The following is a 57,671-nucleotide window of genomic DNA, read 5'->3' on the forward strand; positions in this document are numbered from 1 at the left end:
TAAAAATCTTAGTGATGCAGTTGATTTTGGATGGGGAATAAGAATACTTCAGCAGGATGGTTGGGAAATGCTAATTTCTTTTATAATATCGTCAAATAACAGAATACCTATGATACAAAGAGCCATAAACAATATCTCGGAAAGATATGGACAAGAAATTGGAGAGTATAAAGGAAAAACTTATTATTCATTTCCAACTCCAGAACAGCTTTCAAAGGCATCTATAGAAGACTTGAGAGAGTGTAAGACTGGATTTAGAGATAAGTATATATTTAATACAACAAAAGATATACTGGAGAATGAACTAGATATACAAGATTTTTTAGATATGGATTCGGCTACTTGCCATAAGGAATTGATGAAATTTCAGGGAGTTGGAGCAAAGGTATCTGATTGTATAGCTCTATTTGGAATGAGAAAGTATGATTCTTTTCCAGTAGATGTGTGGGTAAAAAGAGTGATGCAAGAATTTTATGATGCAGAAGACATGAGTCTTCCTAAGATGAGAAAGTATGGAATGGATTTATTTGGAGAAAAGGCAGGATTTGCCCAACAGTATTTATTTTACTATGTTAGGGAAATGGAAATAGGCAAATAACCGTTTTAAAAAATAGTCAGACGATATCAATTGTTTTAGAGACTCTTCAATATTATGAATTTATTCGATTTATTAATGTGGAAAAGTGGGGAAATAAAATGTCTCAGGAAATTGTGTTACGTCTAGGTGTAGTGGTCACAGTATTATCATATCTAGTAGGAATAATAATAAGTATGAGTATACTTTTAGAAAACAGGGACCCATCCAAGACTCTATCTTGGATGATGATGTTTATTCTACTTCCAGGTGTAGGAATAATTATATATATTCTTTCAGGTAGAAATATTAGAAAACATAAAATATTTAAGGCAAAAGAAAAAACTAAAAAACTTAATGAAAAAATGTTATTCGACAACTTAGAAGCTTTGAAAAGGATAGTAAGGAATCAGCAAGAAATGTTGGAAAGCGGAGAATTACTAGCGGATAAGGCAACTCCGATGAGAGAAAGAGTCGTTAGCCTTCTTTTAAAGATTGGTAAATTTCCATACTCTACAAATAATGAGGTAGAAGTATATAAAGATGGTATAGAAAAATTTTCTAGAATGATAGAGGATATGGAAGAAGCGAAAGATCATATACATCTGGAATATTTTATTATAAAAGATAGTAAAATAGCAAGAAGAATTCAAGAAGTATTGATAAGGAAGGCACAAGAAGGTGTAGAAATAAGAATACTTTATGATGATTTGGCTTGTTGGAAATTTAAGATACACAGATCATTTCTAAAGGAACTAAAAAATGCAGGAGTAAAATGTGCTGCATTCTTCCCTACAAAATTACCTTTATTAGGTGGTCAATTAAACTATAGAAATCATAGAAAAATAGCTGTAATAGATGGAAAAATAGGATATACTGGTGGCCTTAATATAGGAGATGAGTATATGGGAGAGGACAAAAAATTTGGATATTGGAGAGATTCACACATAAGAATTAAAGGTGCTGGAACTCATATGCTTCAGATTATATTTCTTATAGACTGGTATCTTACGACAGATGAAATAATGACAGAGAAAAGATTTATGCCAAAAATGGATCATTTAGGAGATGTAGCACTTCAAGTAGTGGGTACTGGTCCAGATAGTAAGTGGGAAGATATTCATTATGCATTTTTCTCTGCAATTAGCCAAGCACAAAAAAGAGTTTATATAGAGACTCCTTACTTTATACCAGATGAAAGTATTCTCAAAGCAATTAAAACAGCATCTTTGAGCGGGGTAGATGTAAGGATAGTATTTCCCAAAAAAATTGATCACTTTATAGTGAATATAGCTTCATATTCATACTTTGATGAAATACTAGATGCAGGTGGAAGAGTATTTTTGTATCAAAATGGGTTTATACATTCGAAAGTAATAATAGTAGATGATGAAATAGCCTCCATCGGATCTGCCAATATGGATTTAAGAAGTTTTATGTTGAATTTCGAAGTGAATGCATTTATATATGACAGGGATGTAGTTGAAGAAATTACAGAGCAATTTTATATAGATCAGGAACATTCAAATGAGCTTTTGAGAGAGAACTTTAGAACTAGAAATATTGTCGTGAGGCTGGCAGAGTCTATATCAAGGCTGTTTTCACCTCTTTTATAAAATTCGAAAAAAGTAGTCAGAAAATAGAAAAATTAAGCTTTAGTTAAGCTTTTGGAATTATACTGTTAGCAGTTAAAGAGATAGAGTGCTAAAACAACAGCAGTGTATCTCTTTAACTCTATATAGCTTTTACGTAAAAGTTAAATTAATTTAGTAAAATCAAAAAAATTTACAATTGTAAATTTGAACAGATAAATAAAAAATGGAGGGATAGATTATGAAGATAAGACCTTTAGGAGACAGAATAGTATTAAAAAAAGCAGAGGCAGAAGAAAAAACTGCCAGTGGAATTATATTAACAGGAGCAGCTAAAGAGCAACCTCAATTTGCAGAGGTAGTGGCTGTGGGTTCTGGTGTAATTGATGGAAAAGAAATAACAATGGAAATAAAAGTTGGAGATAAAGTAATATATAGTAAATATGCTGGAACAGAGGTAAAAATTGAAGATCAGGAATTTATAGTAATCAAACAAGATGAAGTAGTAGGTGTGTTAGAAGACTAATAATGTCTATATTTAGATAAACCTAACTATAATTAGTGTTTGATACTTCTGCAATGCAAAGATATATAAAATTTCAATAGATATAGTGTACAAGCTTATATCTATCTATTTACAAAATCTAGAGTGTTAGCTTGTAAATATCTATACTAACTGTAATTAATAAAGAAATTAAATAAGTAGATTATCGTAAATAAATTATAAGAATTAAAGGAGTGACAACTATGGCAAAGGAACTAAAATTTTCAAAAGATGCAAGAGCTTCTTTAGAAGCAGGTGTAAATAAACTAGCAGATACAGTAAAGGTAACATTGGGACCAAAGGGTAGAAATGTTATTTTGGATAAAAAATTTGGTGCACCTTTAATAACAAATGATGGTGTAACTATAGCAAAAGAAATAGAATTAGAAGATAAGTTTGAAAACATGGGGGCTCAACTTGTAAAAGAGGTAGCAACTAATACAAATGATGTAGCAGGTGACGGTACTACTACAGCTACTGTTTTGGCTCAAGCTATAATAAGAGAAGGCTTGAAAAATGTTACAGCAGGATCTAATCCAATGCCTTTGAGAAAGGGAATTAATCAAGCAGTAGAAGCAGCAGTAGAAGAATTAAAAAAAATATCTAAAAATATAAATACAAAAGAAGAAATTGCTCAAGTAGGAGCTATATCAGCTGGAGATGAAGAAGTAGGTAAGCTAATAGCTGAAGCGATGGAAATCGTTGGAAAAGATGGAGTAATAACAATAGAAGAATCAAAGTCTATGGTAACTGAATTAGACGCGGTAGAAGGAATGCAGTTTGATAGAGGATTCCTATCAGCGTACATGGTAACAGATGTAGAAAAAATGGAGTCAGCTTTAGAAAATCCATATATACTTATAACAGATAAGAAAATAAGTAATATTCAGGAATTGCTTCCATTGCTAGAACAGTTAGTTCAAAGCGGAGAAAAGCTATTAATAATAGCAGATGACCTAGAAGGTGAAGCATTATCTACTTTAGTAGTCAATAAGCTAAGAGGTACATTTGATGTGGTAGCAGTAAAGGCTCCAGGATTTGGTGATAGAAGAAAAGCAATGCTTGAAGATATAGCAACTCTTACAGGTGGAAGATTCGTATCAAGTGAGCTAGGTTTTGATCTAAAAGATGTTGATCTATCTATGCTAGGTAGAGCCCAAACTGTAAAGGTAAGCAAAGAATCTACTACAATAGTAGGTGGAGCAGGTGAAAAAGTAGAAATAGAAAATAGAATAAATCAAATTAAGCGCCAGATAGAAGAAACAACATCTGATTTCGATAAGGAAAAATTATCAGAAAGACTTGCAAAATTGTCAGGTGGAGTTGCAGTTGTAAAGGTAGGCGCTGCAACAGAAATAGAAATGAAGGAAAGAAAGCTAAGAATAGAAGATGCTCTTAACGCTACAAAGGCAGCTGTTCAAGAAGGTATAGTAGCTGGTGGAGGAACTGCATTTGTAAATGTTATTCCAGCAGTAGATTCAGTAATAGATTCGTTGGAAGGTGAAGAACAGCTAGGAGCTAAGATAATAAGAAAAGCACTAGAAGAACCTTTAAGACAAATTGCTAAAAATGCTGGGCTTGAAGGATCTGTCATAATACAAAATGTTATGAATTCAGATACTCAGATTGGATTTGATGCAGCAAATGAAAAATATGTAAATATGATAGATGTTGGAATAGTAGACCCAACAAAGGTAAGTAGGAGCGCTCTTCAAAATGCAGCTTCAATAGCAAGTGTATTCTTAACAACTGAAGCAGCTGTGGCAGAAATATCATCAGATGACGATATTCCAGGGATGCCAGCAGGAATGCCAGGGATGATGTAATAAAAGTGTCAGCAAACTAAATTTACTGAAAATAGATGTATTTTTAAAAAAAATAACAAAACAACCCGAAAAGCTGCCGTATATACGGTGGCTTTTTTGCATATTTTCGCCAATAGATATCAAAAATATGGTATAATAATTGGTATGTAAAAAACGCAATCATTAAATATATATATATTGAAAGGAGCAAAATATGAAGCATGAGGTAGTTCTAGTCATCGATTTCGGTGGTCAGTACAATCAGTTAATAGCAAGAAGAGTAAGAGAAAACAATGTTTACTGTGAAATTCTTCCGTATACAACGGAAATAGAAAAAATAAAAGCTAAAAATCCAAAGGGGATAATCTTTACTGGAGGTCCTAATAGCGCATATTTAGAAGAATCTCCAAAAATGTCTAAGGAAATATTCGAAATAGGAGTACCAATACTAGGTATATGCTATGGTGATCAGTTAATGGCTCACCTATTGGGCGGGAAAGTTCAAAAGGGAGATAATCAAACTAGAGAATACGGAAAGACAAAGATAGAATATAAAGAATCTCCAATATTTGAAGGAGTAACTACAAATCAGGTATGGATGAGTCATACAGATTATATATCAGAAGCTCCAGCAGGTTTTGAAGTAACAGCTACAACATCTAATTGTCCAGTTGCAGCAATGCAGAATGTGGAAAAGAAGCTATACGGAGTTCAGTTCCATCCAGAAGTTGAACATAGCTTAGATGGAGATAAGATTCTAAGAAACTTCCTATATAAAATATGTGAAGTAAGTGGAGATTGGACTACAAGCTCTTTCATAGATGATAAAATAGCAGAAATAAAGGCAAAAGTAGGAGATAAGAAGGCTCTATGCGCACTTAGTGGTGGTGTAGATTCATCTGTTGCTGCAGTATTAATGCACAGAGCAATAGGTGACAATCTTACTTGTATATTTGTTGATCACGGTCTTCTAAGAAAGAATGAAGGAAGAGATGTAGAAAAGATATTTAGAGAAAAGTTCAGCATGAATCTTATTAAGGTAGATGCAGAAGATAGATTCTTAGGAAAGTTAAAGGGAGTAAGAGATCCTGAAGCTAAGAGAAAAATTATTGGGGAAGAATTCATCAGAGTATTTGAAGAAGAATCTCATAAATTAGGCAGAATGGAATTCTTGGTACAGGGAACAATATACCCTGACGTAGTAGAAAGTGGTCTAGGAGATTCAGCTACTATCAAATCTCATCATAATGTTGGTGGGCTACCAGAGGATGTTGACTTCCAGGAAATAATAGAACCATTAAGAGAACTATTCAAGGACGAGGTTAGAAATATAGGTCTAGAATTAGGAATAGAAGAAAATCTAATATTTAGACATCCATTCCCAGGACCAGGTCTTGGAATAAGAGTAATCGGCGAAGTAACTAAGGAAAAGTGTGATATCCTTAGAGAAGCAGATGCAGTATATATGGATGAACTAAGAAATGCTGGTCTATACAAAGAAATTTGGCAGGCATTTGCTACACTACCAGACGTTAAGACTGTTGGTGTAATGGGAGATGAAAGAACTTATGCACATCTAGTAGGTCTAAGAGCTGTTGCTTCAAGTGATGGTATGACTTCTGATTGGTATAAGATCCCTTATGAAGTATTGGAAAGAATATCAAATAGAATAATAAATGAGTGTGAGGGAGTAAACAGAGTAGTTTATGACATCACAAGCAAACCACCGGGAACAATTGAGTGGGAATAATATAAAAATAAGTGGGCTGTGTATACACAGCCCACTTATTAATTGTTTTTTAATTCCATAAAGGCCCATTTTTTCAGACCAATCACTGAGTTCATTATAATACTAGATTGTTTTTTCATCGTTACAAAACCCAGTCTATCATACAGTTCATAAGCTTTTTGATTATGTTCTGCTACATATAAAGTGAGAGTTTTTTCGGGGAAAAGATCTTTACAATGTAGTATTAATGCTTTTCCAATTCCCATGTTTCTAAATTCGGATGAAACAGTTACAAAATCAATATAACTTTCTTCGTTTTTGGGATTATGAGAAAGCAATCCTAGTAGAAATAATAGTCTAAAACATTGTGAAAGAGATAAAGATTTTTTCAGTGAAGAATATAAGTCGGTATATTTTTCTCCATTAGTTGTTAAAAATAAACAAGCACAAATAGTTCCACTAGATTCTGCAATATATAACTTTTCTGGTTTTTTTAAAATTATATATTCGCAAAGGGAAGTAATAACACCAAAGACTTCCTTATCTGAAAATAATTTTGATGTAAATTTATATTTGAATCCTTCATAAACTAAATTTGAAACTTGTTCAACTTTATTGCTTACAGTACAATCATTTATATTTTTTACATTAATATTCATAGTTTTACCTCAATTGTATATACCATTTTATCATTGTATGCCAGTGAACAATAAATATTCTCATATAGAAGAAGTGGATTAATAGAATAATATTTTTTCTCATTTTTTAAATAATTCAAGAAGTTTTCAACTTCATTTTTTATATCCAATTCATTCCTTATCACAAAACTCTTACATATATATTTGCCTGCAGGAAGTATATAATCACAATCTTCTTTAGTACTTTTTAAACATATGATGGCAGATTGTTTTTCTGATAGAATAAAATAGTTTTCATCTATCTGCAAAAAATCCTCTTTTATTGCCTTAGAATAGTCAATTGAGTTGCCTTCTAAAAGTTCTTTTTTTACTTTTTTATAGTATCGTTCTCTTCTTTCAAGAAAAATTATTTCATTAAGTTTATATTTTTTTTGTGAGTCAACAATTTTACTGACCATTTTTTGAGTAGCCAATAATTTGTCTATTTCTATTTTGATCTTAATTTCTGCATCTGTAAACAGAGATTCTGTATTATCTAAGAGCAAACTATCCTGTATTTCTTTGATAGAAAATCCGATTTTTCTTAAAGCTTGTATTTGATATAATCGGTAAATATCAGATTCATTAAAAAAATAATATTTATTTTCTTGGTTTCTTTTCGGAGTTAATATACCCTTATCAATATAGTGTCTTATTTTAGACTTTGATATATTAAATAATTTAGCAAGTTCACCAGATGTAAGTTCTTTCATAGATTTCACCTCCTATTGCCTATATGTCTATTATAAACCGTGTTGTAAGTACTCAGTCAAGAAAATAGTTAGCAAATTATTAAAAAATAAAGAAATTATTAAAAAGAAAGCTATTGCTTGCTACTACATAGATCAATATTAGCGGTATTAATATTTCTTGTAGTTTATAGAGTAAATTTAGCAAAAAAATCAAAACTACTTTTGTATTTTTTAAAAGTATAATTATAATATTAACTCATTAAAAATTCATCAAATTAAAGTGAAAACAAAATTATTTGATTTCATAAAGCTTATGAAAAATAGGGGAAAATGATAAAAGAGTTAAAAAACATATGAAATATAGAGAAAAATGATTTAAAAAACTACATATGTGTGCTATAATAGGTTTCAAGTGAAAAAATATTATAGTCTATTTCAGACACTTTTTGCTAGCTCAAAACATAATGCTGGCCTACTTATAAATAAGTGGACCGTATGTTAAGGGCTAGCTATATTTTATTGTATTTGACTATTCATAATTATTAAAAAGGGGTTGAATTCGAATGGACGAAATCAAAAAGAGTTGGATTATTTTATTCGTAGCTTCACTTTTTGAAGTTGCATGGGCAATAATGCTTGGAAAAATCAGCGGACTGTTTAGTTTATTAATAACACTTATATGTATTATTATCAGTTTCTGGGGTCTAATTGTTGCCAGTAAGAAAATACCTACTGGAACGGCGTATGCTTTGTTTGTAGGTATAGGTTGTATAGGAACTACTTTGGTGAGTGTTTTATTTTTTGGAGAGTCATTTTCACTTCAGAAGATATTTTTCATAGCCCTATTACTAGTTTCTGTAATCGGTCTGAAAGTTACGTCAAAGGAAATGGAGGAATAATATGATTTGGTTTGTATTAATATTGGCTGGGATATTTGAAATGATTGGTGTATTGACAATATCAAACTTCAATCAGCATAGGAGTATAAAAAACTTTATGCTATTAGTGATTTCATTTACTTTTAGTTTTTCATTTCTTTATATAGCAATGAAATACTTGCCTACAAGTGTAGCGTATTCTGTATGGACTGGAATAGGTGCATCTGGTGGTGCAATACTTGGTATTGTATTGTTTGATGAACCAAAGAATAAAGCCAGAATATTATTTATCTGTTTGATTATAGTATCAGTTATTGGATTGAAAATAGTAGGTTAGTTTTAAAGTAAAGATACAAATATCATATTGCATAGAATTATGATATATCACTATAATTAAAATAATATATCTAAAAGAAGGATGTGAGTACTCACATCCTTCTTTATTATTTATAAAAAATATTATCAGGAATTAATTAATATTTTATCGATAAAATACTGCTAGAGAATACTGTACTTTAATAAGATAATAAGAAAAAATAATATTATAATGACAAAAAATTAAATAAAGTGATATTCTAATTTGCTTATTAGTTTTGTGCTATAAAGAAAAAATAATCAAATTAGAATATTTTTCGAAAAAACTATTTAAAAAATAAAAACATTCATTTTAACAAAGTTATTATAAGCAAAAGAGCATATACGGAAATTAAATATAAATATATTTTGAGTATCAAATAATAAAACCTTGAATTTCTTTTATAAATACTATAGAATAACACTATAAAACTATTAAGCTATTTTAAATTAATAAATGTATTTTGAAAAGGAGGTTTTTATGAAAAAGAAAATACTAAGGGATTCAAGAAAAAATAATAGAAAAAAAGGTATTGTTTTTCTTTCATTTGTATTTGCGGGTTTTTTAATGAATAACACATTAGCTGAAGAGGTAATTGAAGTTCACAATGGAGTTGAACTTAAGCAAAAAATACAGTCTGCAAGTGAAGGAGATACATTACTTTTGTCAAATGATTTTGATTTTTCTGACCTAGTGATAGATATGCCAAATGTAAATATTACAATTGATGGAAATGGAATTACAAATACAAAAGGTTTTTTAAGAGTTCAAGGTAATAATAATAGTCAGCTTGAAATAAAAAATTTAAAATTTAAGGGGGAAGAAATTAAGGAAACACCCTTACAAGCTAGGCAAAATGCTGGAACACTAAATCTAGAAAATATAGAGTTATCAGAGTCCAATAAAGGGGCAATGAGTATATCTTCAGGAGAGAGTTCAAAAGTGATATTGTCAAAGGTGAATATACATGACAATGAGGCAAATAATACAGCTCCAGCTATTTTTCTGGGATCAGATGCCAATTTAGAAATAAATAACTCGACAATTAAGAATAATAGGGGTTATGGTGGAGGATATGAAACTGGAGCAATTTCTTCGAAGTTTTATAAATCTAATTTATCTATAAATAACACTGTTTTTGAAAAAAATATAAATGATACAGTAAATACAGGTGTTACTGGCGGTGGCGGTGGAGCAATGTCTATGAATTACTTAAAAGGTAACATAGAAATAAATGAATCATATTTTAAAGAAAATGAAACTAGTGGTAAAAATGGAGATGTAAAGAATACTTATGATGGAGGAGCTATTTATATTTTTGATGGACGAGATGGAGCAAACTTCAAAGTTTCAAATTCAACGTTTGATAGCAATGTAGCTTATGACGATGGAGGAGCTATGATGATTCAAGGTACAGGAAATCCAGGTCTTGAAACTAAAATAGTAAATACAACGTTTTACGGGAATAAAGCGTATGGCTTAGACGGTGCAAATGTTAGTGGTGGAGCGATACAGTACTTTAAAAATGGTGGATCAAGTAAAATGACCAATCAATTATTATCTTGTACCTTTGTTGGAAATCAGGCAGGAAATGAACAGTCCAAGTTCGATCAAAAAGGTGGAGCGGTTTCCTTAAGTGGGGCAGGTATATTTGCAAATGCAACAGTTTCAAGAAATGATAGTATTTTTATAGGCAACAAAGTCTTTAACTCAAAGGGGGAAGAAGATAAATCAAGTACTTATAAAGATATATCTAATAGTGCAAATTCACAATATGGAAAAGAAAATATTATTAATTTAGATAAAGGTATAAATCCAGAATATACGGTAGAAGATATACTTGGAAAGAAAAACATTATGTTGACATCAAATCATTCCAATGTTATAGCTGGTATGAATGATGAAATAGTAAAAACAATTGCGATAAAGCCAGAGGGGTTGGCAGATAATCAGTATGGAGATACAGTTGTACCTGAAGGAAGAGATCAGAGAAATTTTGCAAGGTACAAAGATGATGGGTCAATAGAAATGTCTTGGATAAAGTATAATGCTAATAGTGGTGAATTTAAATTGGATGATATGCAGGAGTATAATGGATTTAAATACTATGATAAAAATGAAAATGGAATAATAGAAAATTATTATAGTATAGGAAGTAATAATACAAAAACAAAAATAGTTAAAAATGCTGATGATTTAAAGGCAGTAAAATCTGGATTTGAGCTAAAAGGCTGGTCTAAAGATAAAGATGCAACTAGCCCCGATTCATTATATGATTTTGATAAAGATATTGATTTTGACAATGATAATATTACCTTATATGCAGTTTGGGGTAAAAAAGATGATAATGGTGGTGGCAATGGAGGTGGTGGAGGCTCCAACATTAATAAAATAACATTAGTTGGAGGTCCTCTTACTTTAACAAAAAATATAGAAAATCAACTATATGATTTTAAGCTAGACAGATTATCTGGAAAAGATAGATATGAAACGTCTATTGAAGTAAGTAAGAAATATAATAACAGGGATACAGTGATACTTTCTAGTGGTGAAAAGTATACAGATGAGCTAACAGCTACAGTATTGGCTAATAAGTTGGATGTTCCAATTCTTCTTATTAGAAAAGATGAAGTGCCTAGAAAAACATTAGAGGAAATAAAAAGACTAGGAGGTAAAAATATAATCATAGTTGGTGAAAAAGAAACAATATCTAAGAATGTAGAAAAAATATTATCAGATTATAATTTAGAAAGAGTTGGTGGATCAAATAGATATGAAACAGCAGTTTTACTTGGAGAAAAATTAGGGAATTTGACAAATAAAAGAAATAGAGTAATATTAGTTGATGGTACTAATTTTCCTGATGCAATAGCGATGACTAGCAAAGGTGTCGAAGAAAGTACTCCAATTCTTTTAACAGAGCCAAATAATCTAAATAATAGCACAAAAAAAGCATTTGAAAAATGGAGTGTTTCAGATGTGATAATAGGTGGAGGTCCAAATTCAGTTTCAAGTTCAATAGAAAATGAATTAAAGAAAAATAAAAATGTCGAGAGGATTTCAGGTAAGGATAGATATGAAACATCTGTAAAGGTGGCTTCAAATGTCTATAAAAATCCAACTCATGCAGTATTAGCTAGTGGTGAAGTATTTCCAGATGCTATAGTTGGTGCTCCTTATGCAGCGAAATACAAGTATCCGATCGTTCTTTCTCAAGGAAATGACATACCAAAAGTTGTAAAAGAATATGTAGGAGCTGAGTAATTTATAGAATAAGAAAAACAAAAAGAGCTGGTAAAAACCAGCTCTTTTATAATTTGAAATTATAGAAATTCATTTATAAACAATGCAGATAAATCCTCAAAATATAATGAACGATTTATCATAAATATAAATTAATATATAATATTAAAAATTATAATTCAATTCCATCCAATTTCTGACCTGTCAGCGCTGTATATGACAGTTTAGCATTTTCAATAGTATAAATTTCAAATACACCATCGCCAACAGAGTATCCCATCTTAGAAAGCATTGGGAAAGATTCTATTGCTGCTTTTTGAGAGTCTTCTGTTGTAATAAATTTGGCAGAACATTCTATTCTTAGTGTGTTCATTTTTTCATCAATTGCACAAATTTCCATCTTTGGATTTACTTGAAGTTGCTTGTAAATATTTTTTCTCTTATCAGAATAAAATGCCAGTTCTCCATTATATTCCATAACAAAACCTAGGGGTCTAACATGTGGCTGATCCCCGTCTACTGTAGCTGAATAAAACACTCTTGCATTTTTTAAAAATTCGATTACTTTCATTTCACTACCTCCAAAAATATATTGAGTTGTCGACCACCCTTTATTATGATATTATCAAAGATGTAAGTTTTATACAAGTACGCATTTTTTATTGATTAAGTACTATAAAAGATACTATATATTAAGGAAGTGACCTAGTTATGATTGAAGAATTAAATATTAATGAAAAAGAAGAGTTGATATGTCCAGTGAGATATTTTCTTGATGTGGCAGGTGGTAAATGGAAAAGTTCAATACTTTGTATTTTGTCAGACTGTGAATGTCATAGATATAGTAGGATAAAAAGAAAGCTAAATAGCATCACAAATACTATGCTAGCCAAGTCATTGAAAGAGCTAGAGGCGGATAAAATGATTGAGAGAATTCAGTATAATGAAGTTCCACCAAGAGTTGAGTATAAGCTCACAGAAAAAGGTAAAGGAATAATGCCGATATTGGAAGATATGGCTAGATGGGGATTTAAAAATATAGGAGAAAGTGCATTTTGTGGAAATTGTAATACGATAGAATAAAATTTAATCAAATACCGATTGAATTTAATTGAATTTACAATAAGAAAATGATTAAAGATTTTCTTTTATAAAATATTTATGAAAGTATGGAATTTCATAAAAACAAAAAATAACTGCTATTATTATAAAAATATTAAATTTAAAATTGATTGTTAGGAGTAAATATGGTTTCCATGGAACATGTATTTACTCTTTTTTATTGAATTAAAATAAATTAACAAAATATTCAAATAAAGCTTGACAAACTTTGGCCACAAGTGTAAACTGTAAATAAGACTACAGATGTAGACAAAAACATTGAAAAAAAGAATATCTATATATTTGGTCTTTTTATTTGCACTAATCAAACAATTTTCATTTGGAAATGATGAATTGTTTATCATTCTAAATGAGAAACCCTTTTTTAAGACGTCTTTATAAAACAAATACAAGTAACAACGACCGGTTTTTACGCTAGGTGAGTATTAAGAAACTGCAGAAAAAAATTAATATTTTTCTTAGTGATTTTGAAACACATGTGTTTTAATATATTTATTAGAACTTATAGTAATGATTTTTAGAAAAAATCTAAATGAGCAGTAATTTAGAATTAAAAATTAAAACAAAAAATGAAAACTTTGAATAAGACTTTGAATAAGGCAAGACAAGGCAATTAGATTTATTTTTTAGTCTATTTGGTATTACAATATATTTTATATTTATAGAAAGGAGTAAGGCATGAATCATCACACAAAGACAAAACATAGCAAGGATGAAATGGTTAATATGAACCATGAAGCTCATCAAAGTCATGAAAATCACGGACATCAGAAACAGCACAAACATGAGGGAAGTCATGCGTGTGGTGGTCATGATGAACATGGTGGGCATGATCATAGCGGACATGCACAAATGTTTCGTAAAAAGTTTTTTGTATCATTGGTGTTTGGAATACCTATTCTAATTTTTTCACCAATGATGGGCAAGCATCTTCCATTTACTTATACTTTTCCAGGATCTGAATGGTTAGTAATAGTATTAGCTACAGTATTATTTTTCTATGGAGGAAGTCCATTTTTACAAGGGGCAAAAGACGAGTTAAAATCTAAAAAACCAGCAATGATGACTCTTGTATCACTAGGTATATCTGTTGCATATATTTATAGTATATATGCATTTATATCTAATAATATTTTGTACAAACCAGGATATATACATGATTTCTTCTGGGAATTATCATCTCTTATATTAATTATGCTACTTGGGCATTGGATAGAGATGAACGCTGTTACAAATGCAGGGAGCGCGCTCAAGAGTTTGGCTGAACTATTGCCTAATTCAGCACTTTTAGTACAAAAAGATGGAACAACAGTTGAGATGGATCTATCAGACATCCAAAAAGGTGATGTTTTACAAGTTTTACCAGGAGAAAGAGTTCCAACAGATGGAATTGTAAAGACGGGGCTAAGCTTTGTAAATGAGTCAATGCTAACTGGAGAATCAGTGGATATCAAAAAAAATATCAGTGACACAGTAATAGGCGGATCAATTAATGGGTCAGGAACGTTAACAATTGAAGTGACAGGAACTGGTGAGTCAGGTTATTTGGCTCAAGTAATGGATTTAGTAAATACAGCTCAACAAGATAAGTCAAAGGCAGAATCTATGTCTGATGTTGTTGCTGGATTATTATTTTATTTTGCTATAGTTGTCGGAACGATAGCATTTATTACATGGATAATGTTACAAAGTGGTACTGAATTTGCACTAGAACGTTTGGTAACTGTACTTGTAATAGCTTGTCCACATGCTTTGGGGCTAGCTATACCTCTAGTAACAGCTCGTTCTACTTCAATTGCAGCTCAAAATGGACTTCTTATTCAAAATAGACAATCTCTTGAGACAGCACGTAAAGTTGATGTTATAGTTATGGATAAGACAGGAACTCTAACTGAAGGAAACTTTGCAGTATCAGAGTTTAGTTCTTTGAGCCCAGAGTATAGCAATGAAGAAGTTTTAAGATTGATTGGAGCATTGGAAGAAGGATCGAGTCATCCTTTGGCAGTTGGAGTACTGAATAAAATTGAAGAATTAAAATTAAAATCATTCAAGGCAGATAATATCACAAATATTGCGGGTGCGGGCCTTGAAGCTAATATAAACGAATCAAATTTTAAATTAGTAAGTGCATCTTACCTTGACAGAAAAGGTATAGTTTATGACAAAGCAAGGTTTAAATCACTTGCAAGTCAGGGAAATTCAGTAAGCTACTTACTAAAAGATGGCGATAGTATAGGAATTATTGGTCAAGGTGACCAAATAAAGCCAGAATCTAAGAAAACTATAGAAGGATTATTAAAGCAGGGAATTAGACCGATTATGCTGACAGGAGATAATAGAGAAACAGCAGAAAAAGTTGCTAAAAAGTTGGGAATAAAAGAAATGTTTGCTGAGGCAAGGCCTGAAGATAAAGAAAAGATTGTACGCAAATTACAATCTCAGGGTCTGGTCGTAATGATGGTTGGAGATGGAGTCAATGATGCACCTAGCTTGGCTAGAGCTGATATAGGTCTAGCGATAGGAGCAGGTACTGACGTAGCAATTGATTCAGCAGATGTTATATTAGTAAAAAGCAATCCATCCGATATTTTACATTTCTTAGAATTGGCTAAGAAAACTACAAGAAAAACTGTACAGAATCTATGGTGGGGTGCAGGATATAATATACTGGCAGTTCCTTTGGCAGCGGGTGTATTGGCACCATTTAATATTATTCTTAGCCCAGCAGTAGGAGCTGTATTGATGTCATTGAGTACAGTGATAGTTGCTATAAATGCAATGACACTCAAAATTAATTCGTAAAAGGATACTATTAAGCTAGTATTTTACTTTAAACTCTAGAAAAGACCCTTGTTTTTACAAGGGTCTTTTCCTATTTTATTTATAAATTTTATAGATGTTTTTTATCTTTTTTGCCATTTCTATTTTCAATATTATTGTCGGTTGTATTTTTCTTCAATAAAAAAATTAATTGGACAATAAATAGTATTATTAAAAGAGAGTAAAATATTAAATATATAGTTTGTACTTTTTCAACAGATTTTCCTACACGTATTTCTCTGATGATTAAGTTAAATACCATAAGTAAAGGTATTGGTAGGGAAAAAACTTTTTTAAAAAGAATTCTCTGCTCATCTATAGGGGTGTTATTTTTAGTAAGTAAGCTACTAGCATATACAGTTATATTGAACATGATTAAAAGAGTCAAAGAAAAAATAATAAAATAAAGATTAAATGTAAATATTGCTAGTGGCAGTAATAATATAGATATAATATGTACATGAAAATTTCGATAAAGAATTTCATCTTTATTTTCCAAGGTATACAACCTTACAGCAGAAGATGTAAAAATGATAGCAGTAATCATAGAAATGATAACAATATTTTCTATTTTGCCATTAGGGTCAAATTTATTTGATAAAAAAATACTGGGATATATTAATAATGAAGTTAGATAAAGAATAAGTATGTATTTTTTTTGCTTTTTCATATAAAGCCTCCTGTAAAATAAAAAACTTAAAAAATAAGATATTATAGATACTTTATAATTAAATTAGCTTAAAAAGATAATTTTAAATATAAAATTCTTTATAAGGTATAAGAATAGAAAATATTGCTTATAACTTTAATTTTAAAATATTTATTAATATATGAGTAAAAAAATATAAATTAAAGTAATTTGTAAAATAAGATTCATATACAGTATGAAAACATAGTATTATATAATTATATATTAGTTAATAATAATATACAACACTTTAAATCCGTAGTTTATACGAATAAAGGTATTATTAGCTGTGTGTATGGGTATATATATAAGTAGATGCACTTTTAAAAATAAGAAAATATATTCTTTTTCGTATGTTATTAAAATGTATAAATAATAGAAATGAAATAAGATTTTTATACATTTTGAAGGAATTATAAAAAACGAAAGTATTTTAAAATACTCTCGTTAAATTTGTTTAGTTAGACAGGTAATAGATTCATTTTAAGCAAATTATTAACTTTAGGAGGTGTAATTATGAAGAAAATTTTAGTGGTGGAAACAAATGTTTGTAAATATGCAAAAAGTAATAGAGCAACTGGATTGTGGCTTGGCGAGTCAGTTCATTTTTTTGAAGTGATGACAAAGGCAGGTTATGAAGTCGATTTTATGAGCCCTACTGGAGGATATGTTCCAATTGATCCGTATAGTTTTAAATATGCTAGTGATAAGGATTGGAAATGGTATGCAGACAAAAAATTTCAAGATAGGGCATTAGCAAATACAAAAAAACCGGATGAAGTAAATCCAGATGATTATATAGCAATATATTACGCTGGAGGTCACGGGGCAGTATGGGATTTTCCTAATGATAAAAACTTACAAAAAATAGCAGAGAGAATATATTTTAATGGAGGGTTTATAACATCAGTATGTCATGGTGTTGTAGGGCTTTTAAATTTAAAAGATAAGTGTGGAAATTTACTAATAAAAGAAAAGGAAGTTACAGGATTCAGTGATACAGAAGAGCTATTCGGTAACACAAAAGGAAAAGTTCCATTTTCAACTGAAGGAGAACTATTAAATAGAGGCGCACGCTATACAAAAAGAAGAGCTTTTACGGAGTATGCTATAAGTGACGGAAGGATTATCACAGGACAAAATGTTCAGTCTTCTAAGAAGGTAGCAAATATGTTAGTGGAAGAATTGAGAAAAATTGAGGCATAAGTATGGAACATATTATAAGGATAGATGGAGATAAGTGTATAGGATGCAAGATGTGCATACATGATTGTCCTGAAGCAAATATATCGCTAATAAATAATAAAGCTAAAATATTATCACTCGACTGTATGAAATGTGGTCACTGTGTGGCTATATGTCCTAAAAAAGCTGTAAGTATCAGTGGTTACGAAAAAGATATAGAGGAAATTCCAGATAATATAAAAATAGACCCAGAGATACTTTTAAATGCATTGAAGTTTAGAAGAACAATTAGAAATTTCAAGCAAGATAAGGTAGATGATAACATTACAGAAAAAATAATCGAAGCAGGAAAATGGACACCATCTGCTAGAAATTCACAGGATGTATCATATGTTATTCTTAGAAATGAAATGGAAAATGTTGAAGAAATAGCAGTGGGCATGTTTAATAAAATACTACCTTTTATAAGGATATTTAGTAAGTCTGCAAGAAAAATAGAAATAGATGATAATTTCTTTTTTAAAAAAGCACCTTTGGCAATTTTGATCGTGTCTAAAAATAAGATAGATGGATCTCTTGCAGCATCTAATATGGCTTTAATGGCAGAGAGCAATGGATTAGGTGTACTATATAGTGGTTTATTTTCAATAGCTGCAAATAATTCAAGAAAAATAAGAAAAAAATTGAACATAAAGGGTAAAAATATAGTGACAACATTAGTTTTGGGTTATCCAAATATAAAGTATAGTAGAGGTGTACAAAAAAAGGAGCCATTAGTTATAAAAAAATAATTATAATCAATAAATAATATGATTATTAATTTAATGAATAGCAAAAATATGTAATAAAACTGGGTGATTTCAATAGAATATATAATTAATAACTATACACATATTTTTGATAAATATGTGTATAGTTTTAGTATTAAAAACAATGGTCGTTAAACTAATAATTATAGTATTTAATATTATAAAACTTTAAAAATTAATTTATTAATATAATAAAATATAATTTGAATTTAAAAAATAAGAATATAGATTATATGTTGTTATATTGTTTGAAATGGTCTATACTAAATATACACTATTTTTAGAAAATTTAAAATAATTAAAGAAAAGGAGGAACTAGTATGAAAAAAAGATTCGTAATACCATTATTATTAGTTACGTGTATGCTTTTTGTGTCAGTAGATAGTAAAACATACGCACTTGTAGAAAGGAATGTGTCTTCATATGGAGAATTGGTCACGGCAGTAAATGATAAAACAATTTCCAAAGTGATCGTTGATAAAAATATTGATCTAGAGGATACAATTACGATTAACGGTGATAAAGAAATAGTAGGAAAAGATAGTAAAGTTACTCTGAAGGCAACTAAAGAAAAGCCTATGATTAGCCTTTCTTCAAATACGAATAAAGTTAATCTTAGTAACCTGAAATTTGATGGTAACAACATGGCAAGTCAAGGTGTATATCTTGCAGAAAAAAAGAAGTCTGTTGAGATGAAAATTGATGGCTGTGATTTTGAAAAATTGGCAGGGAGCGCTATTAACCTTAGCAAATACGAAGGTTCACGAGATGCTGTAGGCTATGCAAAGTTAGATTTAACAAATTCTAACTTTCTATCAAACACTGATAAAAATGACAGCAAGTTAAATCCAGGTCTTGTAGCAGTTAGAGCTGACGAACCTATAATTAATGTTGATAACTGTAAATTTGAAGATAATATCTTTGAATATGGAGTATCAGGAGTAAATATTGCTAGTAATCCTACAGCGGAATTTAAGGATAAAAATGAAGGAAATCTAGTAGTTAAAAATTCAGAGTTCAAAAATAACTCAAATAAAAATGCAAATGGTGGTGGAGCTATTAATGCAAGCAGAGCAAATGTAACTTTATCAGACACGAATTTTATAGGGAATACTTCTCAAGGTTATGCAGGTGCAGTGAGAGCATCAGCATCTAATGGAGACAAGTCTCTGAAGATTACAATTAATGGAGAAAACAATGACTTTATAGATAATAAAGTGAAAAATAATGAATATGAGAACTCAGATGGTGGAGCTTTGCAAATAGAAGGTATGGATTCTGATATTTCAAATGCAAACTTTACAAAAAATAGTTCTGAAACTGAGGGTGGAGCATTATACTATACTAGTGAGAACTCAGCAAAGAAAACATTTCATATATTAAATAATGTTAAATTTGTTGAAAATAAATCTGAAGAAACAGGTGGAGCTATACATACACGTGGCATAAATGATATTAAGATTTCAAACACTACTTTTGATAAAAATAAAACGAAGGGATCAGGAGGAGCACTTTATTACTTCTCAGCAATTGATCCAGACAAGGAATCTAAAAATTCAGATACAAATATAAATTTTGAGAAGGTCACTTTTAAGGATAATACAGCAGCATATGGTGCAGGAGTATTTTATTCAAATGAAGATAGACTTTCTTCAAAGATATACAACTCAGAATTAAATAATAATATAGCTGAGGTTGGTGGGGCATTGTATATGAATACCTATACTTTCCCTGGTGTAGAGCCTACAAATTCAAATTTTGATATCCAAACTACGAACTTTGTTGGCAATCAATCAGAATTCGGTGGAGCAATATATGCAGGTCTTAGTAATAAAGCAGAGCAAGCAGATCCTAAGCAGAATATAGATATAACAAAATCAATGTTTGAGAAAAATAAGAGTGATTTTGGTGGAGCGATTGCCTATGATAAGGGAACAACTTCAAATGTAAGTGCTACTAAATTTAATGACAATATAGCTACTGGAGATGGTGGAGCCTTTTATCTAAGAATGGATAAAGATCTAATTATAAAGGATTCAGAGTTCAATAGAAATACAGCAGAAGACGGACGTGGTGGAGCTATAAACGTATTGACAACTAAAAAAGATAAGATAACAGAAGACACAGAGATAGACTTTTATAAGCATGTAAAGGCTGATAATGTCAAGTTCAATGATAATAAGGCAAGTACAGGTATATTTGAAGCTAGTAAGGAAAAATATCCTGAAATAAACAAGCTTTATAAAGAAAATTTCTTGAATATAAAATCATTGTCAAAACCAGCAAAGATAAGTAAAAATATCGCTTACAATAACTATGATGTGAGCTTTATCTCTGATAAGGTAATAGTACCAACTCCAGACCCAGGTGGAGGTGGATCAGGCGGAGGATCAGGAAGTTCGAAAACAACTGCAATTCTTGCCAATGGTAAAAAATACACTGATGTTTTGACAGCAACAGTACTAGCGAATGAAAAAAAATGTCCTATTCTTCTAACAGAAACTGATAGCATATCTAAAGAAACAATGGATGAACTAAATAGAAGAGGTGTAGGAAAGTTGATAATATCTGGCGGAGAAAAATCAGTATCAAAGAAGGTTGTAGATCAACTGGCTGATTTTGATGTAGTGAGATATGCTGGAAACAATAGATACGAAACAGCAAGAGAAATAGCAAAACAGGTAAGGCTAGAATCAGGAAATAAAAATGAAGCAGTACTAGTAGATGGTACAAACTTCCCAGACGTAATTACAATTTCAGCATTGGCATCTCAAAAGAGGGCACCGATATTACTTACAGAACCAAGTAAATTAAATAATACAACAGAAAATGTATTAAAGGAATGGAATATAGAAGATGTTACAATTGGTGGGCAGACAAAGTCTGTATCAACTAATGTTGAAAATAAGGTGAAAAATATTTCAAACGATGTAGTAAGAATAGGTGGACATGATAGATATAAAACAGCTTCTCTCATAGGAGAAGAAGTTAGAAAACTTACAGGAAATAAAAAGGATATGGTACTAGTAGATGGAACTGACTTCCCAGATGGAATAACAGTAAATAGTCTAGCTGCTAAATATAAGTGTCCTATACATCTAACAAATCCAAATACTCTAACAAAGACTACAAGAGATGATATAACAAATTGGAATATAGAAAATATACTGGTAGCAGGTGGAACAAATTCAGTATCAGCGGATATATATAACAATTTGGGAGTGAAAAACAAGGAAAGAGTAGCAGGGAACAATAGATATACTACAGCGGTAGAAATATCTAAGCGACTTGATAAAAGTAATACGCCGATTGGTAAGTTAAATTAATTGATAGAAGTATGGATAGAGGAAAAGTTTAAAAAATTATAAAGATGCTTGTATAGAAAAGAACCGATGATATTATCGGTTCTTTTTTTATTTAATTTAAAATTAGAGTAATAATTATTTAGGAAATATAATTCAGTTAAAATATTGAAAAACACAAAGTTGCTTTAGACTGATCGAAGTATTTTATATGTAGATAGATGCTTTATTAGACGAATAAATATTAGACTGGAATAAATTACTTAAAAGAAAAAAATATATATTGAAATTTCAATAATGAATATAATAGTCATTTAAAGAGATAATAACTAATAAAACATATTAAAAGATTAGAAAAAATACTAAAACTAATAAAAAATTAAGTATTTACTTAATTTTTGTTTAAATAGCGAAAAAGCTTGGTATAAAGTAAAATGAGTCTCAAAATTCAGATAATTGCAAAAACTAAGGAGGTGTTTATATGAAATACAGAAAAAACTTAATATTGGCTATATCCACATGTATGCTGTTTAGTTTTTCAGGAATTAAAACGCATGCATTGTCTAAAACGGCAGAAGTTACAAATTTTACAGAACTTCAAACTGCAGCTGCGGACGAGAGTATTTCCAAAATTGTTTTGATGCAAGATATCAATGTTGGTAAAAGTATTATTATAAATGGAGTAAAAACGATTAAAGGATCCGAGAGAGTGGCTCTAAAAGCAACAGATAAAATAGCAATGATAAAGTTAGAAAAAAATGTGGGACAATTAACTTTGTCAAATATATATTTTGACGGAAATGAAATATCGAGTCAGGGTATTGATGTAGGAGAAAATAGTTACGGAAAAGATATGAATATAAAAATCAAAGATTGTGATTTTGAAGATTTTAAAGGCAGTGCATTAAGATTTTCAAATAAATCCGAAATTAATAAGGCTGATGTAGATATAATAGATTCGAAATTTATATCTATAGAAGATACAGTTGATAAAAAAGATGGAAGTTCAGGCATAGTAAATATTAATGCATTAGAGTCTGATTTATATGTGGAAAATACCTTGTTTGAAGGAAACAAATCAACAATGGGTTCAGCAGGTATAGCTGTATCAAATGATACTAACTCAGAGAATAAGAGTTCTCTGGGTAATGTAGATATAAAAGATAGTATTTTCAAAAGTAACTCGACAAGTGGTGGCCCTACTGGAGTGGGAGGAGCTATTGTAACTGGAAATTGTAATGTTGAGTTGACAGATGTTTTCATAGATAATAACATTGCTGTTGAAAATGGAGGTGCTATATTTGCAAGATCTAGTGGTCTTAAGGAAAAGGCCAAAATAAGCTTAAAAACACTCAATAAAGAACGTAATATAATTTCAAATAATGAGGTAAAAGAACATTATTCTGCCAGAGGTGGAGCAATAGCTCTATTTGGAAACATAGATTTAGAAGCATATGATACTGATTTCATATCAAATAAATCTGATATAGATGGAGGAGCAATAGGTTTGGCCGTTCCGACTAGAGATAAAGAAATTAGAGTAAGTAAGCTTAACAATGTAAGATTTATAGAAAATGAATCAGGTGACTATGGAGGGGCAATAAGAGTCCATGGAAACCAAGAGCTTGAGATGAAAGATGTAGAGTTTCTATCAAATAAATCAGGTACTGGTGGAGCAATGGCATACTATGGCTCATGGATAGATTCGAATTCTCAAGAAATGCACCCAGATGGATCTAAAATATATGGAGACAATGTTATATTTAAAAATAACAAAGCAGATTTATCAGCAGGAGCTGTAAATATACAGAATCAAGGTAAGGTAAGAGTTGATTTTGAGGATTCTTTGTTTGAAAATAATCAGTCTGAGAGTATGGGTGGAGCAGTATTATTATTTACAAGCTTAAATAGAATGAAAGATTCTACAAAGACAGATTTAGTATCTAATTTTAATAATACAAAGTTTATCAATAATAAATCAAAATTTGGTGGAGCTATATATTCAAGTATTTCTAGCTATGAAAATAAAAATAAACAAAAGTTAGAAATTAATACAAAGAATTCTTTATTTGAAAAAAATAAATCAAAAGATTCTTATGGTGCGATAGGTATATCTCAAGGAGTATCTTTAAACACAGACGATAATACTAGATTTGTTGAAAATGAAGCTGGGGCTTATGGAGGAGCAATTGGTTTATTTAGTAAGGAAGAAGCAAATATTAGTAAAACTAATTTCATTAAAAATAAATCTAAAGAGATGGGAGGATCTATATATATAAGTGGTGAAAATAATCTAAACTTAAAAAATACAAACTTTGATTCAAATAGTTCTGATTCTGGTGGTGCAATAGCACATTGGCTGAATTCTACAGATCCAGATAATCTGAGAGTAGGTAAACTAGATGGTGATGAGGTTACATTTAAAAACAATACAGCAAACTCATATGGAGGAGCTATATATACTAGTAATTCTGGAAAAATATCTATGACTCTAAAAAATTCATCGTTTGATAATAACAATTCTAATAATGGTGGAGGAGTATTTTTATATAGTTATTTAGCAGATAAAGACAAAAAAACAAAAACAGATGCTCAGTATAATTTTGTTAAAACAAACTTTATAGCTAATGAAGCCGATACAGCAGGAGCAATACGTTCTCTTGTAGCAGCAGAAAATAAAGACGATCAAAAACTAGATATAGACATGAAAGATTGTTTGGTAAACAACAATATATCAAAAGGAACTTGTGGATCTGTACTATTAGGAGAAGGAACCAGATATGATGTAGAAGGTGGAGAATTTGTAGGAAATACATCTGAAAAATGTGGTGGAGCAATTGGTGTATTTACAGATAAGGAAATAAATATATCTGATACAAAATTTGAAAATAATACGACAAAAGACGGTAAGGGTGGAGCAATTAATGTATTAAGAGGTGATACAGAATCAACAAGCGATAATGACTGTAGTAAGTATAGAAATCTAAAAGTTGATAATGTATCATTTGTAGACAATAAATCAAGTCAGGGTATATTTAAGCTTGAAAAAGATATTTGTCCTGAGTTGAATAATATTTACAAAGAAAACTTTACCAATATAAAGTCTTTATCAAAGCCAGCAGTATTGGGTAAAAACATAGCATATAATAATTATGATGTAAGTTTCTTATCTGATGAAGAAATAAAAGAACCCCCAGGTGGCGGAGGAGGCTCAGGAGGTTCTGGTGGAGGATCTACTGATGATACTAAGACAACGGCAATACTTGCCAACGGTAAGAAATATACGGATGTTTTGACAGCAACAGTACTGGCAAATGAGAAAAACTGTCCAATACTTCTAACAGATACAAATAATGTCTCTAAAGAAACGATGGACGAATTAAAGAGAAGAGGTATAGGTGAGATAATAATATCAGGTGGTGAAAATTCAGTATCTAAAAATGTAGCAAATCAATTAAATGATTTTGATATAGTGAGATATTCAGGTCATAATAGGTATGAAACGGCAAGAGAGATAGCCAAGCAGGTAAGATTAGAATCAGGCAACAAAAATGAAGCAGTACTAGTAGATGGTACAAACTTCCCAGATGTAATCACAATATCAGCATTAGCATCTCAAAAGAGAGCCCCAATATTACTAACAGAGCCTAAAAAACTAAATCCAACGACAGAAAATATAATTAAAGAGTGGAAAATTGAAGATATTACTATAGGAGGTCAGACAAAATCTGTATCTAAAAATGTAGAAAATAGAATCGAAGAGATACTAGAAGGTAAACCTAAAAAGATAGTAAGAATAGGTGGACAGGATAGATACAAGACAGCCTCTCTAATAGGTGAAGAAGTAAGAAAAATAACAGGAAATAAAAAGGATATGATACTAGTTGATGGAACAAACTTCCCAGATGGTATAACAGTTAATAGTTTGGCATCAAAGTTTGAATGTCCTATACATCTAACAAATCCAAACACTCTAACTAAAACAACTAAAAATGATATTTCAAGTTGGAAGATCGAAAATATCTTGGTCGCTGGTGGAAATAAATCAGTATCAGATAAAATATATAAAAACTTGGGTGTTAAAAATAAGGAAAGAGTAGCAGGGGATAATAGATATATGACAGCAGTAGAAATATCAAAGAGATTTGATAGGATTAAAACATTGATAGGAAGATAAAATATTTATAAGTCTGTACTTAAAACAGATTACTGAAGGGCCAAGTTTACACTTGGCTCTTTTTTATTTGTAGTATAAATAGAGAATAACGTAAATAATAGTGATATAAGCCATTATGACGTACAAATAAAGAAATATTCAAAATATAAAATAATATATTAAGTACACATTAGTATATATAATTTAAAGGTTAATATCAAAATAAAAATAATTTGATGAAATTATGCCAAAATAGTAAGAATTTAGATTTTGAGCTTAAAAGATAAAAAAAGTATTTCTAGAAAAGATAGTTACAGTATTTTCATAAAAAACAAAAAAACATGTAATAAATAAAGAAAAAAGAATTAAATTTAAAATTTTAAAGATTTTGACAATTAAAAAACAAGAGTATATAATTGATTCAAAGAGACTACTTACAAAATTGTAGGTTTAATTTAGCTAGCATATTTATGTTTGAACATCAGAGGAGGAGTTAAGTATGAAGAAAAAGTACCAATCACTTTTTGAAACATTCAACATTGGAAATGTGGAAATAAAAAATAAGTTTTTTATGGCACCAATGGCTACGATTATTGATGTTGATGAGAATTACTGCTATACAAATCAAAGTGTAGACTACTATGTTAGAAGAGCTCAAGGCGGAGTAGGCTTAATTGTAACGGGGGCGAATTGGGTAGAAAATGATATAGAAAACCATGCTCCATGTTCTTTTGCCTGTCCAAACATGCTACCAGGTAAGTACAAGAAAAAGGCAAAAGAGATGACTGATAGAGTACATTCTTTTGGAAGTAAGATATTCTTACAGTTAACAGCAGGACTTGGTAGATCAGCATTGCCAGCATTTATGAATAATGAGGACTATGTTGCACCTAGTGAAATATCAAATAGATGGGATCCATCAAAGATGTGTAGGGAATTAAAGACAGAAGAGATAGATCATATTATTGATAAATTTGTTGATGCAGCAGTTGTAGGAAAAGAATCAGGATTTGATGGCATTGAAATACATGCTGTTCATGAAGGTTATCTATTAGATTGTTTTACCCTATCTTTATTCAACAAGAGAACTGATAAATATGGTGGTGATTTGAGAGCTAGATTGCTATTTGCCACTGAGATTGTAAGGAGAATAAAAGAAGAATGTGGAAAAGACTTTCCAGTAATTCTTAGATTTTCTATAAAAAGCTATGTGAAAGCTATTCGTCAAGGAGGGCTTCCAGGAGAAAAATTTGAGGAATTAGGAAGGGATGTAGAAGAAGCAAAAGAAGCAATTAAAATATTAGAAGAAGCAGGTTATGATGCATTTGACTCTGATGCAGGAACTTATGACTCTTGGTACTGGGCTCACCCACCAATGTACTTTGGTAAGGGAGTATATCTAGATTTGGCAAAACAAATCAAGGGAGTAGCAAGTGTTCCTATTATGATGGCTGGTCGTATGGATGATCCGGACCTAGCAGTTGAATCTCTAAATAGTGGAATAATAGATGCAGTTGGTTTGGGAAGACCTCTTTTAACAGATCCAGATTATGTTAATAAATTGAGAGATGATAAAACTGAATATATTTTACCTTGTCTAGGATGTCATGATGGATGCTTTGGAAGGGCTTTAGAGCATGGATTAGGTAGTTGTGCAGTAAATCCTGAATGTGGTAGAGAAAGAACAGTAGGAATCAAAAAAGCCGATTGTAAAAAGGATGTTCTAGTAGTTGGTGGAGGTCCTGCAGGCCTAGAAGCTGCTAGGGTATCAGCATTAAGAGGTTATGATGTAACTTTAATTGAAGCAAGAGAGAGGGTAGGAGGAGCCCTGTTAATAGGAGGAGTACCTAAGTTTAAGTCAAACGATTTAGATCTTGTAAAATACTATGAAAATCAACTAGAACGTCTAGGTGTAAAGGTAATACTTAATAAAAAGGCAGATAAGAAATATATAGATCAATTAAATCCAGATATTCTATATATTGGAGAAGGTGCAAGACCGATAGTCCCTCCAATTGAAGGTGTAGAAAATGCTGTTTTGGCTCAGGATATATTATTAGGGAATGTAAAAACAAGAGAAAAGGTGACAGTAGTTGGTGGAGGTCTAGTAGGATGTGAACTGGCTCTACATCTAGCTCAAAATGGTAAGGATGTAACGGTAGTAGAAGCTTTAGATGATATATTCAAGGCAGGCAATAAGCTCCCACCAATGAATGAATTTATGCTTAGAGATCTACTTAAGTTCAATAATGTAAATATAAAAACAAATACAAGAGTTACAAAAATTAACAAAGATAATTTAGAATTGTCTACTGAAAATGGTAATGAAACTATCGATAGTGATCAGACTATCTTGGCTATAGGTTACCATTCAAATCATGAATTATTTGATGAATTAAAATATGATTATGCTTATATTTACAAGTTAGGTGATGGAAGAAAGGTAAGTAATATTCGTTCAGCAATTTGGGATGGGTATGAAGTCGCTAGAAGTTTATAATGTAGACTAATTATTGATAATTTAAAATTTGAAATAAATTATGAAAAGCACCCTTTAAAGGGTGCTTTTCTTTTGAATAAAGTAACTAATTTGATCAAAATATATTTTAAAAACTATAACAAAATATATTTTAAAAACAATATTATATAAAATTTGTATGTCATAAATGGTTTTTTAGCTTGAAAATATATAAATTAAGTAGACTGTTAATATATAGCAATACTATTCAACTGACTTTAAAGCCTCAAGCATATCTATATTTTTAAGTTTATTGTTTACGATGTACCCAAGAAGTATTGTAACTCCTAGAATAATAACAATCGGTAGCAAGAAACTATATACACTAAGTGAAGGGTCAAACATTATATCATCTGGTGCAATAATATTAATTAGATATAAATGTAAAATTCGACCTAGTATAAAACCACTAAGTATACCTAAGATTGTCAAAATAATGGTTTCTCTGTAAATATACATCATTACTTCATTATCGTAAAAACCAAGAACTTTAATTGTTGAAAGCTCTCTAATTCTTTCTGATACATTGATAGTGGTTAAATTATATAATATAACCACTGCTAATACAGCGGCTACTATAATGAGAGCAATCATCATAGTATCAAGTGATTTGACCATCTCATCAATTTGTTTATTTAGTGAAGTATTCTGGACAACGCCCTGAACAGTATCTTCCTTCATAAATTTTGCAGCTATTTCATTTGTTTTTTTAGCGCTTGGATTTTTAAGGGTTACTAGCTCACTATTTGCCTTAAATTCCTTTGCAAAACTTTCTTTATAAGTTTGACTACTCATAAATATAAAGTGTCCCATATACATTTCAGATATAGCAGTCAGCTTAAAGTGCTGAGTTTTATTATTTGAATCTTTTAGAGTTATAGTATCACCAGCTTTGGCTCCAATTAGTTTGGCAAGGTGTTCTGATATAACAACACTATTATCGTCTAAGTTTAATTTTTCTTGATTTTTCCTATTTTTTAAATCAATAAAATTATTGAACTGCTTTGTATTTTTTGGAACGAGTAGTGTAATTTCCTGTGCGTCCTTATTTTCGCCAGCGACCTTTGTCATATTTTCATAATAAATAGGGGTATGTGATTTTATATCATCAGAGCTAAATAAAATATCTAAGTCTCTTCTTTGTGATGGTTTTATAGAATCAATTTCTGAAACTATAAGGTCATATTTAATGATTTCTCCAAACTGTTTGTTAGAGATCTTATTAAGCGAATTCTGTATGCTCATACCTGAAAACAGTAGCGCGACAGAACCACATACACCGAATATTGTCATAAGCATTCTTTTCTTATATCTAAATAAATTTCTAGAGGTAACCTTTTCAGTGAAGCTCATCTTATTCCATATTGAAGGTATTCTTTCTAAGAAAATTTTAGATCCAGATGAAGGAGCCTTAGCCATCATTAAATTAGTTGGTTTTTCTCTTAGTTCTTTAATAGCAGAGAGTAAGGCCGGTAAAACTGCACTTATCAATCCCAAAATGATAGCCAAAAGAGCAATCATAGGGTAGAAGTGAAGTTCAATCTTAGGTACATTAAAGCCAGTTTTATAGGCATTGTAAGCGATTAATGGAAGGATGGTATGCCCTCCAATAATTCCCAAAATAGATCCTATTGTACTTGACGCAAAACCATATACCAAGAATTTTTTGAGAATATCTCTATCCTTATAGCCTAAAGCCTTTAAAATACCCATATTAATTCTCTCTTCATCCACAAATCTAGACATAGTAGTAAAGGTAACCAAAGCGGCTACAAAATATAGAAAGGCTGGGAAAATATTGGCCAGTGTATCAATAATGTCTATTGAAGAAATGTAGGCTTTATAACCATCAGATCCTGGAAGTTCTCTTCTACTGAAAACTGAGTATACAGGTTCTTTTAAAGAATCAAGATCATCTTGAGCATTATTTAGTTTGTCTTCATTTTTTTTGATTTTTTTCTCTGCATTCGGCAATTCATTCTCAAATTTGTTTTTATTATCTATATATTTTTTTTCGTTTTCTTTTATCAAGCTCTCTGCATTTTTGATTCTATTTTCTCCAGAAGCTTTCTCTGATTGTAGTGTTTTTTTAGCGTTTGAAAGCTCATTTTCTTTCTGAGTGATTTCTTTTTTTGCTCTTGAAAAATTAGCTAGGTTTTTCTCATATTCCAAATAACTCTGATCATAACTTCTTTTTCCAGATTGCCATTTTCTAAGACCATTATTATAAAGGTTTTTATTTTTGTTATAGGCTCTTAAGCCCTCCTTGTATTTTAATAGTCCATTTTTATATTCACTTTCTTTTTCTTTTAGAAGTTTTTCGGTCAATTTCAGTTCCTCAGTGGCTGATTTAATTTGATTTTTTGCATTTTGTATTTCTTTCTTTTTTTCAGCAATAATAGTTCGAGCTTCCTGAAGTTCTTTTTTGCCATTATCCAATTTTTCCTTTTCTAAGTTAAGTTGGGATTGCATTTTTTGAATCTCTTCATAGACCAAATTTAACTTGCTTTTTTCAATATCTAACTCTTCCTGTTCACTTAATAATTCTTCTTTTTTAGGAGAGTAGATATTATTCATAAAAGTATTGAATTCTTCTTGCAAGTTATTTATATCTAAGCTTAGAGCATCTCTTTCTTGCTCTAGCTTTGTTTTATCCTCATCACTTATATCTGGATTAGAGAGTAAATTGTTAATTTCATCTAAGCGTTTATTTTTATCGCTGAGATTATCTTCATAAGTTTTTTTCTCTGACTCAAGTTTACTATTAGCACTATCTATATCGGCTTGCTTTGAGTCTAAAATGTTTTTTTCATCTTCATAGTTAGAGATCAATTTATTGAATTTTTCTAACTTATGATTATATAAGTTTTCAGCCATAGTGAGTTCTTTTTCCTTTCTAAAAAGTTCTTTTTCACCATAGTAGATTTCTTTTTCACCTTGTTTAATTTTTTCTTTGTTATTTGCTATTTCTTTGTATCCATCTATAATTTTTTGTTTACCCTGTAAAATAGATGTGGAAGCTTGATTTAGTTGTGCATTGCTATCGTCTAGCTTATTTTTTGCACTATCAAGTTCATTTTTAGCATTTTCTAACTTTTTGTAATCTCTATCTAATGCAGCTTTTCCATACTCGAGCTGTATCCTTGCTCCTTCAAATTGTGAGGAAGAAGAACTTATAGCATTTTTTGCATTGTTTAATTTGTATTCTCCATCACTGATTTGTGACTGTGCGGTTTTTATTGCATCATCAAGTTCTTTTTTGCTTTTTTCAATTCTGTTCTTTGCATTTTTTATTTCGGAATTAGCATTTTTTAATTGTTCTTTTGTATCTGAAATTTTATCCTTTGCCTCATTTAATTTGTCCTTATTTTTATCAATTTCTATCTGATATTCATTTTTTATAGAGACAAATCTTTTCTTCCCCTGATTTTTCAAGAGTACTTCTAAATTGTTTTTATGTGCTTGTATTTTATTACTATATTCTTTAGAATCAGGACTTAAATTTTGAGTGTCATTAAATGTAAGTCTTGCTAAGCTATAATATTCAGAATCAAATAGATCCTTGCTGGCAACTGCATAGCCATCTAATTGACCTGTTCCTACATTAGTTGGACCTAAATTTACAGATGATATTATTTCTCCAGAAGATACAAAACCAACAACTTTAAATTTATGGTTTTTTAAAATACCCTTGTTTTTGTCATTAGTTTTTTCAGTAAGGGTAATCCAATCACCAATATTATATTTATTAGACATATAGCGATCCAAAGATATTTCATTTATACTTTTAGGAAGCCTACCATTTTCTAAATGAAACTTAGAAATATTATCGGGTTTAGAAAACACGCGTATACTCTTATTAGTATCTTTTATAGTAGTATCTTGAAGGTAGGCGTATTCAATGTCTTTAATATTACTGGCTTGATTTATAATTTCTCTATCGCTTTTATCTATACCATAGTCACCCATTATGGTTAGATCGGCGACATTTAGTTCTTTAAAGTACTTTTCTCCAGTTATTCTCATGTTTGGACTTGTAACCCTCAGTCCCACTAGAGCAAAGGAGCCCAACATGATAAGGCATACTATAGAGAAGAAACGTCCTTTTGATTTACTAAAAGATTTTAAGATGTCTTTCCAAAGTGCCTTTTTCAAAATCACCACCTACCATTCAATGTTTAGTATATTATCAGGGTTTGGATTGATTTTTATTTCTTTTATTTTTGCATCATGCATTTTTATTACACGATTTGCTATATTTGAAAGAGTTGTATTATGAGTTACAATTATTACAGTGGTACCTTTAACTTTACTCATATTTTGTAAAATTTGTATAATATCTCGACCTGTATTGTAATCTAGAGCGCCTGTTGGTTCATCACACAATAAAATTTTAGGGTTTTTGGCAAGAGCTCTAGCAATTGAAACACGTTGTTGCTCGCCTCCAGATAGCTGTGATGGAAAGTTGTTTACTCGATCTTGAAGACCAACTTCTTCTAGTACATATAAGGAGTCAAGTGCATCATCGACAATTTCAGATGCTAATTCCACGTTTTCTTTTGCAGTAAGATTTGGTATTAGGTTGTAAAATTGGAATACAAATCCAACATCTTCACGTCTATACTTTGTTAACTCGTATTTATTGTAGTCAGAGATATCTACACCATCAATAATAATTTCACCTTTATCACAAGTATCCATTCCTCCTAAAATATTTAGAATAGTTGATTTTCCAGCGCCAGAAGCACCTAAAATCACAACTAATTCACCTTTCTCAATAGAGAAGGAGACATTATTATTTGCAATAATTTTTGTTTCTCCAGTTAAGTATTCTTTATAACAATTTTTTACTTCTATATAAGACATTGATGGTCTCCTTTCTTAACTTAGTTTATAAGCATTATTAATTTATAAAATTTACCATATATTTTCATTATATAGTAAAAATAATGTTGATGCAATTAAATAGATTGAAAAGTCAGAAAATACAAAGCGATTTAGAATACTTTTATAAAAAATCATATATTCTACTTATTGCCCAATTTTTGATGATTTTAAAATAAATCCAAAAAATTAACTAGATTTATATACATATTTATATAAAAATAGCTTGTACTAAACTTGTAGAGAGGGTGGATTTTTATGTTTATATGAAAAAAGGTATAATAGATATACAAAGAAAATTAATGATTTATAAAAAATATTAAATATATAAAAAAAGCAGGTAAAAACCTGCTTTTTTCTATATATGATTATTTTAATAAACTTTTTACAAAATTTTCTGCTTTGTCATAATCTCCCTCGTCTGGATTCCATAAAGATTTAATACTTTCATCAATAACTTCAAATCCAGCATCCTTAAGACTTTCTTGCATAATCTTGACAGCTTGTCCACCCCATCCGTAACATCCAAATGCAGCAGCTTTTTTATTGACAAACTTCAGTGATTTTAGAAAATGTATCCAACCAGCAACGCTAGAAAGCATGTCTGCGCCAACTGTTGGAGATCCTACAGCTATAGCTTTAGATTTAAATACTTCTGTCATTATTTCATTTTTATCTGACTTTGCGCAGTTAAATACTTTGACCACTGTATCAGGACTTTGAAGATGAATTTCTTTTGCTATTCTATGAGCAATTTTCGCAGTACCTTCCCACATAGTATCATATACAACAGTAATTTGATTTTCTTGGTAAGCATCAGCCCACTGAGCATATTTTTCTACGATTTGAAGCGGATTATCTCTCCAAATAGCTCCATGGCTAGGTGCAATAATATCTATTTGAATATTCATAGCAAGTATCTCTTTTATTTTTTTGGCAACTAGTGGTGAGAATGGATTAAGTATATTGGCATAATATTTCATAGCCTCTCTATTTAAAAGACATTGATCAGCCTTATCGTTAAACATCTCTTCTACAGCATAATGTTGTCCAAAAGCATCATTTGAAAATAATATATTATCTCCTGTCATATATGTTGCCATACTATCTGGCCAGTGAAGCATTTTCATTTCGACGAATACTAGGCTCTTTCCGTTACCGATGTCTAGGCTATCTCCAGTTTTTACAGTGTGTATATTCCAATCATGTTTACCATACTGACCCTCTAGGCTTTTGACAGCATTTGGAGTGCAATATATTGGAGTATTTGGTATTTCTTTCATCAAATCAACCAAGGCACCTGAATGATCGACCTCTCCATGATTTACAATTACATAGTCAATGTCATTTAGATCTATTTCTTTTTTCAGATTTTCAATAAATTCAAACCTATGAGGTGCCCATACAGTATCAATTAGCACATTTTTACCTTCTCTTATAAGGTATGCATTTTGGCTGGAACCATTGATAATAGAGTAGTCATCCCCATGAAAACTTTCTAGTTCCCAATCTATATATCCAACCCAATCTACATTATTTTTAACATTTTTCTTCATAATTATCACCTTTCTTTTTAAAATATACGATTTACAAATAACTATAATATAAGAGCCTGAATTAAAAATAGATATTTACATAACACTATGTTAATACCCAATTTTAGACTGATTTATTGTCATATCGAGCAATAAATGTACATAGTTTAACTATTTATAAGTAAATTCTAAATAAAATCTATTAACTTCTTACAAATAAAACACTATTTTCAAGAAATACATGTTGATGAATATCATCTTGTAAGCTTTTTAGTAATCTAAAAGTATGTTTGTAAGTTTCGCAAGCATTATCTGGAGCTTGATAGTGATTTGTAAGTTCTTCTAAATCTCTAAGTATTTTTCCAACCTCTTCATGTTCTTTTATTAATTCATCGAAATCCACAGCTTCACCGCCTAAAAAATTAGGGAAATCTACTATTTCTTCTTGAGAAAAGTGTGGTATTAGAGCACTCTTTAGGTCAAGAAAAGTGTGGTATATTGCTGTAAGTTCTTTTCCATGAGAGTAAAAATGAACTTTTAGAATTTTTCTCATTAATTCATCGATTTTTTCAATCATATTTAATTCTTTTTTATGATGAACTCTAATTATATAATCGATTAATTCTTCATTTCCTAGTTTAATAGCATCTTGGATATAGCTGTTAGTTTTAGTTTCTTGTCTGTTTAAAAGATCTATAAAAGAACTTAGTTCAAGGTTCTTTTCAATTATTGCTTCTGAAAGATTTCTGTTTCCACCGCAGCAGTAATCAATACCTACATCAGATAAAACATCTACTATATCTGGATTTGTTTTTATTGCCTCTGCTATAGTCATTTTATTATTAATCATTTTTTTACCTCCTAAATTTAATGTTATAATATTTATTGACAAGTAATATTTCTCGCTTGCTAATTTTTACTTTGTATTAACTATTTATCTTAATTATATTTTAGCTTTAAACAAAAAATAAAACCTTGATTTAAATCAAGGTTTTAGAAAAATTATAAATTTTTATTACAATACTTAGCTAAGTCAGCAGTATTTTTCACTTTAATGTTTTTATTGCCTTCTCTAATGATAAGATCTAAGTCCTGTAGTTCATTTAGCTTTCTGCTAACAGTCTCTTTGCGTAAGTTAATACTAGCAGCAATATCATCTAGGCTTAGCTTGATATTCTCACCCTTTAATCGAAACTCTCTACTTAGTAGAAAAGAGGATAGTCTTAAGAGAGCGTCATTTTCTGTAAGTATTTGAATTCTTTCATTTGCTAGATTCAGCTTTTTACTTAAATTATTTATCAAGTTTATTGCAGCCTGTGGATGAGTAAGCATTAAATCAATGAAATATTCTTTTTTTATCTCACATATTTTAACAGATGTAAGGCAAGTATAATTAAATGGAGAAGTAGTATTATCTAAAAATACATCTTCGCCAATAATATCTCCTTTTGTAAGAATATCTAAAATAGTTTCTTTACCATCTATATCATAGGTATTTATCTTAACTCTTCCATCTCGTATGATTCTTATGGAAGATACTGGGTCTGATTCATTTAATATAATGTCACCCTTTCTATAGTTAGTGTGTATTGCCATACTTGTAAGCTTTTGTTGGGCATCAATTGCCAGATTAGAAAATAGTTCAATTGATGCCGTACATAGACCACAGTTGCAATTATGACATGTACAGGATTTTTCACTCATAAAATCATCTCTCTTTCGAAATATATATTATTTATATCAGCGCAATAAAATAGTTTTTTATTTGCAAAAAACTATATAAGACTGCCATTAGTATAAATATTAATACATATTATATCACAGTGAAAATATAAAAATATAAAAAACCCCCAACTATTTGCTGAGGGTTTTACATCATAATAAAATAAAGGGATTTTTTATAATGTTTATTTTACAATATATAAATACTATATACTTATTTATTTTATTACTTAGTCAAATCTTATTGATTTTTTAATTGTTTAATTAAATCATGTCGACATTTTTATTTAGAGAATACGGAGATTCTTTCTTTATTGTGTTTATTATTAATAACTTCATCTATAAAAGCAATTGCATAATCGGAGTAGCTGATAAAACTCTCTGAATTTGAATTTAGAGTAAGTTCTTCACCTGCCAACGCATATGTTCCTGTTCTTTTTCCGTCAGCCTGAAAATCTGCTGCAGGGCTGATATAAGTCCAGTTAACATCAGATCTTTTTCTTAGTTCAATTAAAGAGTCAGCCATATTTTTAGCGAGTGGTTTAAAAGCATCTGGAAAGTCAGGAGTATCCACAAGTTGAATCTTATGACTACTATCAGTATATAGGCTTCCTGCACCACCAACTACTAAAAGTCTAATATTTGAATTGCTTACTAAGTCACAAAGGTGCATCAGCGAAGTAGTATGCATTGGAAGAGTTTTTTCCGTCCAAGCTCCAAATGCATCTACCAATATGTCAAATCCTTTAATATCATTTTTTGTTAGATCAAATAAATCCTTTTTAATGAATTTTTTTGCCAAAGATTTATTCTCACTTCTCGCAATTGCTGTTACATCTAATCCACGTCCTAGAGCTTCTTTTACAATAAGTTTACCTTGTTTTCCGTTTGAACAAATTACTGCTATTTTCATTATGTAGCCTCCTTCTATAATATTTCTATATATCTATTATAGATCTTTAGGGCTAATTTGTTAAGTAGGTACTATAAAGTTTCATAGTTACCCAAAAGATACTAAGAAAATAATATTTAAGAAGGTAATTTTTAAGAAAAGTATATTAAGAAAAGTATATTAAGAAAAGTATATTAAGAAAAGTATATCAATGAAAATATATTAAAATGAAAATTACAGATAGAGATCTTTTACAATAGTTTTTTGAAGTTAATTAAAATTATCTGAGATATTAGGAAAAAATTTAGAAAAACATGTTATAATAATTTTTAAATAAAAAAAGATGCTTGTATTATTTATAATGGAGGAGTTAATATGCAAAAAAAAATACCTAATTGTCCAGTGGAAGTTACTTTGATGATGATTAGTGATCGTTGGAAAGTGTTAATTATAAGAGATTTATTGAATGGCACCATGAGATTTGGAGAACTCAAAAAATCAATTGGTAATATATCACAGAAGGTTTTGACATCCAATCTAAGGTCTATGGAAGAGTGTGGACTTGTAAATAGAAAAGTATATGCACAAGTGCCTCCAAAGGTAGAGTATTCTTTGACGGAAATAGGGTATTCTTTAAAATCTGTAATGGATTCAATGAGTGATTGGGGAGAGTATTATAAGACTGAACATGAAGTTTTAGAGAAATAAATATACCTACAATAAATAGCTATTCACAGATAATAAAATAAATAAAAGTTAAATCTACAAATTTATAACTTAATATATTTATAGATTTATATATAAAAATAGACTATAAGTTATATTAAGCACAAAATTTGAAATTTTGATACTCAGTATTAGGTTTGACAATGAGTTTTACATGTGATAAACTTTCTAAGTAATATAAAATTAATAAATTATACTGCCGGGTATCACCTGTCTGCATTCTGTTAGGCCATAATAGAAGGAATGTAGGACAGGCATTTTTTTTGTCCAGATTTTTTAGATGGAAAAACGATCTCTGTGATAATATCTAATTAATAAGTAATTTATGTATAATTAAAAAGATATTATAAAACGATAGATATGTATAATTGAAATGATATTATAAAATTATGGATTTTTGGATTAGGATTAATTGAAACAATTTTAATGAATTTTATAAATATTGTTTATTATATTTTTAAAAATTATTTATGGAGGGATTTATGGTAAAAAATACAACAACATTTAAACAGTTTGCTAGGTATTCATCACTGAACGTATTTGGGATGTTAGCCCTGTCATGCTACATATTGGCAGATACATTCTTCGTATCAAAGGGGCTTGGAGCAGATGGCTTGACGGCACTAAATCTTGCCATACCAATATATAGCTTTATACGTGGGTGTGGACTAATGATTGGAATGGGAGGCGCTACAAAGTTCTCCATATATAGGATACAAGGTAAAAAAGAAAGGGCAAATGAGGCTTTTAGTAATTCGATATTTATGGGAGTTGCTATAGCGACAATTTTTTTCTTGATTGGATTATTTTTATCTGAGTATATAGTTGGATTTTTGGGGGCTAATAAAGATGTCTTTGATATGAGCAAGACATATTTGCAGGTTATACTATTATTTGCACCAGCATTTATGATCAATGAGATTATGTTGTGTTTTGTTAGAAATGATGGTGCACCTCAACTCGTGATGCTCGCAATGCTTACAGGAAGTTTAAGTAATATTATTTTGGATTATATATTTATATTTCCGTTTGGAATGGGTATATTTGGTGCAGTATTGGCAACTGGAATAGCACCAATAATAAATATGATAGTTTTATCTCCATTTTTTATAAAGGGAGAAAACTCATTTAAGCTTGTTAAATGTAAATTATCATTTAGTTTGCTAAAAGAAATAATATCTACAGGCTTACCATCTCTGATAACAGAAGTTTCATCAGGTATTGTAATAATAGTATTTAATACTATTATATTAGGAATTATGGGTAATATTGGAGTGGCAGCTTATGGGGTAATTGCAAATCTATCATTGGTGGTTATATCTATGTACACGGGTATAGCTCAAGGTATACAGCCACTTATTAGCAATAGTTACGGATCAAAAAAATACTCAGATGTAAAAGATATATTAAAATATGCTATGATCACAATGCTTATTTTATCACTAGGAGTATATCTAATGATAACTTTTGGGGCAGCTCAGATTGCAGGAGTATTCAATAGTGATAATAACCTTATACTTCAAAACACTGCTGTAGTAGGATTGAAAATTTATTTCCTAGCATGCCCATTTGTAGGTTTTAATATTATAATGTCTGTGTATTTTACATCTACAGAAAGCCCTAAACCAGCAAATGCTATTTCTATTTTAAGAGGATTTATAATTATTGTGCCGCTTGCATTTTTGCTATCCTACATAGCTGGAATGACAGGTATCTGGCTTGTATTTCCAACAACGGAATTTATTGTTAGTATACTAGCCCTAGTTTTTTATATTTTTCTAAAGAAAAAAATAAAATCTATAGAATAGTTAAGAGTTATTAATATATAATTTTATGAAAGTATTGATAGACCAAGTTAAATTTTGCTTGGTTTATCTTTTATTTCAAGTCTTTAATAAAATATTAATAAAAAGATAAAATATATGAGAATAAAAAGATAAAAGATAAAATATATAAATTATAAAGAAAAATGGAGTAATATTTGATGAAAAATATGATATTTAAAATATATAAAAATGGTTAGGTTAAGAATACTATGTTATAATATTCATAATAAACTAACACTATATTTTAAATCACTCAGATGTAAATAACTGAAATTGAAATTTTGTTTTAAAGTATATAAATATCTATTGCTTAAGTAAGATATTGAGTGAGGTGTTAGAAAATATTATTTTAGGAGGGATGAATATGTCAAAGGGTTTGATAATCGTTATTGCGATAATTGTTATAATTGCCTTATGGTTAATGAGTGCATATAACAGACTAGTACGTTTGAGAAATAGCGCAAAAGAAGGTTTTTCTACTATGGATGTTTATCTAAAGAAAAGATTTGACATGATACCAAATCTTGTAGAGACAGTAAAGGGATACGCATCTCATGAGTCTAAGACTTTGGAAAGTGTAATAGAAGCTAGAAATAGTATAGCAAATGCAACGAATGTAAGTGATCAGCTAGAAGGGGAAAACATGTTAACAAATACCCTACGCTCTTTATTTGCACTATCTGAGGCATACCCAGACTTGAAGGCAAATCAAAACTTTATAGATTTACAACAAAAGATTGAAGCTACAGAGCAAGATATTGCCAATTCAAGAAAATATTATAATGGAACTGTATTAGCATTAAATAATGCAATCGAAATGTTTCCTAGTAATATAGCAGCAAAATTATTTAAATTCGAACAGATGTCAATGTTTGAAGTTTCTAATGAGGGGGAAAGGGAAAATGTTAAGGTTCAATTTTAGTCGAATATTAAAATCAATGACTAAAAATGAAATTTCCCAAAAATGTGCATCGATTATATCCTTAGTTACTCTGGCAATCATACTGTCTGTGGGAATGATTTCTACGTCATATGCTGAGCTAGTTGAGGATAGATCTTATATTACAGATAGTTTTGTGACTGAAATACAGGCAAATGAAGATTATTCTTTTGACGTAACAGAGACTATAGATGTGGACTTTATTACACCAAAGCATGGAATATTTAGGTATATTCCTGTATCTACAGGAGAATACAATGTAAAAGATGTAAAGGTAATTGGAGATGACTATGATGTCAGCACTAATTATGATTCAAATAAGAAATCTGTGGAGGTAAAAATAGGAAACAAGGATAGAGTTCTCAATGGAAAAATGCAATATACCATTAAATATAAGATAGTTGGTATAAAAGCGGATAAAGATTCAAGAGATTTTCTAAAGTTAGACCTTTTGCCAACAGAATGGAATACACCTATAGGAACAGCAAAATCAACATTGAAAATGCCTAAAAATGTAAATTGGAAGGATGCAGAAATTTTCTATGGTAAGTATGGATCAACATCAAAAGTTAATGATAACAAAAAGTTCAAAGTAACTAGCAATGATAAACAACTGACAGTAGAGGCTATGGGATTAGACGCATTTGAAGGTGTGTCTATGAGAAGTTATTTAGAGCCAGGCTATTGGGTCGGAGCTAAAAATTATGATAGCTCAAAGGCTATTATAAGTGTTTTATTTATACTTCTTGCCACACTAACATTTATCCTATGGTGGACGTTTGGTAGAGATCCACATTTTGTTAGAACAATAGAATTTTACTCACCAGACAATATGACACCAGCAGAAATAGGTACATTTATTGATGGTAAAGTAGAGAATAATGACATGACTTCAATGATAGTGTATTTCGCAAATAAAGGCTATTTGAAGATAGAAGATGTAGATAAAGAAAACTTTAAATTTATAAAAGTTAAAGATATAGATCAAGATGAAAAGCCTTTTGCCAAGGTATTTTTCAATGGCATATTTAAAGAAGGCGATTCTGTAAGTACAAACTCTATGCCAAAAGATTTTGGAGATAAGTTTACTGTGGCAAAGGATTCTCTTAGAGGCTTATACACTGGAGATAATAAAATATTCTCCACAGCATCTACTGTATCAAAATGGATTGCCTCAGTATTATTAGTACCGTTAACGGTAGCTGTAGTTGTTTTGGCTACGGCGATATCAGGCAAGACATACTATGTGTTATTTAGCATACCTTTGATATTATTTACAATATTAGGATTAGCATTTTGTTCGATAGTTGTATATGGAACAAATTCTCTTAATAAAAAACAAAGAAGTGCATATTTATTCTTCGGAGTGTTGTCACTGTTGGCAAGTAGCTTTATATTAGCTGTTTTGTCAATAAAGGTTGCACATAGTAATATGTTAGGACTTGTATCAGTGCTATGTTTTGTCATTTCAGTAATTTTTATTACTATTATGAGAGCTAGAACTAAAAAGAGTGCAGATTTGTATGGTAGAATTATTGGATTTAGAGAGTTCATCAAAACAGCAGAATTAAATAAGCTAGAAGCTCTTGTTGAAGATGATCCAAAATACTTTTTCAATGTATTACCTTATGCATTTGTATTTGGTCTATCTGATAAGTGGATTAAAAACTTTGAAAAGATAAAGGTAGAGCAACCAGACTGGTACAGTAGTCCAAATGAGTTTGGAATGTACAATATGTTCATATATGCAAGCATGATGGGAAGCATGAGTAAGTCATTTGAAAACACAATTGTATCTCAAGCATCATCTATTTCCTCTGATGTAGGAAGTGGTGGAGGCTTCGGTGGAGGCGGATTCTCAGGAGGAGGCTTCGGCGGAGGCGGTGGAGGAGCTTGGTAAAAAGGCAACCCACTAGTTTGAGATTTGATATTTTAACAAATCAAGCAGTTTAGAGATAAGTTTAAAATCTAAATAAAAATAAAAGGAGCAGATTGTCTGCTCCTTTTTTATATTCTTATTATGCCAGTTTTAATAATTTTGTTGCTACATTAAAATATACTAGTATAGATCCTGCATCTACAATTGTAGTAATTAGTGGTGCAGCCATAATAGCTGGATCTAAATGTAATTTTTTTGCAAATAAAGGTAGTATAGAGCCTATAATTTTTGCCATCAATATAGTAGCAAGCAGTGAAATGCCAACCAAAACAGCTATCATAGGGTTTTTATATCGAATCATAATATATATTCCATTTGTTATAGCAAGAGTAATACCAACCAAAACGGCAATTCTAAACTCTCTAAACATAATTCTAAATATATCTTTAAACTGTATTTCATCAAGTGCAATACCTCTAATGATAAGGGTTGAACTCTGAGAACCACAGTTTCCGCCTGTATCTGTAAGCATTGGTATAAAGGATACCAACAGGGGAAGTGCAGCAAAAGCACTTTCATATTTTGCGATAATAGTTTGAGTAATCGTTGCAGAAAGCATCAAAAACATCAGCCATCCTATACGATTTTTGGCGTGAGTAAGCACAGAAGTTTCGAAATAAGAAGTTTCACTGGGATTTAATGCACCCATCAGTTCCATATCTTCAGTTGTTTCATCAAGCATAACATCCATAGCATCATCAACAGTTACAATCCCAACCATAAATCCCTGTCTATCAACAACAGGCATAGCAAGCAGACCATACTTTGAGAATAACTTTGCAGTTTCTTCTTGATCAGTATGTGTAGTTACAAATAAAAATTCTGTTTTCATAAGTTCTTCCATAGTCATATCACTATCCATTGTCATTAGTTCTTTTGCCGTAACAATTCCAATTAATTTTCTGTTTTCTAAAACATAACATGTATATATAGTTTCTTTGTGGATACCTGTTTTTTTGATGTGTGCAAGAGCTCCTGCAACAGTTGTATGTTTTTTAAGATTTACATATTCAGTAGTCATGATGCTTCCAGTACTATCTTCTGGGTAGTTTAAGATAGTATTTATCTGTGTTCTCTTATTAGAATCGACATGCTCAAGTATGCGAGTTACTAGATTTGCAGGAAGATCTTCTAGAAGATCAACTGTATCGTCCATATAAAGGTCATCAAGTATATCTTTTAACTCTTTCTCAGTAAACATTTCGACAAGGTATGCCTGCATTGAATTGCTCATTTCTGAAAATACATCAGCTGCTTTTGATTTTTCAATTAATCTAAAGGCTTGAATGAGCTCTTTGTCATCCAAATCAGAGAGGACGTCTGCAATATCCACCGTATTCATAATTTGTAAAGCGCTTCTTACAGCTTTAAACTTCTTTTCACTTAGAAGTTCTAAAAATTTTTTTTCATTCACAAAATCTCTCCCTTCGTATTTAGAATATTTTATATTTCAGCAAGCACAGAGTCTTAGTAAAAAAATAAATTATAAAAAGAAATAAGTGCTTATTATGCACAAATAACTCTCTATAATTAGAAATAAACTCGATAACTCTCGTTGAAAATCCATTTATTATGATAAATAGATTTATATTAAATAGTTTTTCAACAGATAGTTATACTTTATTAGAAATATTTATAGCTAATGTAATTATAACTTGAAGAAATAGCTTAGTCAAGGAATAAACCTTTACAGCAAAATACTATGATAAAAGGTAATAATTATAAGTGCAAAAAAAACAAATTTGTGTTACTCTATTCTATGCAAAAATACTAAGGAGTGTGATTTAGGATTGATAGAAAAATTTAGGGTAAGTAATAGTTTTAAAAAAGAATTTTTAAAAAATGCTTATAAATTTGCGCTTATGATGGCATTTATATTAGCATATATAAAAATATTTGGAGATGACAATACTCTGATTGGAGTAAGTATATATGTAGGTCTTGCTATGTTTCCAGTATGTGACACTAATATGAAAAAATCAGCCATGCTTTTAACTATAGCAATAGTATTTATAGGATCAGGCTTGGTGTCTCAACTAAACTCTTTATCCATGTTGATAGCTCTTCCTATTAATTTTATATTTGTCTATTTTGTAATGATGATGACCAGTGAGCCAACATATTTGAAGCTAAATATAGTAATGTTACTTCCATTTTTGTTTTGCCAGTCAGTTCCAATAGGTATGGACAGATTTAATGTTAGAATGATTGGGATACTTAGTGGAACAGTATTGATGATGTTGGCAACATATATTGGATGGAGCAAAAGAGAGTTTGGACAAAAAGACTCTCTTGCTTTTAAAGAGCAATTGATATTAAATAGAAAGCATAATAAAACAGCAATAAGAATGGCTACAGGCATTTCTATAGCAATACTTATATCATCAATATTAAGGACTGAGAAAGCTCTTTGGGTAACACTTGTTGTGATGTCTCTCACTCAATTTGATTCTGATGAGATGTTATCTAGAATAAAATATAGAGTAATTGGAACAGTTCTAGGATCTGCATTTTTTTTAGTAGCTTTTGAGTATCTATTACCTGAAAAATATGCGGTATTAATAGTGCTACTATTTGGATTTATAGGTTTCTTTTCTGATAAATATAAGTATAAGCAGTTTATTAATACTGTGTCAGCCATAAATGCGTCCTTAATTTTATTTAACACAAAAAATGCTATATGGAATAGACTTACTGGATTGATGCTTGGAATATCAATTGTTTTAATTTTGTATTTTATAGAAAAAATGATGATAAAAAACTTCAGATTGATTAGAGAAAATAATATTGCATAAATAAAAAACAAAGTTCTATTAATTAATAGAACTTTGTTTTTGTACTACTATTTATTCGAGGAAGTATATCTCGGTATATAATTACTTTGCTTTATCAAAGAATTGATTGCTAGTTTGGTCTTTATATGACCAATTAGCCTTCCAAATCTCGTATTCTTCGCTTGTAATTTCTTCGGACTTATACTTGTTTTGCATATCTCTCCATTCTTCCAAAGCATGGTTAAAACTTTTTATATCCTCTCCTAAAAAGAAGACACCGTTAAGACTAATATCTCTTTTGGAATCAATTACAATAGAGCTTATTGAAAGAGGTATAGAGTCCTCCATCTTAAATAATAATCTTATAACATCTTCGTTGCTATATGGATATTGTGCTTCCTTAAAATATTCAGGATTGATATCCAAAGCAGAGGAAATATTATTTAATACATCTTCTTTCGGTGATCTTATATTTAGTTCATACTGCCTAATACGAACATCATCCAAATTAGTTTTTTCTCCTAACTTTTTTTGTGTCAAACCGCGTAGTTCACGGAATTTTTTTAATAGACGACCTATTTTCATACATAGTCTCCTTTATCATTTACAATAAGAAACATATTTGTTTCTGTATATAATCTTACTATATAAAAAAATAAAAAGCAAATGACTATTCAAAAATCAAAAAAAATATTTATAATATAAAAAATAGTACACCCCAGATAGTTTTAAATATCATGGGGTGTACCATTAAAATAAATAAAGTAAACATATTATTTATACAGTAACAATCAGGCTGCTGCTGTTAGAACATATTTAGGTTGAATATACAAGAAACGGCTAAATTTACAGCCTGATTGTACAGTATTTTTTAATTAAAACTCATCTATAACAGTTAATTCTTCATTAACAGCAAATCCAAATCCATCATTACGTATTCTTCTTACAGTTTCTTTTACAAACTCATCAGCATTTTCAATAGCTTCTTCTGGAACCATTATTCCTGTTTTTGTAACCTTGCCTTTTCCTAACATTTCAGCACCGATTATTAGAGGAACAGCAGTCAGTGGAGCCATATTTCCTGCAACTCGTCCTATATAGACTCTGTCTTTTCCATCCTTTTTGCCATGTATTTCTGTTGCGGCACAAGCGGTAACTCCCTTAAGAAATTCTTCAAGCTCTTCTTTGTTCATTTCTTTTCTTGAACTTTTTTGAGCGACTAATACTGCTAAAGCGAAGTCTCTAGGTGATATTGCAGTTCCTTTTATATTTAATTCATGTTCTGAAGTTAGTCCTGAAAGACCAATTTTTTTGAAACCTTCATAAGCACTTGTTGGTTCAAGGCTAAATCTAACTGATACATTTTGTATGTTAGGAATATATCTTGGGAAGGTAAACACTTCTGGATGTCCTATTCTAGATACCTTTCTTACGCCATAAGGATTTCCAAAATCAAAGTCCCATTCCTTTAAGAAAGATGGTTCATTTTTCTTAACACCGTCTTCTATATAAGGAGCATTATGAATACATTCCAACATATGTCCTAAAACAGCAGGTCCACCTGGTTCTTTTTCGTCTGTTGCAAAATAAAAGATTGCTTCATCGATTGAATCGAAATATCTTTCATTTGCACTACAAGCTAGCACAGATAAAAATCCTGGGCTTGCACCTAGTCCCATAATCATACTCAATCCTTTTTCTTCTGCTCTTTTAGGAAGATCAGATTCAAATATATGATTAAAGGCTTCTATATCATCACAGAAATCTATATAATGTTTTCCTGCTTTTATTGTTGTATCAATTATATCGTATGCAAAAAGATGGTATGGTCCAGTACAATTGGCCACAACATCACAGTCCTTGATTACTTCATATAGTGCATCTTTGTCTGTAACATCTACTTGAGCAGCTGTCACCTTTGGAGAATTCAACTCAGCAACAACCTTTTCATTTCTTTCTATATTTCTTGATGATATTACTATTTCATCGAAAACGCTTTCATGATTTAATAAATCTCTTATACCATATAGTGCCTGAGAACCCGCACCGCCTAATACAACTAATTTCATAGAATAACCTCCTCAAAATTAATATAACTATAAATTTAGAAAACATTATATCAGTATGATTCGATAAATATCAAAATTAGTGCTTAGAAGTGATTCTAAAATAAAAATAAATATATGATTAAAGAAAATTTGATATTATTGATAAAATGTTTATCTAATCTATAAAAATAATAGACAATATTATACAAGCAATAATTAGTTAGTAATATTACTTGTTGAACTAATTATATCACTAAAATCTTAAAATATCTATAGAATTGTCAAAAAATAAAGAATAATTAAATAATAAGAAGCCTAACTCATAATTAAAGAAGTTTTGTATTGTACCTATCAATTCTATTGATCAATATGTAAGTATTTATAGTAAAATATATTTACTTTGAATTTTAATTTAAAAAACAAAGCATGAAAATAGGTTATAAAAACAAAAAATATATATTTATAAAATTATAAATCATAGTATTATGAAGTGTACTTCTTTAGATTTATATATTCGCAAAAAAAACATTTGAAAATAAAATTAAAAACATGTAATTTTTTCTTTAGAATGGATTAAAAATATCATATAAATGATATAATGGTGATATTAATTGAAAATAGGAGGTAACTATGAAAAAAATTATATCAACTTTGTTATGTTCAGCATTTTTGCTGTCAACAGCGGCTGTATCAAATGTAGATGCTGCCAATATAGATGTTCAGAGAATTTCTGGGGTTAGTAGGTATTCTACACCAGTAGAAATAAGCAAAGCTTATTTTGAAAGTGCACCTACAGTTGTATTAGCTAGTGGAGAAGGTTATGCAGATGCTTTGGTAGGAGGTTCATTGGTTTCACAAGAAAAAATACCAATGCTACTTACTAGAGCAGCAAGTTTACCTAAAGAAACAAAGGATGAACTTTTGAGGCTAAAAACAAAAAAAGTTTATATTTTAGGGGGACCAAATACAGTATCTAAAAATGTAGAAAACTCTTTGAAAACTATGAACATACAAGTAAAAAGATTAGCAGGAAAGAATAGAATGGATACAGCAGGAGAGATAGCTCGTGAAAGGTACACTCTAAATGCAAAAGGAAGAGATCTACCAATGGGAGACTCTTATGTTGGAATAAATGCATATAATTATGCAGATGCTTTAGTTGCTGGATCATTGGTAGGGCAGATGAGAGGAGAAGTTTTGTCATACATATACCCATATAGCCAATCCAATCCTATGCCATATTATCTTGTATTCGGAGGCACAGCATCAATACCAAGCTTTGATGAGTATACTCAAAGAATTGCAGGAAAAAATAGATTTGAAACATCTGTAGAATCAGCAAAAAACTTTAAGACTCTTACAGGTAAGGATTTAAAAACTGTAATATTGGTAGATGGGACAAACTATCCAGATGCTTTAGCAGCATCTACAGTTGCAGGCAAGGAAGACGCCACTATAATAACAACAACACCAAATAATCTATATAAAGAAAGCAAGAAATTTATAAGAAATAATGGTATAGAAAAAGTGATAATAATAGGTGGAGAAAAATCAGTATCAAAGTATACAGAATCTGAAATCAATGATTCTGAAGATGTATCTTCATCAACACTAGGTGGATGGAAGGTAGAGAATAACAATAAATATTACTATAAAAATGGATCAAAGTTAACAGGTTGGCAGAATATAGAGGGAAGTAGATACTACTTCAACTCAAGTGGTGTTATGCAGACAGGATGGCACTTTGAAGATTATAATTCAAGCAAATATGGTAAAATAAATAATGCTAGATATTATTTGATGCCAGATGGAAGATTGGCAGAGGTAGGTAGAGAAATTGATGGATGGATTACTACAAAAGATGGTGTATCCGAAATATTGAGCTCTCAGGCGAGAAAAAACATTATGGACCAAATCTCAAAAGATAATCCACAACTTGTACAAGAAATAAACAATAAGAATATGATACTCTTTAAAGATAGTAATCCTTCTGGAGCAAGTGATGTATACCACGTGTCAAAAATGGAAGATTACTGGTCAGTTCCATATGAAAATGGAATAAGAGAAGGATCAAATGAAATCCTTTATACATACAGCATAAATAGATATACAGGTGATGTAATAAAAAAATAAAATATTAAAGTACTGAAAAGAATAGAACAGTGGAACAAAAAAGAACGCAAAAAATTGCGTTCTTTTTTATGTAAATTAAAGAAGATTTTATTTCTTAAAGTTTTCTGCTCACCTTGTAGCAATGTCTATTATGTTCTCTTCAAGGAAAGTAAGATAAAACTTTTCTCTATAGACTATGCAATATACTCTTAAAAAGGATTTTAATACTACACACTCAGCTGAATCAGAAAGGTTTTATATCTCAAAAAATAATTCTTATACATATATTTCTATATATACCATCAAATTATGGGTATTATACTAATAAGGGCATTAGAAAATTTTCAACTTATAGCTAAGTGTTTTTGGAAAGTTTGAGTCTTGGCTATACTTTGTTGATAACTTTATTTAGATTAATAATTATATACTAAAAAAGAAATAAAAGAAAAGTAACTTGTAGAAAAGAAAATCATAATCGAGATAGTTGACATGTCATGTATAAGATGTTATAATATGATTAATCAATAGTTGACGAGTCAATTGTTGATATTTCATTTTTTGTCACATTATAGAGTGTACATATTTTGTGGTAAAATTTAAAAAGTGATTTTATTGGGGGAACGATGGAACTAAGAGAGTTTAGTAGTTTATTACATCGAGTCAAAAATCTAGAACATAGATTAAGTAAAAATTTTGAAAGAAATACAGGCTTTAGTCTAACTAGATATGAGATGATGATGTTTTTAAAGGAACATAATTCCTGTTTGCAAGTAGATATACAAAACTACTTAAAAATAGATCAAGCTGCTGTTACGAGGCATCTAAAATTATTAGAAAAAAGGGGACTTGTTACTAGAGTTCGAAATGCCAAGAACAATAGAGAAATTTTCGTTTCACTGACAAATGCGGCTAGAAAGGAACTGGCAAGTTGTCAGTTGAGCAGCGAGGAAAATAAGGAGTTTATAAGATTAACGATAGCAAGAGAAGACTTAAAAGAACTAGAAGAAGTTCTTGATAGAATAGAAGAAATTCTTGGTAAATAATATCAATTATTTATCTTAAATTTATAAATAAATTGCACTAAGGACTGAACAGATTTGAAAGATTTGTATTATTTTAAAAGCATTTAAACGCAGGCAGGAAGACAAGTGTTTAAATATGCAGAGACTATATTGATAATACAACTTGAACTTTGAGTTGCTTTATAGATAGACAGTCAAAGTATAAATACTATCCTACCCGTATAAGATGTAGAATGTTTATATGGAGGAAATAAAATGTTAAAAAATAATGATTTCTCAGATATTGTATTTAACAGAAGATCAGTAAAAGTATTTGATGAAAATTATAAGATCAGCAATGAAGAAATGTTAGAAATGATAGAAGAGGCTACAAAAGCACCTTCTTCAGTAAATATGCAACCTTGGAGATTTATGGTAGTGCAGTCTCAAGAGGGAAAAGATAAGTTACGTCCACTAATAAGATTTAATGTCAGACAAAATGATACTTCATCAGCGATGGTGATTGTGTTTGGAGATATGAAATGTTATGAAAAGGGCGAAGAAATTTTTGGAAGAGCAGTTCAAGAGGGTCTAATGCCTCAAGAGATAAAAGACCAAACATTGGGATTGTTCATGCCAGTATATAAAAATTACTCTAAAGAAAAAATGAATGATGTCGTTAAAATAGATGGTAGTTTAGCAGCAATGCAGTTCATGCTAGTAGCAAGAGCACACGGTTATGAAACAAATCCTATTGGAGGATTTGAAGAAGACCAGATAGCAGAAGCATTCGGTCTAGACAGTGAGCATTATGTTCCTGTATTAATCATTGCGATTGGTAAAGGAGAGTACCAAACTCATAGTTCTGTAAGATTGAACCCAAAAGAAATCACAACTTTTAAATAAAAATTAAAAGATATATTATATAGAGACTGTTTCCTAGGTATCGATTTAGGGGCAGTCTTATTTGCTTTGTGAATAAAATCTAGTAAGAAGAAAAAATATAGTTATGAAATAAAAGTGTAATAATAGATCAGAAAGTGCTTAGTTAATATATGAGAAAATAGATATATAAGAGATAAAAAAATAATATATGAGAAAGTAGAGATACAAGAGATAAAAATAATAATATATGAGGAAACAGATATTAAGAGAGTAAAAAGTAAATAATGTATAAAAAATAAAAGGTGCTAGTATATGTTAGCACCTTTTTATAATCATTATATAATATCTATTTTTTAATAACTGCTACCACTGAAGAAACGATAACGCCTGCAAGTATAGCTTCGGGCAATCCATTTGTAACTGCAATTGCACCAATAACTTTGCCTGGTGATCCAATTTTTCCTATAGCTTCAACATATCTTTGTCCATAAATTAAATAAATTGATCCCAATACACCTACAGTATTAATTAAAGAAGCTAAAAATCCAGTTATCATAGCAGAAACTTTTTTATTTTTGCTTGCCTTTAAAATACCTGTAAATATATAATATGAAGAAAATCCCATAATAACTCTTGGTAGTACTGAAACAATCGGATTCATCATTAAAAATGAAGTGACAGTTGGCATTGTAAATGCCCTAATTAAACTTGTCAATCCAAATATTAGACCGATTGCCAGACCCACAATAGGTCCTTCAATCACTGCACCTATTATTACTGGTATGTGCATGATAGTTGCATTTACTGGTCCAATAGGTATAAAACCTAGTGGCGTAATAGAAAGCATGATGCAAATACCTGATAACACGCCGATAACTACTAATCTTCTTACATCCAACCTTTTTTTTGTGTAAACATTACCGTTCATAAAAACCTCCGTTCCAGCTCATAAAAGATGCCGGACTTAACCTATTAAAATTATTTGCCTATTGGTCATATTCAATTGATATATGCCATTAAACATACTAATTTTAACAAAAAAGATATATAAATGTCAATTGATTTTTTAAGGGCAAATATTTGATATATAAGTAAATACTTTACTTGTTAAAAAATAAATATAATTTATATACAATTGTATAAATGAAAGTATAGAAAAGTATAAAAAAAGTATTTTAAAATAGAATTATAAAAAATAAAAATAAATATGAATAAAAATATAATTAAATTTGGATCTAGTTATATTTATAAAAAATAAATATAAAAAAATGAAAAATAAAGAGTATTAAATAAATATATAAGGATAATAGAAGTGATAATATTAATGATATAAAGTAAAATATGTGATAAACTTAATAGTAAATAAAAAGTTTGGTGGTGATTGTCATAGAAGATAAGTATATATTAGATAGAAAAAAAGATATGTCACGTTTGGGAATGGCGCTTATTGCACAAGGGATAATCTTTAACATTGCAGGGTTGTTTATTTCAGATATCATTAAAGATGAAGGGGTATCGATTATACTAACTGCTATTTTGGGTATTTTGCCACTGTACTTGTATACTGGTAAAAATAACTTTAAGATCTATATAAAATCTGAAAGAAAAAAATTCACTTTTTTAGATCTTTTAGTATTATTTAGTATTATGATGGTGCTAAATACACTTGCTTCACAAATTTTTAATTATATAGAAGTATTTTTAAATTTATTTGGTTTAAGTGCTGTATCGGAGGCTAATTCAGGTGAAGCATCAGCAACTATATCTATGGTTATGTATGGAATAATAATTGCACCGATTGTAGAAGAAGTTATATATAGAGGTGTTCTTATGAGAAGCTTAGAAAAATATGGTGCCTATGCAGCCATATTAATATCAAGCATTTTATTTGGGACTATGCATCAGGATCTTTTACAATCCCCTGTTACAATGTTCGTGGGTCTTACTCTTGCCTATGCAGCCTATAAATATTCTATTAAATTATCAATTATATTACATATATTAAATAACTTGACGGTTGAGATGGGTGCTCAGCTTGATCTATCAAAAGGATTAGAGGGATCTATATTTAATATAGTTATAAATTTACTTATAAGTGTAACATTTGTTATATTTGTATTCAAAAATAGAAAAAAAATAAAAAGAAAGATACAGGATATAAAAGAAAAATATCTAAAGATAAAAGAAAAAAACAAAGAATTGAAAATTAAAGGGAGTATAAAGGTGTTTTTTACAAGAAAATCTGTAATAATACTACTAGCTATAGATCTTATAATTATGTTTGCTGGTATTGGAGTTATGAAATAGTTTGATACAAGCTCGTTAAAATACTATTAATAGTTCACTTTTTTGTTTTTTTTTGGTAAAATAGAGCAAGCAAACGTATTCGCGCGCCGGTGAATATTGCTAAAAATTAAATATTTATAAGCGAGGTGTAAGTTTTGAACAGTTATTTTTATAAGGATGAATTTCTAGGGGAATTCATTGGAACGTTCTTCTTGGTACTTTTTGGTTTGGGAGCTATTTGTGCATCTACAATTTTTGGATCGCACAGTGGGTTATTCCAAGTGGCATTATTATGGGGTATAGCAGTAACACTTGCAGTATATGTGGTTAGACACCTATGTAATGCACATTATAACCCAGCGGTATCGGTAGCAATGGTAGTGAGTGGAAGAATGAATGCAAAGAGATTGCCGACTTATTTGATAGCGCAATTTCTAGGAGGATTCTTTGGAGCTTTGATGGTTTACATCTTATTTAATCCTTCAATTGCAGCATTTGAGGCCAGTCATGGTATTGTAAGAGGTAGCTTTGAATCTGTTACAACAGCTAAAATGTTTGGAGAATTTTATGTTCAGCCAGGTGGTAGTGCACAAGTAAGTTTTGGGCTTGCTATGTTTGCTGAAATTTTCGGGACATTCATGTTGGTACTAACAATATTCTTACTTACGGACAGTTGTAATGTTGGTAGACCAAATGATCAACTGGGACCATTTTTTGTAGGACTTACTGTTACTTCTGTAATTTGTTTGATAGCACCGTTGACTCAGGCTTGTATTAATCCTGCTAGGGACTTAGGTCCAAGAGTAGTAACGATGATATTTGGCTGGGGTAAAAATGCTTTTCCAGATTCTCAAGGTGGTTTTATGTGGATATATGTCCTTGCACCAATACTTGGAGGAATTTTGGCAGCTGTAGTATTTTCAAAGGTTATCGAACCAGCCTTAAACAGAAGAAGTAAACTTCAGGAGAATGAACTTAAAGCTAGACTTGATGAAAAAGCAAGTATAAAAATTGCTGAATAACAGAAACTTTACGGCGCTTTTAAATTTTGTTGATCGTAGAAATCTCTCTAAAGATAATTTAGAGGGATTTCTTTTTTTATATTTATAAAAAAAGAAATCTACAGAGAATAATAAAATAAAAGGATAAAAAGGCTTATTTATATGAAAATATTAACAAAAATATTTTTATAATAAAACTATAAAAATTAAAACCAATTTTATGTCTATTTTATTATATTTTTCTACTACTAAATATAAAAACATGTTATAATCATATGTAAGTGGTTTATTACGATTATGTTGGCATTATTATTTTTTATTAAATAATTGTGTTGTATTCGAATCAAAAAATTTAATTAGTCAGCGGGGAAAGCGATATGGGTGAAAAAACAAAAGAATTGATTCATATTAATGGAGAGAAATCAGATGATGATATATCCAGTAAATATAAAAATGAAAACATGGATATTTATACAGATATAAATGTGTTATCATATAACAAAATATTACACAAAAAAGATACATCTCCCCTTGAGTATTTAAAAGAAAGTTATCCAGCAGATATTGAAAAAGTGATGGTGGATGACATTTTTTATAGTAAAATTTATGTTGATTTTATTAAATATTGCTCTTGTAATGAGATTATTACACTATATGATTTAAGCGATAATCATATAGAGAGTTTTTTGGAGAGTATAGAGGACTCATCTGATAGAAATAAAATTGGGTTTAAAATAGAAAATGTATTAGAAGATATGAAAGAAAGTTTCAACAGAAACTTCTTTGAATTGGACTATCTAAAGGATAACTATGAAGAAATCCTAAGAAAGAGTCTAATAGAGCTTGTTTTTGACGCGCGAAAATATCTGCTATTTAGAGAATTTTGTGCCCAAAATGGTATCGTAACGCTAATGGATCTTAGAAAAGAAGATTTGGTTAGATTTACGTTTAGTAAAAGTATAGGTAAAAGAAAAAAAGAAGAAATAATCTTAAAAATTGAACATTTTCTGTTAGAAATATTAGGGGATGATCAAGATGGAAGTATCTTTGAATATATAAAAGAAAACTATCCAGAAGATCTTAAAGAGTTAAAAATTAACGATGTGTTCAAAGAATATAAACATATAATGTTTAGGATTCACTGTGAAGATAATGATATTATTAGTTTGTATGATCTAAATATAGCTGCTCAAAAAGAATATTTTCAGAAATTTAGCATTAAAGATTCTAAGAAAAAGTTGGTAATAAATGCTCTCAAAAAGGAATATCTGTCAATAATAAAAAAGAATTTAATTTTATCAAGTGTGATACCACAGGAAAAAGAAGTAGGAGTGGATGAATGTTCACATATCAATGTTGAGAAGAATTATTTTAGATTGATTCCGATAGAGAGTTTGCTTCCAGATAAATATCTAGCATATGAATATATGAAGCAAAAGCTACAAGATGATGGTGTCGAGAATTTACTTGATCTTATGGGGTATGATCTAACAAAGTTAAAGTATGTTCCTGGTGTTGGAGAAAAAAGATACTCTGAATTTTTTGATCATTTAAAAGAAAATATTAGAAGTGCAAAAGAAACTGTTAAAGTAATTGAAACAGAAAAATTTTTGCTTGAAGATAATATTTACTCTGCTGTAGCTGAGAAAACTGTTTGGGAAGTAGTGTCTGGTGTTGGTCTGAAGGTAGATAGAAAGTCTTATAATCAAGATGAAATATCACAGTATCAAGGAATGAGATATATAGATATCAAAGATTATAGCTTGATAAGATATCTTATTAACATAAAAAAGAACCTAGAAAAAATAATAAACGTTGAAGAAACAATTAATGAACTGAGATTCTCTGGGTATAATGATGTAGAAAAAATGGTACTTTATGATAGGGTAATTGCTAAAAAACCATTAGAACAGATATCTAAGTCTACTGGAGAAGATATAATTAGATTAGAAAAAATAGAAAAAAGTATTATAGAAAATATAAATAAGGTACTAAAAGAGAAAAAATTTACAATAGCTTTGAGAACTATATATGATAATTACAAAAGAATGCCGATAGAAAAACTAGATGATTATCTTGGCGAAAACGAAAAGATATTGTTAGATTTAATAAAGGCAAATGTAATATATGGCGTATTTTATATAAAAGAATATGAAAGCATGGCATACTTCAATTTAGAGGGAATAGCAAGCAATGCTGATTATGAAATCGAACAGATAGATTCCTTTGGAGAAATTAAGAGTTTGAAAAAGATATTTAAAAAATATAATCAGGTTACGGTCAATGATACTATATTTACTGATATAATTAAAAACTCTGAGTGTGCAAGATTTATGAGAGAAAATGGTGTTCAAATAGTTGATGATTATTATTATAAAGATGGCATAAGTAAAATTGACCTATTTGAATTT

General features: G+C 30.0%; 40 protein-coding genes (2 of these 40 cut by a window edge). 26 read left to right on the forward strand and 14 right to left on the reverse strand.

What is annotated here, in order from left to right; translation table 11 throughout:
* The 5 genes from RR561_RS00245 to guaA form a co-directional block, all read left to right on the forward strand.
* Positions 1–598, forward strand: partial view of a DNA-3-methyladenine glycosylase family protein gene (locus RR561_RS00245; protein WP_332505397.1) — the 3' portion only. The gene continues 278 nt to the left of window position 1, outside the view; 598 of the gene's 876 nt are visible here — the last part of the coding sequence; its start codon lies beyond the left edge, outside the window; its stop codon occupies positions 596–598.
* Between the two features lie 98 nt (positions 599–696).
* Positions 697–2,190 (forward strand): cardiolipin synthase, encoded by a 1,494-nt coding sequence (gene cls, locus RR561_RS00250; protein ID WP_332505399.1) that lies wholly within the window; start codon positions 697–699, stop codon positions 2,188–2,190.
* Positions 2,191–2,407: 217 nt separating this feature from the next.
* The gene (locus RR561_RS00255) at positions 2,408–2,692 is read left to right on the forward strand and encodes a co-chaperone GroES (protein WP_332505401.1); all 285 of its coding nucleotides are present in this window, start codon (positions 2,408–2,410) and stop codon (positions 2,690–2,692) included.
* A 221-nt stretch (positions 2,693–2,913) separates the two neighbouring features.
* Entirely contained in the window at positions 2,914–4,536 is a 1,623-nt protein-coding gene (gene groL / locus RR561_RS00260) for a chaperonin GroEL (RefSeq protein ID WP_332505403.1), read from the forward strand.
* Between the two features lie 193 nt (positions 4,537–4,729).
* Positions 4,730–6,265: a glutamine-hydrolyzing GMP synthase gene (guaA, locus tag RR561_RS00265; RefSeq protein WP_332505405.1), complete on the forward strand. Its 1,536-nt coding sequence runs from the start codon at positions 4,730–4,732 to the stop codon at positions 6,263–6,265.
* A 38-nt stretch (positions 6,266–6,303) separates the two neighbouring features.
* On the opposite strand, the gene RR561_RS00270 is transcribed toward guaA, so the two are convergent.
* Together RR561_RS00270 and RR561_RS00275 are read right to left on the reverse strand one after the other, a co-directional pair.
* Entirely contained in the window at positions 6,304–6,903 is a 600-nt protein-coding gene (locus tag RR561_RS00270; protein WP_332505408.1) for an N-acetyltransferase, read from the reverse strand.
* Positions 6,900–7,634, reverse strand: coding sequence for a MerR family transcriptional regulator (locus RR561_RS00275; RefSeq protein ID WP_332505409.1), 735 nt, complete (start codon positions 7,632–7,634; stop codon positions 6,900–6,902). The genes RR561_RS00270 and RR561_RS00275 overlap by 4 nt, the downstream gene beginning before the upstream one ends.
* 542 nt (positions 7,635–8,176) lie before the next feature.
* Between RR561_RS00275 and RR561_RS00280 the strand changes: the two genes are divergently transcribed.
* From RR561_RS00280 to RR561_RS00290, 3 genes are all read left to right on the forward strand, one after another.
* Complete coding sequence (locus tag RR561_RS00280; protein WP_332505411.1) at positions 8,177–8,512, forward strand: DMT family transporter; 336 nt, start codon at positions 8,177–8,179, stop codon at positions 8,510–8,512.
* Between the two features lies 1 nt (position 8,513).
* On the forward strand, positions 8,514–8,828 hold the full coding sequence (locus RR561_RS00285; RefSeq protein WP_332505413.1) for a DMT family transporter: 315 nt from the start codon (positions 8,514–8,516) through the stop codon (positions 8,826–8,828).
* Positions 8,829–9,326: 498 nt separating this feature from the next.
* A complete protein-coding gene (locus RR561_RS00290) occupies positions 9,327–12,110 on the forward strand; it encodes a cell wall-binding repeat-containing protein (RefSeq protein WP_332505414.1) in 2,784 nt (927 codons plus the stop codon).
* A gap of 151 nt (positions 12,111–12,261) precedes the next feature.
* Here RR561_RS00290 and RR561_RS00295 read toward each other — a convergent pair whose 3' ends face one another.
* Complete coding sequence (locus RR561_RS00295; protein WP_332505416.1) at positions 12,262–12,660, reverse strand: pyridoxamine 5'-phosphate oxidase family protein; 399 nt, start codon at positions 12,658–12,660, stop codon at positions 12,262–12,264.
* A gap of 140 nt (positions 12,661–12,800) precedes the next feature.
* Between RR561_RS00295 and RR561_RS00300 the strand changes: the two genes are divergently transcribed.
* Positions 12,801–13,172, forward strand: coding sequence for a winged helix-turn-helix transcriptional regulator (locus RR561_RS00300; RefSeq protein WP_332505418.1), 372 nt, complete (start codon positions 12,801–12,803; stop codon positions 13,170–13,172).
* Positions 13,173–13,889: 717 nt separating this feature from the next.
* The gene (locus RR561_RS00305; protein WP_332505420.1) at positions 13,890–16,013 is read left to right on the forward strand and encodes a copper-translocating P-type ATPase; all 2,124 of its coding nucleotides are present in this window, start codon (positions 13,890–13,892) and stop codon (positions 16,011–16,013) included.
* A gap of 88 nt (positions 16,014–16,101) precedes the next feature.
* Here the strand turns inward: RR561_RS00305 and RR561_RS00310 are convergent, their stop codons facing one another.
* On the reverse strand, positions 16,102–16,701 hold the full coding sequence (locus RR561_RS00310) for a hypothetical protein (RefSeq protein ID WP_332505421.1): 600 nt from the start codon (positions 16,699–16,701) through the stop codon (positions 16,102–16,104).
* 534 nt (positions 16,702–17,235) lie between these two features.
* Between RR561_RS00310 and RR561_RS00315 the strand changes: the two genes are divergently transcribed.
* From RR561_RS00315 to RR561_RS00335, 5 genes are all read left to right on the forward strand, one after another.
* On the forward strand, positions 17,236–17,925 hold the full coding sequence (locus tag RR561_RS00315) for a type 1 glutamine amidotransferase domain-containing protein (protein ID WP_332505423.1): 690 nt from the start codon (positions 17,236–17,238) through the stop codon (positions 17,923–17,925).
* Positions 17,926–17,927: 2 nt separating this feature from the next.
* Entirely contained in the window at positions 17,928–18,695 is a 768-nt protein-coding gene (locus tag RR561_RS00320; RefSeq protein ID WP_332505424.1) for a nitroreductase family protein, read from the forward strand.
* Positions 18,696–19,033: 338 nt separating this feature from the next.
* On the forward strand, positions 19,034–22,039 hold the full coding sequence (locus RR561_RS00325; protein WP_332505425.1) for a cell wall-binding repeat-containing protein: 3,006 nt from the start codon (positions 19,034–19,036) through the stop codon (positions 22,037–22,039).
* 457 nt (positions 22,040–22,496) lie between these two features.
* Positions 22,497–26,192, forward strand: a complete 3,696-nt coding sequence (locus RR561_RS00330; protein WP_332505427.1) for a cell wall-binding repeat-containing protein — start codon at positions 22,497–22,499, stop codon at positions 26,190–26,192.
* Positions 26,193–26,670: 478 nt separating this feature from the next.
* Positions 26,671–28,671 (forward strand): oxidoreductase, encoded by a 2,001-nt coding sequence (locus RR561_RS00335; RefSeq protein WP_332505428.1) that lies wholly within the window; start codon positions 26,671–26,673, stop codon positions 28,669–28,671.
* Positions 28,672–28,893: 222 nt separating this feature from the next.
* Here RR561_RS00335 and RR561_RS00340 read toward each other — a convergent pair whose 3' ends face one another.
* The 6 genes from RR561_RS00340 to RR561_RS00365 form a co-directional block, all read right to left on the reverse strand.
* Positions 28,894–32,844 (reverse strand): FtsX-like permease family protein, encoded by a 3,951-nt coding sequence (locus tag RR561_RS00340; RefSeq protein WP_332505429.1) that lies wholly within the window; start codon positions 32,842–32,844, stop codon positions 28,894–28,896.
* A gap of 9 nt (positions 32,845–32,853) precedes the next feature.
* Positions 32,854–33,555: an ABC transporter ATP-binding protein gene (locus tag RR561_RS00345; protein ID WP_332505431.1), complete on the reverse strand. Its 702-nt coding sequence runs from the start codon at positions 33,553–33,555 to the stop codon at positions 32,854–32,856.
* A 386-nt stretch (positions 33,556–33,941) separates the two neighbouring features.
* Positions 33,942–35,129, reverse strand: coding sequence for an MBL fold metallo-hydrolase (locus RR561_RS00350; RefSeq protein ID WP_332505433.1), 1,188 nt, complete (start codon positions 35,127–35,129; stop codon positions 33,942–33,944).
* Positions 35,130–35,310: 181 nt separating this feature from the next.
* Positions 35,311–35,958, reverse strand: a complete 648-nt coding sequence (locus tag RR561_RS00355; protein ID WP_332505435.1) for a DUF542 domain-containing protein — start codon at positions 35,956–35,958, stop codon at positions 35,311–35,313.
* A gap of 152 nt (positions 35,959–36,110) precedes the next feature.
* Positions 36,111–36,812, reverse strand: a complete 702-nt coding sequence (locus RR561_RS00360) for a Crp/Fnr family transcriptional regulator (RefSeq protein ID WP_332505437.1) — start codon at positions 36,810–36,812, stop codon at positions 36,111–36,113.
* 301 nt (positions 36,813–37,113) lie between these two features.
* Positions 37,114–37,743, reverse strand: a complete 630-nt coding sequence (locus RR561_RS00365; RefSeq protein ID WP_332505439.1) for an SDR family oxidoreductase — start codon at positions 37,741–37,743, stop codon at positions 37,114–37,116.
* A 354-nt stretch (positions 37,744–38,097) separates the two neighbouring features.
* Here RR561_RS00365 and RR561_RS00370 point away from each other — a divergent pair, with 354 nt between their 5' ends.
* From RR561_RS00370 to RR561_RS00385, 4 genes are all read left to right on the forward strand, one after another.
* A complete protein-coding gene (locus RR561_RS00370) occupies positions 38,098–38,430 on the forward strand; it encodes a winged helix-turn-helix transcriptional regulator (protein ID WP_332505441.1) in 333 nt (110 codons plus the stop codon).
* 500 nt (positions 38,431–38,930) lie between these two features.
* A complete protein-coding gene (locus tag RR561_RS00375) occupies positions 38,931–40,256 on the forward strand; it encodes an MATE family efflux transporter (RefSeq protein WP_332505443.1) in 1,326 nt (441 codons plus the stop codon).
* A 382-nt stretch (positions 40,257–40,638) separates the two neighbouring features.
* On the forward strand, positions 40,639–41,196 hold the full coding sequence (locus RR561_RS00380) for a LemA family protein (RefSeq protein ID WP_332505445.1): 558 nt from the start codon (positions 40,639–40,641) through the stop codon (positions 41,194–41,196).
* On the forward strand, positions 41,177–43,114 hold the full coding sequence (locus RR561_RS00385) for a DUF2207 domain-containing protein (protein WP_332505447.1): 1,938 nt from the start codon (positions 41,177–41,179) through the stop codon (positions 43,112–43,114). The genes RR561_RS00380 and RR561_RS00385 overlap by 20 nt, the downstream gene beginning before the upstream one ends.
* A gap of 118 nt (positions 43,115–43,232) precedes the next feature.
* Here the strand turns inward: RR561_RS00385 and mgtE are convergent, their stop codons facing one another.
* Complete coding sequence (gene mgtE, locus RR561_RS00390; protein ID WP_332505449.1) at positions 43,233–44,567, reverse strand: magnesium transporter; 1,335 nt, start codon at positions 44,565–44,567, stop codon at positions 43,233–43,235.
* Between the two features lie 376 nt (positions 44,568–44,943).
* On the opposite strand from mgtE, the gene RR561_RS00395 reads away from it, so the two are divergent.
* Positions 44,944–45,948, forward strand: coding sequence for an FUSC family protein (locus tag RR561_RS00395; protein ID WP_332505451.1), 1,005 nt, complete (start codon positions 44,944–44,946; stop codon positions 45,946–45,948).
* A gap of 81 nt (positions 45,949–46,029) precedes the next feature.
* Here the strand turns inward: RR561_RS00395 and RR561_RS00400 are convergent, their stop codons facing one another.
* Both RR561_RS00400 and RR561_RS00405 read right to left on the reverse strand, forming a co-directional pair.
* Complete coding sequence (locus RR561_RS00400; RefSeq protein ID WP_332505453.1) at positions 46,030–46,512, reverse strand: helix-turn-helix domain-containing protein; 483 nt, start codon at positions 46,510–46,512, stop codon at positions 46,030–46,032.
* A 290-nt stretch (positions 46,513–46,802) separates the two neighbouring features.
* A complete protein-coding gene (locus RR561_RS00405; protein WP_332505454.1) occupies positions 46,803–47,996 on the reverse strand; it encodes a saccharopine dehydrogenase family protein in 1,194 nt (397 codons plus the stop codon).
* Between the two features lie 609 nt (positions 47,997–48,605).
* On the opposite strand from RR561_RS00405, the gene RR561_RS00410 reads away from it, so the two are divergent.
* From RR561_RS00410 to RR561_RS00420, 3 genes are all read left to right on the forward strand, one after another.
* Positions 48,606–50,108: a cell wall-binding repeat-containing protein gene (locus tag RR561_RS00410; protein WP_332505455.1), complete on the forward strand. Its 1,503-nt coding sequence runs from the start codon at positions 48,606–48,608 to the stop codon at positions 50,106–50,108.
* Between the two features lie 602 nt (positions 50,109–50,710).
* Complete coding sequence (locus tag RR561_RS00415; RefSeq protein WP_332505456.1) at positions 50,711–51,130, forward strand: MarR family winged helix-turn-helix transcriptional regulator; 420 nt, start codon at positions 50,711–50,713, stop codon at positions 51,128–51,130.
* A gap of 234 nt (positions 51,131–51,364) precedes the next feature.
* A complete protein-coding gene (locus RR561_RS00420; RefSeq protein ID WP_332505457.1) occupies positions 51,365–51,994 on the forward strand; it encodes a nitroreductase family protein in 630 nt (209 codons plus the stop codon).
* 325 nt (positions 51,995–52,319) lie between these two features.
* Here the strand turns inward: RR561_RS00420 and RR561_RS00425 are convergent, their stop codons facing one another.
* Positions 52,320–52,901: an ECF transporter S component gene (locus RR561_RS00425; protein ID WP_332505458.1), complete on the reverse strand. Its 582-nt coding sequence runs from the start codon at positions 52,899–52,901 to the stop codon at positions 52,320–52,322.
* Positions 52,902–53,350: 449 nt separating this feature from the next.
* On the opposite strand from RR561_RS00425, the gene RR561_RS00430 reads away from it, so the two are divergent.
* The 3 genes from RR561_RS00430 to RR561_RS00440 form a co-directional block, all read left to right on the forward strand.
* Positions 53,351–54,280: a CPBP family intramembrane glutamic endopeptidase gene (locus tag RR561_RS00430; protein ID WP_332505459.1), complete on the forward strand. Its 930-nt coding sequence runs from the start codon at positions 53,351–53,353 to the stop codon at positions 54,278–54,280.
* 134 nt (positions 54,281–54,414) lie between these two features.
* A complete protein-coding gene (locus RR561_RS00435; protein WP_332505460.1) occupies positions 54,415–55,281 on the forward strand; it encodes an MIP/aquaporin family protein in 867 nt (288 codons plus the stop codon).
* Between the two features lie 356 nt (positions 55,282–55,637).
* Positions 55,638–57,671, forward strand: partial view of a hypothetical protein gene (locus RR561_RS00440; RefSeq protein WP_332505461.1) — the 5' portion only. Its footprint extends 1,452 nt past the window's final position; 2,034 of the gene's 3,486 nt are visible here — the first part of the coding sequence; the start codon lies at positions 55,638–55,640; the stop codon falls past the right edge of the window.

The sequence above is a fragment of the Peptostreptococcus sp. genome, assembly GCF_036639115.1.
Classification (GTDB): domain Bacteria; phylum Bacillota; class Clostridia; order Peptostreptococcales; family Peptostreptococcaceae; genus Peptostreptococcus.

Coding starts and splice junctions, on each gene's coding strand:
- cls (WP_332505399.1), top strand. CDS start 697: ATGTCTCAGGAAATTGTGTTACGTCTAGGTGTAGTGGTCACAGTATTA.
- RR561_RS00255 (WP_332505401.1), top strand. CDS start 2,408: ATGAAGATAAGACCTTTAGGAGACAGAATAGTATTAAAAAAAGCAGAG.
- groL (WP_332505403.1), top strand. CDS start 2,914: ATGGCAAAGGAACTAAAATTTTCAAAAGATGCAAGAGCTTCTTTAGAA.
- guaA (WP_332505405.1), top strand. CDS start 4,730: ATGAAGCATGAGGTAGTTCTAGTCATCGATTTCGGTGGTCAGTACAAT.
- RR561_RS00270 (WP_332505408.1), bottom strand. CDS start 6,903: ATGAATATTAATGTAAAAAATATAAATGATTGTACTGTAAGCAATAAA.
- RR561_RS00275 (WP_332505409.1), bottom strand. CDS start 7,634: ATGAAAGAACTTACATCTGGTGAACTTGCTAAATTATTTAATATATCA.
- RR561_RS00280 (WP_332505411.1), top strand. CDS start 8,177: ATGGACGAAATCAAAAAGAGTTGGATTATTTTATTCGTAGCTTCACTT.
- RR561_RS00285 (WP_332505413.1), top strand. CDS start 8,514: ATGATTTGGTTTGTATTAATATTGGCTGGGATATTTGAAATGATTGGT.
- RR561_RS00290 (WP_332505414.1), top strand. CDS start 9,327: ATGAAAAAGAAAATACTAAGGGATTCAAGAAAAAATAATAGAAAAAAA.
- RR561_RS00295 (WP_332505416.1), bottom strand. CDS start 12,660: ATGAAAGTAATCGAATTTTTAAAAAATGCAAGAGTGTTTTATTCAGCT.
- RR561_RS00300 (WP_332505418.1), top strand. CDS start 12,801: ATGATTGAAGAATTAAATATTAATGAAAAAGAAGAGTTGATATGTCCA.
- RR561_RS00305 (WP_332505420.1), top strand. CDS start 13,890: ATGAATCATCACACAAAGACAAAACATAGCAAGGATGAAATGGTTAAT.
- RR561_RS00310 (WP_332505421.1), bottom strand. CDS start 16,701: ATGAAAAAGCAAAAAAAATACATACTTATTCTTTATCTAACTTCATTA.
- RR561_RS00315 (WP_332505423.1), top strand. CDS start 17,236: ATGAAGAAAATTTTAGTGGTGGAAACAAATGTTTGTAAATATGCAAAA.
- RR561_RS00320 (WP_332505424.1), top strand. CDS start 17,928: ATGGAACATATTATAAGGATAGATGGAGATAAGTGTATAGGATGCAAG.
- RR561_RS00325 (WP_332505425.1), top strand. CDS start 19,034: ATGAAAAAAAGATTCGTAATACCATTATTATTAGTTACGTGTATGCTT.
- RR561_RS00330 (WP_332505427.1), top strand. CDS start 22,497: ATGAAATACAGAAAAAACTTAATATTGGCTATATCCACATGTATGCTG.
- RR561_RS00335 (WP_332505428.1), top strand. CDS start 26,671: ATGAAGAAAAAGTACCAATCACTTTTTGAAACATTCAACATTGGAAAT.
- RR561_RS00345 (WP_332505431.1), bottom strand. CDS start 33,555: ATGTCTTATATAGAAGTAAAAAATTGTTATAAAGAATACTTAACTGGA.
- RR561_RS00350 (WP_332505433.1), bottom strand. CDS start 35,129: ATGAAGAAAAATGTTAAAAATAATGTAGATTGGGTTGGATATATAGAT.
- RR561_RS00355 (WP_332505435.1), bottom strand. CDS start 35,958: ATGATTAATAATAAAATGACTATAGCAGAGGCAATAAAAACAAATCCA.
- RR561_RS00360 (WP_332505437.1), bottom strand. CDS start 36,812: ATGAGTGAAAAATCCTGTACATGTCATAATTGCAACTGTGGTCTATGT.
- RR561_RS00365 (WP_332505439.1), bottom strand. CDS start 37,743: ATGAAAATAGCAGTAATTTGTTCAAACGGAAAACAAGGTAAACTTATT.
- RR561_RS00370 (WP_332505441.1), top strand. CDS start 38,098: ATGCAAAAAAAAATACCTAATTGTCCAGTGGAAGTTACTTTGATGATG.
- RR561_RS00375 (WP_332505443.1), top strand. CDS start 38,931: ATGGTAAAAAATACAACAACATTTAAACAGTTTGCTAGGTATTCATCA.
- RR561_RS00380 (WP_332505445.1), top strand. CDS start 40,639: ATGTCAAAGGGTTTGATAATCGTTATTGCGATAATTGTTATAATTGCC.
- RR561_RS00385 (WP_332505447.1), top strand. CDS start 41,177: ATGTTAAGGTTCAATTTTAGTCGAATATTAAAATCAATGACTAAAAAT.
- RR561_RS00400 (WP_332505453.1), bottom strand. CDS start 46,512: ATGAAAATAGGTCGTCTATTAAAAAAATTCCGTGAACTACGCGGTTTG.
- RR561_RS00405 (WP_332505454.1), bottom strand. CDS start 47,996: ATGAAATTAGTTGTATTAGGCGGTGCGGGTTCTCAGGCACTATATGGT.
- RR561_RS00410 (WP_332505455.1), top strand. CDS start 48,606: ATGAAAAAAATTATATCAACTTTGTTATGTTCAGCATTTTTGCTGTCA.
- RR561_RS00415 (WP_332505456.1), top strand. CDS start 50,711: ATGGAACTAAGAGAGTTTAGTAGTTTATTACATCGAGTCAAAAATCTA.
- RR561_RS00420 (WP_332505457.1), top strand. CDS start 51,365: ATGTTAAAAAATAATGATTTCTCAGATATTGTATTTAACAGAAGATCA.
- RR561_RS00425 (WP_332505458.1), bottom strand. CDS start 52,901: ATGAACGGTAATGTTTACACAAAAAAAAGGTTGGATGTAAGAAGATTA.